A 50,585-nucleotide genomic window follows, 5' to 3' on the forward strand; every position below is an offset into this window, starting at 1 on the left:
CGGGCGACGGCCCCCAGAACTTCCACCTGGTCCTCCTCGACAACGGCCGTACGGCGGCGCTCGCCGACAAGACCGGCCGCCAGGCCCTCAACTGCATCCGCTGCTCGGCGTGCCTGAACGTCTGCCCGGTGTACGAGCGGGCCGGCGGCCACGCGTACGGCTCGACCTACCCGGGCCCCATCGGCGCGGTCCTCACCCCGCAACTGGCCGGGATGGACGCCGCCAGGAACGACCCCAACAGCTCGCTGCCGTACGCCTCCACGCTCTGCGGCGCGTGCTACGACGCCTGCCCGGTGAAGATCGACATCCCGTCCCTCCTCGTCGAACTCCGCCACCAGCACACCGAGGCCACCGGCACGACCCCCGAAAAGCTGGCGATGAAGGCCGCGGCCGCGGTGATGGGCAGACCGGGCGTCTACCGCGCCGCACAGAAGGCCGCGAGCACGGGCCGCCTGCTCGCGGGCAAGGACGGCCGCATCTCCCACCTCCCACCGCCCTTCGACGGCTGGAGCGACAGCCGGGACACCCCGGCCCCGCCGAAGCAGACCTTCCGCACGTGGCTGGCGTCGCCGGAGGGCGCGAACGTCCTACGCGCGGCCGCGGAGGAGGGAGCTGAGGCGCTGCGGGCCGCGGGGGAGGGCGCGCGGGGGCGCACGGCGGCTGGCTCTGAGGCGGACTTGTCGGGGGCGGCCGACACCTCTGGGACCGCCGACTCGTCTGCACCAGCTACCGCTCCCGCGGCCGACTCGTCCGGGACAGGCGTCGCTCCCGCAGCCGGGTCTTCCGGACCGGCGGCCGACGCATCGGGAACAGCCACCAGCGTCCCCACCACCAGCGACAACCCCGCAGACGGCACATCCACAGGCGGCACATCCACAAGTGGCAGCAATCCCACTCAGGAGGACCAGCGATGACCACCACCGCCCGCGACACGGTGCTCGGCCGCATCCGGGACGCCCTGGCCCTCGCGCCCGCCGACGAGGTGACGATCCCGCGCGAGTACCGCACCGGCCGCACCCTCCCCATCACCGACCGGATCGCGCTCCTCACCGACCGCCTGGTCGACTACAAGGCCGAGGTCCACACCTGCCCGGCAGCCGGCACCGCCGAAGCCATCGCCACCGTCCTGCGCGACCACGGCGCCCGCCGCATCGGCGTACCGCCCGGTCTGGACCCGTCCTGGCTCACGGCGTACGACGGCGAGGTGCGGCACGACTCCGCCGACGTCCCCGCCGCCGAACTGGACGCGCTCGACGGCGTGGTGACCGCCTCCGCCGTCACCTGCGCCGAAACCGGCACGATCTTCCTCGACGCCGCCCCCGACCAGGGCCGCCGCGCCCTCACCCTCGTCCCCGACCTCCACGTCTGCGTGGTCGACGCCTCGACGATCGAGCCCGGCGTCCCCGAAACCGTCGCCCGCCTGACCCCGACCCGCCCCACAACCCTCATCAGCGGCCCGTCCGCCACCTCCGACATCGAACTGGAACGAGTCGAGGGCGTACACGGCCCCCGCACCCTCATCGTGCTGATCCGAACAGACGCCTGACCACGAGGAGTGCTCTCCGCGCCAGACGCATGAACGGCAGGACGGCTCTCCGCATGGGGCCGCGGGCCTCCACTGACCGCACCCGCCCACCGGTCACGCACGCGCCCAACCGATTACTCGATTACTTACGCGCCCGATCGGTTACCCATGCCGCCATGCAGACCTTCCTCCCGTACCCGGGCTTCGCCGAGTCGGCGGCCGTCCTCGACGCCCGCCGGCTCGGCAAACAGCGCGTGGAGGCCCTCCAGATCCTGCGCGGCCTCACCGTCCCCGGCTACGGCTGGCGCCACCACCCGGCGGTCCGCATGTGGACGGGCTACGAGGAGGCCCTCGTCCGGTACGGCCTGGAAATCTGCCGCGTCTGGACCGCCACGGGCCGCCAGGACACCTGCGCCCTCACCCTCACGGAGGACTACGCCGCCCACTTCCCCGGCACCCCACCCCGCACCTACGAGGCCCTGGCCTCCACCAACGACCTCCCCAACTGGCTCGGCGACCCCGCCTTCCACCGCAGCCACCAGTCGGCCCTCCTCACCAAGGACCCGACCCACTACGCCGCCCACTTCCCCAACGTCCCCACCAACCTCCCCTACATCTGGCCCACCTCAGACCGAGCCCCATCGAGGGAGGCCTGACGTGCGCGACCCACGCAGACACGACGAAGGGCCGGACCCATCGAAATGGGTCCGGCCCTTCGTCCTTGGCACATGGGCTGGTCAGCGGTGTGATCACGCTGGTCCAGGCGAAGTGCCCCCGGCAGGATTCGAACCTGCGCACACGGCTCCGGAGGCCGTTGCTCTATCCCCTGAGCTACGGGGGCGTGTCGGGCGCTGTGCGCTTGCGACGGGTAGAACACTACCAGCTCGGAGGGGGTGGTCATGAACGGGTTTCGGGAAGTGGCGGGGAGCGGGGTGCGGGGCGGCTTCCGGGAGGGTGGTCGCTAGCGCATGGGGGCGGTGCGGGGGCGGTGATCGAGGGAACGTCCCCCGCACGGGGCGGAAGTGGGGAAAACCCGGACGCAGCAGGTGGCAGGCGCCTAGTCTCAATATGTGCCTGGCTTGTCCGGCCGGGTCCTTGTTGTCGACGACAACAAGGTCATCCGGCAGTTGATCAGGGTCAATCTCGAGCTGGAGGGCTTCGAGGTCGTGACCGCGGCTGACGGTGCCGAGTGCCTCGACATCGTGCACGACGTGTGTCCCGATGTGGTCACGCTCGACGTCGTGATGCCGCGGCTGAACGGACTGCGTACCGCCGAGAGGCTGCGTGCCGATCCGCGTACCCGTGAGCTTCCGATCGCCATCATCAGCGCGTGCACGCAGCTGGAGGTGGAGAGCGGGGAGGCGCTCAGGGTGGATGCGTTCCTTGCCAAGCCGTTCGAGCCGGTCGAGCTCATACGGACCGTGCACCAGTTGCTGGCCGGGGTCCATGGCTCCGGGCCCGGTGGCGGGCCGGCGGACGGGGCGGCCGATGCAGACCCGAATTCCCAGCCCGCCGTCCGGCCCACGGGGTGACGTGGCCGGCGCGGCGGGCGGTGCGAGCCGGGTGAGCGGGCGGGCGGTACGGGGCGGGGGGTGTCCGAAGGGCGAAACCCGTTCGCATACCCGCCCCCCTTCTCCCATACGCTTGTCCTGTGACCCCCGCTGAGCTCTCCCGCACCGTCCTGCGCTCCGTGCGCGGTGCCGTCGAGGCGCGGGAGCTTGTGCTGGCGGAGGGCGCCTTGCCCGAGCGGGTGGATGTGGCGCCGCCGCCGCACGCCGGCTGCGGTGATTACGCCACGAATGTCGCGCTGCGGCTGGCGAAGCATGCGGGGGCGCCGCCGCGAGAGGTCGCCGCGGTCGTCGCGAAGCGGCTGGCCGGTGTGCCGGGGATCGCGGCGGTGGATGTCGCCGGGCCCGGCTTCTTGAACATCACGCTGGGGGACGACGCACCTGGCGCGCTGGTGCGGGAGATTCTGGCCGCCGGTGCCGATTACGGGCGTGTGGATGGTCTTGGGGGCGGGGGGACGGCTGCGTCCGCGGACGGTCCGCCCCGCTCCGCCGGTGCCTGTCCCGCTCCGGTCGCGGACGGCCCGGTCGCCGCCGGTGTCCGCCCGGTTCCGTCTGCGGGAGGTCCGGCCCACGCCGGTGCCCGCACCACTCCGCCCGCGAGCAGCTCAGGCTGCGCCGGTGCCCGCCCGGCTCCGCCTGCGGGCGGTCCAGCCGCCGCTGGTGCCGGCTCCGCTCCGGTCGCGGACGGTCCCGCGTCCGCTGGTGTCAGCCCCGTCCCGTCTGCGGACGGCCCCGCCTCCGTCGGTGTCCGCCCTGCCGCGCCCACCATCGACCTCCGTCCCGCCCCCGGCCCTCGGGCCGCGGTCGTCGCGGACGCCTTGCGGGCGATCATGGAGGCTGCGGGGAAGGGGACCCGGCCGGGTGGGGAGGACGTGCGGCCCGTGCCTGTGAAGGGGCCGGACGGGAGCTACGTCACTGACGAGGAGCTGCTCGCGCGGCTCGGGCGGGACGAGATGCGGTGGGTGCTGCTGCGGCCCGCCGCGCACGATCACGTGCGGGTGCCGGAGCGGCCGGTGCAGCGGGAGGGGAATCCCCGGTTCCTGGTGCAGTACGCGTACGCTCGTACGTGCGCAGTGTTGCGCAACGCCCGTGAGCTGGGCGTACTCACCGCAGGCGCCGATGAAGCCGCCACCGGCCGGACGGGTGCCGACGCCACGGCCCCCCACCGGACAAGCGCCGACGCCGTCGCCCCGGGCCGGGCCAACGCTGGTGGTCAGACTGCTGCCAGCCAGCTCGCTGCAGGCCAGGCCACCGCCGACCAAGCCGTCGCCGGCCAGACCGCCCCCCACCGGACAAGCGCCGACGCCGTCGCCCCGGACCGGGCCGACGATGGTCGTCAGACTGCTGCCAGCCAGCTCGCTGCAGGCCAGGCCACCGCCGGCCAGGCTGCTGCCAGCCAGGCCACCCCCGGCCAAGCCGTCGCCGACCCGGCCACTGTCGCCGACCCGGCCACCGCCGCCCCGGACCAGGCATCCACAGCCCCGCCCGCCGTCCACCACCCCGACACCCCCCACCCCACCGCCGCCCACTCCGACACCGCCCACCCCCATGTCCCCCACACCCCCCTGCATGCCGCGCTTGCGGCGTATCCCGGGGCGGTCGGGGATGCGGCGCGGCTTCGGGCGCCGGAGCGGCTGGTGCGGCAGCTGGAAGTGATCGCCGACGCGTTCTTCCGGTTCCTCGTGACCTGTCCGCCGCTTCCCGCCGGAGAGCAGAAACCCATGGCCGTTCACCGCGCCCGGCTGGCCGTCGCCCAGGCCGCCGGTACGGTGCTTGCGAACGGCCTGACCCTGTTGGGCATCTCCGCACCCGAACACCTCTGAACCTCCGAGGGGATCTCCCACCGCCATGAGCCGTTCCGCGCACCCCGCAGGGCCCCGCCACGCCGACGTACTGCCCGAGGGCCACTACACCGCTCCGCCAGCCGATCTGAACGACCTGGACCCGCGCGTCTGGGCCCGGACGGTGCGGCGGGACGCCGACGGTGTGGTGACCGTCGGCGGGATGAGCGTCGCCGAGCTGAAGGAAGAGTTCGGTACGCCTGCTTACTTCCTGGACGAGGATGACTTCCGGGCTCGGTGCCGGGCCTGGAAGGACGCCTTCGGGGAGGATGCCGATGTCTTCTACGCCGGTAAGGCGTTTCTGTCGCGGGCCGTCGTGCGGTGGCTGCACGAGGAGGGGCTGAACCTCGACGTCTGTTCCGGGGGCGAGCTGGCCACTGCGCTGGCGGCCGGGATGCCGGCCGAGCGGATCGCGCTGCACGGGAACAACAAGAGCGAGGGCGAGATCCGGCGGGCCGTCGAGGCCGGGGTCGGCAGAATCGTGCTCGACTCCTTCCAGGAGATCGCGCGGGTCGCGCACATCGCCGAGCAGCTCGGCAAGCGGCAGCCGGTGCAGATCCGGGTGACGGTGGGCGTCGAGGCGCACACGCACGAGTTCATCGCCACCGCGCACGAGGACCAGAAGTTCGGCATCGCGCTGGCCGACGGGCAGGCCGCCGAGGCCGTCCGCCGGGTGCTGAAGCTGGACGCGCTGGAGCTCACGGGCATCCACTCGCACATCGGGTCGCAGATCTTCGACATGGCCGGGTTCGAGGTCTCCGCGCGGCGTGTGGTGCAGCTGCTGGCCGACGTGCGCGAGGAGCACGGCGTCGAGCTGCCGGAGATCGATCTGGGGGGTGGCCTGGGCATCGCCTACACCTCCGACGACGACCCCCGGGAGCCGCACGAGATCGCCAAGGCGCTGGGCGAGATCGTCCGGCACGAGTGCGAGGCGGCGGGGCTGCGCGTGCCGCGGCTGTCCGTCGAGCCGGGGCGCGCCATCGTCGGCCCCACCGCGTTCACCCTGTACGAGGTGGGCACGGTGAAGGAGCTGGAGGGGCTGCGGACGTATGTCAGCGTCGACGGCGGGATGTCGGACAATATCCGTACGGCGCTGTACGACGCGGAGTACAGCGTGGCGCTGGTCTCGCGGACCTCGGACGCCGCTCCGATGCTCTCGCGGGTGGTCGGCAAGCACTGCGAGAGCGGTGACATCGTCGTGCGGGACGCGTTCCTGCCGTCGGACCTCGCGCCGGGCGACCTGCTGGCGGTGCCGGCGACCGGTGCGTACTGCCGGTCGATGGCCAGCAACTACAACCACGCGCTGCGGCCCCCGGTCGTGGCGGTGAGCCAGGGCGAGGCCCGGGCGATCGTGCGGCGCGAGACGGAGGAAGATCTCCTGCGGCTCGATGTCGGATAAGTGAAATAGATGTCTCGGGATCTGGACGAGGTAAAGAAATTGCCGTCCGGTGAGTGAGACTGGTCCATTGCGAACAGGCCCCGGTCCCACGGGGCCGCAAACACGGAAGAGCAGAGGTCGAATGATGCGTACGCGTCCGCTGAAGGTGGCGCTCCTGGGCTGTGGTGTGGTCGGCTCAGAGGTGGCGCGCATCATGACGACGCACGCTGACGACCTCACGGCCCGGATCGGCGCTCCCGTGGAGCTCGCGGGCATCGCCGTGCGCCGTCCCGACCGGGTGCGCGAGGGCGTGCCCGCCGAGCTGGTCACCACCGACGCGACCGCGCTGGTCAAGCGCGGGGACATCGACGTCGTGATCGAGGTCATCGGTGGCATCGAGCCGGCCCGCAAGCTCATCACCACCGCCTTCGAGCAGGGCGCCAGCGTCGTCTCGGCGAACAAGGCGCTGGTGGCGGCGGACGGCGCGGCGCTGCACGCGGCCGCCGAGGAGCACGGCGCCGACCTGTACTACGAGGCCGCGGTGGCCGGCGCGATTCCGCTGGTCAGGCCGCTGCGCGAGTCGCTGGCCGGGGACAAGGTCAACCGGGTGCTCGGCATCGTGAACGGGACGACCAACTTCATCCTCGACAAGATGGACACCAGCGGCGCCGGGTACAGCGAGGCGCTGGACGAAGCCACCGCGCTGGGGTACGCCGAGGCCGACCCGACCGCCGACGTCGAGGGCTTCGACGCCGCGGCGAAGGCCGCGATCCTCGCCGGCATCGCCTTCCACACCCGCGTGACCATCGACGACGTGCACCGCGAGGGCATCACCGAGGTCACCGCCGCCGACATCGCCTCCGCCAAACGCATGGGCTGCACCGTCAAACTGCTGGCCATCTGCGAGCGGGCGGCCGACGGTGCCTCGGTCACCGCGCGGGTCCACCCGGCGATGATCCCGCTCACGCATCCGCTGGCGTCCGTGCGCGAGGCGTACAACGCCGTCTTCGTGGAGTCGGAGGCCGCCGGCCAGCTGATGTTCTACGGCCCCGGCGCCGGCGGCTCGCCGACCGCCTCGGCCGTCCTCGGCGACCTGGTCGCGGTCTGCCGGAACAAGCTCAGCGAGGCCACCGGGCCCGGCGAGTCGGCGTACACGCAGCTGCCGGTCAGCCCGATGGGCGAGGTCGTCACCCGGTACCACATCAGCCTCGATGTGGCCGACAAGCCCGGCGTCCTGGCCCAGGTCGCCATGGTCTTCGCCGAGCACGGCGTATCGATCGATACGGTGCGCCAGCAGGGCAAGGACGGCGAGGCGTCCCTCGTCGTCGTCACCCACCGCGCCGCCGACGCCGCGCTGTCCTCGACGGTCGAGGCGCTGCGCAATCTGGACACCGTCCGGGGCGTCGCCAGCATCATGCGGGTCGAAGGGGAGTAAAGGAACCCATGTCTGCCATTACCAGCGCCGGTACCACCCACCAGTGGCGCGGCATCATCGAGGAGTACCGCGACCGACTGCCGGTCAAGGACACGACCGAGGTCGTCACCCTTCGCGAGGGCGGTACGCCTCTCGTACCGGCGCAGGTGCTCTCCGAGCGCACCGGCTGCGAGGTCCACCTCAAGGTCGAGGGCGCCAACCCCACCGGTTCCTTCAAGGACCGCGGCATGACGATGGCCATCACCCGGGCCAAGGAGGAGGGCGCGCAGGCCGTCATCTGCGCCTCCACGGGCAACACTTCCGCCTCCGCCGCCGCGTACGCCGTCCGTGCCCGGATGGTCAGCGCCGTACTGGTCCCGCAGGGCAAAATTGCGCTGGGCAAGATGGGCCAGGCGCTGGTGCACGGGGCGAAGATCCTCCAGGTCGACGGGAATTTCGACGACTGTCTGACGCTCGCCCGCGGGCTGTCGGAGAAGTACCCGGTCGCACTTGTGAACTCCGTCAACCCGGTGCGCATCGAGGGCCAGAAGACCGCGGCCTTCGAGATCGTGGACATGCTCGGTGACGCGCCCGACATCCACGTGCTGCCGGTCGGCAACGCCGGCAACATCACGGCGTACTGGAAGGGCTACAAGGAGTACGCCGCCGACGGCATCGCCTCCCGCCGGCCCCGCATGTGGGGTTTCCAGGCGTCCGGCAGCGCGCCGATCGTGCGTGGTGAGGTGGTCAAGGACCCGAGCACGATCGCCACGGCGATCCGCATCGGCAACCCGGCCTCCTGGTCCTTCGCCGAGGCCGCGCGGGACGAGTCGGGCGGCGCCATCGACGAGGTGACGGACCGTCAGATCCTCGCTGCTTACCGGCTGTTGGCCTCGCAGGAGGGTGTCTTCGTGGAGCCGGCCTCGGCCGCTTCGGTGGCCGGTCTGCTGAAGGCCGCCGAGGAGGGCAGGGTCGACCCGGGCCAGAAGATCGTCTGCACGGTGACCGGCAACGGCCTGAAGGACCCGGACTGGGCGGTGGCCGGTGCGCCGCAGCCGGTGACGGTCCCGGTCGACGCGGACGCGGCCGCCGAGCGGCTGGGCCTGGCGTAGGACGTCCGGCGCGCAGACGTCCGGCGTAGGACCAGGACGTCTGGCGTAAGACAAAAATTCGACCGGAAACAGCCGGTCGGGACGGCTCGGACGGGGTCGGCGCGCGTGTCGCACCGGCCCCGTGAGGCCACACAGGGCAAATCCTGCAAAGGCTGCAAAGTGAGTGGTGTGGCATGAGAGGGCGCGCGACACGCATCGTGCGCCTCCCGTGCGCCCTATGTCGCCACTGAACCTTCCTTCGATAGGCTGGCAGCCAACTCCCCTCCCCGCGGCATAGTGCAGTGGTGTGCAGGGCAGGTCAGAACGGACCCCATGAGCCGATCAGGTGCCTCGGTACCGCGGCGCTCCGGGGCAGTACCGCAGTTTCAATCAAGGAGAGTCATCGAGCGATGGCCGGTCCAGCGTTCCGCGCCGCCGCCGTCCGGGTGCGCACCCCCGCCACCAGCGCCAATCTCGGTCCCGGCTTCGACGCCCTCGGCCTGTCCCTGGGTCTGTACGACGACGTCGTAGTACGCGTCGCCGACTCCGGACTGCACATCGACATCGCGGGCGAGGGCGCCGACACCCTGCCGCGCGACGAGAGCCACCTGCTCGTACGGTCCCTGCGTACCGCCTTCGACCTGCTGGGCGGGCAGCCGCGCGGCCTGGAGGTCGTCTGCGCCAACCGCATCCCGCACGGCCGGGGCCTGGGCTCCTCCTCCGCCGCCATCTGCGCCGGGATCGTCGCGGCCCGCGCCGTGACGATAGGCGGCGAGCAGAAGCTCGACGACGCCGGACTGCTGGAACTGGCCACCGAGATCGAGGGTCACCCCGACAACGTCGCCGCCTGCCTGCTCGGCGGATTCACCCTGTCCTGGATGGACGCCGGCGCGGCCCGCGCCATCAGGATGGATCCCGCCGATTCCGTCGTTCCGGTGGTCTTCGTGCCGGGCAAGCCGGTGCTCACCGAGACCGCGCGCGGCCTGCTGCCGCGCACCGTCCCGCACGGTGACGCCGCGGCGAACGCCGGTCGTGCCGCACTGCTCGTCGAGGCCCTGACCAGGCGCCCCGAGCTGCTGCTCGCCGCGACCGAGGACCGACTTCACCAGGAGTACCGGGCGCCGGCCATGCCGGAGAGCATCGCCCTGGTGAACCGACTGCGCGCGGACGGCGTCCCCGCGGTCGTCTCCGGCGCGGGCCCGACGGTGCTCGCGCTGGTCGAGGAGGGAGCGGCCGACAAGGTCGCGTGCCTGGCGGGAGAGGGGTGGGCGGCCAACCGGCTGTCCCTCGACGCAGCAGGAACGAGCGTGCTGCCGCTCGCCGGGTGACCGACGGATTGCCGGTCTGAGAGAGGGGGAATGTTTGTTGGATCCGGTAGTGTTAACCTCAAGTGAGTACCCGACGCCGCAGCGGCGAGGTACTTCGTGTCCCCAGTCGGGACCACCTTTCTTCCGGGAGCCTCCCAACCTGCTTGGAGCGAAGGCCTAAAGCAGAAGCGAGCACGCTCCGGAAATCGGCGTGATGTGCATAACGCGTGACCTGCATGAATGCGCAGCATCTTTCGCGTCGGAACGATGAACTGATCTCTCCGCCGAATCCGGCGGGACCACCGCCCCGGCCCGGCCCGTGAATGTCGAGGGACCGCGGTCGGACAGCACAACCGGTCGCCGAGCCAGACAGGCCGACGCCCGCTCCAGGGAAGGACCCTTCGTGAGCGACACCACCGATCTGATGGGCGTACGCACCGATGGCGATGCCGCAGCGCCCGCCACGGACGCTCCCGCCGCGCCTGCCACCGGGGCCGCCACTGGTGCCTCGCGGCGACGCCGTTCCGGCACCGGCCTCGAGGGCATGGTCCTGGCCGAGCTGCAGCAGGTAGCCTCCAGCCTCGGCATCAAGGGCACCGCGCGGATGCGCAAGAGCCAGCTCATCGAGGTCATCAAGGAGAAGCAGGCCGCCGGCGGAGCCGGTGCGGCCAAGACCGCCGAGGCGCCCGCGGAAGCCCCCGCCGAGGCCAAGCCGAAGCGCCGGACCACCTCCAAGGCCCGCACCGGCGAGGCCGCGGCCGAGAAGACCGCCGAGAAGCCCGCCAAGGCGGAGAAGGCCGCGGACACCGCCGCCGGCCAGCAGCAGATCGAGATTCCCGGCCAGGGCGCCGGCGACGAGCAGCCGGCCGGCGAGCGCCGCCGGCGCCGCGCCACCGCAGCGGCCGGCAGCCCCGAGACCACCGCGTCCGAGGCCAAGGACGGCGGCCGCGGCGAGGCCAAGGCCGAGGCGAAGACCGAGGTCAAGGACGGCCAGAAGGACGCCTCCGGCCAGGAGGGCGAGGGCCGCAAGGGCGGCGAGGGCCGCCAGGAGCGGGGCGAGCGCCAGGACCGCGGGGACCGTCAGGACCGCGGCCAGAAGGGCGACCGCGGCCGGGGCCGCGACCGCGACCGCCGCAAGAACAACGACGGCAACGACGGCGGCGGCCAGCAGCAGGGCGGCGGCAACCGCCAGCAGGGCAACCGCCAGGACGACTTCGACGACGAGGGCCAGGGCGGCCGGCGCGGCCGCCGGGGCCGGTACCGGGACCGCCGCGGCCGGCGCGGCCGTGACGACTTCGGCGCCGAGCCGCAGGTCGCCGAGGACGACGTCCTGATCCCCGTCGCGGGCATCCTGGACATCCTCGACAACTACGCGTTCATCCGGACCTCCGGCTACCTCCCCGGTCCGAACGACGTGTACGTCTCCCTCGCCCAGGTCCGCAAGAACGGCCTCCGCAAGGGTGACCACGTCACCGGCGCGGTCCGCCAGCCCCGTGAGGGCGAGCGCCGCGAGAAGTTCAACGCGCTGGTCCGGCTGGACTCCGTCAACTCCGTCGCGCCCGAACAGGGCCGCGGCCGCCCGGAGTTCGGCAAGCTGACGCCCCTGTACCCGCAGGAGCGGCTGCGCCTGGAGGGCGAGGCCGGCCAGCTGACCACGCGGATCATCGACCTCGTGTCGCCGATCGGCAAGGGCCAGCGCGGTCTGATCGTGGCCCCGCCGAAGACCGGTAAGACCATGATCATGCAGGCGGTCGCCAACGCGATCACCCGCAACAACCCCGAGTGCCACCTGATGGTCGTCCTCGTCGACGAGCGTCCGGAAGAGGTCACCGACATGCAGCGGTCGGTCAAGGGCGAGGTCATCTCCTCGACCTTCGACCGCCCGGCCGAGGACCACACCACCGTCGCCGAGCTCGCCATCGAGCGTGCGAAGCGCCTGGTGGAGCTGGGCCACGACGTCGTCGTCCTGCTGGACTCCATCACCCGTCTGGGCCGCGCGTACAACCTCGCGGCGCCCGCCTCCGGCCGCATCCTGTCCGGTGGTGTCGACTCGACCGCGCTGTACCCACCGAAGCGCTTCTTCGGTGCCGCGCGCAACATCGAGGACGGCGGCTCGCTGACCATCCTGGCCACCGCGCTGGTCGAGACCGGCTCGCGGATGGACGAGGTGATCTTCGAGGAGTTCAAGGGCACCGGCAACATGGAGCTCAAGCTCGACCGGAAGCTCGCGGACAAGCGCATCTTCCCGGCGGTGGACGTGGACGCGTCCGGCACCCGCAAGGAAGAGATCCTGATGTCCAGCGACGAGCTCTCGATCGTGTGGAAGCTGCGCCGGGTGCTGCACGCCCTGGACCAGCAGCAGGCCATCGAGCTGCTGCTGGACAAGATGAAGCAGACGAAGTCCAACGCGGAGTTCCTGCTGCAGATCCAGAAGACGACGCCGACCCCGGGCAACAACGGCAACGACTGACGCCCGCGGCCGCGCGGCCGTCCACCGGAGCCCTCCCCGTCACCCGTGACGGGGAGGGCTCCGCCGTTCCGTCACGCGGTGGGAACGCGCCGTGAAAATGGTGTGACGCATTCGGCGTTCCCCGGCCGTGCCCTGAGACCTTCCGCACAGACGTAAAGTCCGCAAACGTCCCGTCCTGCGCCCGGTGCGCCGGGAAAAAGCCCTGGTGAGCGGGGTGCGAACGGCTGTGCGCCGGCTTCGGCACGCCCGTCCGGAGTGGCCGGGCGGCACCGGCGGTCTGTGCAACCCTTCCCGGATGCCTCCCGTCTGACAAGGTGCGGGACACCACCGGTGAGAGGACGTGACAGCCGGGGACGGCGGGGCCAGCCGAGCAGCGAGGACTGAGGAGCAGATGGCGGACAGCAGCAGGGCCGCACGGACGGCCGCGAGCCGTTCCCGCGGCGTACGCGCCACCGGCCGCCGGCGCAAGGCACCCAACAGGCGTCGCAGGGCACTGACGATCACGCTCTGTGCCCTGGTCAGCTGCGTACTGCTGGGCGGCGCGGGACTCGGCTTCGTGTACTACCAGCTGAACGGCAACCTCAAGGGCGTCGACATCAACGCGGCGCTGGGCGGCGACCGCCCGGACGACGTCGACAACGGCTCGATGGACATCCTGGTGCTCGGCTCGGACTCCCGGGCCGGGGCCAACGCCAAGTACGGCACCGACGGGGGCGGGGCCCGCTCCGACACCGCGATGGTCGTGCACGTCTACAAGGGCCACAAGAAGGCCAGCGTGGTCTCCATACCGCGGGACACCCTGATCTCGCGGCCGTCGTGCACCAAGGGCGGCAAGGAGACCCCGGGCGCGCAGAACGTCATGTTCAACACCGCGTACGAGGTCGGCGGCCCGGCCTGTGCCGTCAAGACGGTCGAGTCCATGAGCGGCATCCGTATGGACCATTTCGTCGAGGTCGACTTCAGCGGCTTCAAGAAGCTGATCGACGCCCTCGGCGGCGTCGACATCACCACGACGAAGGCGATCCACGACCCGGACAGCCACCTGGACCTGGAGCCCGGCACCCACACCCTGGGCGGCGAGCAGGCCCTCGGCCTGGTCCGCACGCGGCACGGCGTGCCCGGCGGCGACGGCAGCGACCTGGGCCGCATCCAGCTGCAGCAGACCTTCATCAAGGCGCTGATGGACCAGGTCAAGGACGTGGGGCTGCTGTCGAACCCGACGAAGCTGTACGACATCGGGGACACCGCCACCAAGGCGATCACCACCGACACCCAGCTGAACTCGGTCAACGCGCTGGTCGGCCTGGCCAAGGACCTCGGGGGCATCGGCTCGGACCACATCAAGATGACCACGCTGCCGGTGACCTACGACCCGAACAACCCCAACCGCGTACTGCCGCTGGAGGCCCAGAACAAGCAGGTCTGGAAGGCACTGCGGGAGGACAAGGCGATCCCGAAGTCGGCCACGAAGGACTCGGCCGGCGACAAGGGCGGCACGGCCAACTACGTACGGTGAAGGAGGCGGCCCCGGCTCCCCGCCCGCTCCGGGCGGGGAATAACGGGAGCCGCCCCCCGGTTTGGGGAGATGCGGCCAGTACTGGCAAACTGGACCGTCGGCCCCGGTTCACGTGACGCAACCCGCGAGCACGACCCGGTGCCCTCCCGATCCATAGGAGATTCCCTTGAAGCGCGACATCCACCCGGAGTACGTCGAGACCCAGGTCAGCTGCACCTGCGGCGCGTCGTTCACCACCCGTAGCACCGTTGCGGAAGGCACCATCCGTGCCGACGTCTGCTCCGAGTGCCACCCGTTCTACACGGGCAAGCAGAAGATCCTCGACACCGGTGGCCGCGTGGCCCGCTTCGAGGCCCGCTTCGGCAAGAACGCCGGGTCCGGCAAGAAGTAGCGACCCACAAGGCGCCGGTTCTCGGTCGCCCCTGCGCAGGGGCGACCGGACCGGCGTTTTGCCTTCCCTACCCCGCCGGTCGCCCGGCCGCGGGCCCACCCGGTACATCCCAGCCAGCAGAGGAACACCACGATGTTCGAGGCGGTCGAGGAACTGATCGGCGAACACGCCGACCTCGAGAAGCGGCTCGCCGACCCCGCGGTCCACGCCGACCAGCGCGAGGCGATGCGGCTCAACAAGCGGTACGCCGAACTCACCCCGATCATCGCCACCTACCGCGCCTGGAAGCAGACCGGTGAGGACATCGAGACGGCCCGCGAACTGGCCGCCGACGACCCCGACTTCGCCGAGGAGGTCAAGGAGGGGGAGGCCCGCCGCGAGGAGCTGACCGACAAGCTGCGGCTGCTGCTCGTCCCCCGCGACCCCAGCGACGACAAGGACGTCATCCTCGAGGTCAAGGCCGGCGAGGGCGGCGAGGAGTCCGCACTGTTCGCCGGCGACCTGCTGCGCATGTACCTGCGGTACGCCGAGCGGCTCGGCTGGAAGACCGAGATCCTCGAGGCCAACGAGTCCGACCTCGGCGGCTACAAGGACGTCCAGGTCGCCGTGAAGACCAAGGGACAGACCGAGCCCGGCCAGGGCGTCTGGGCCCGGCTGAAGTACGAGGGCGGGGTGCACCGCGTCCAGCGGGTGCCCGCGACCGAGTCCCAGGGCCGCATCCACACCTCCGCCGCCGGCGTGCTCGTCACGCCCGAGGCCGAGGAGGTCGAGGTCGAGATCGGCCCGAACGACCTGCGGATCGACGTCTACCGCTCCTCCGGCCCCGGCGGCCAGTCGGTCAACACCACCGACTCCGCGGTGCGCATCACCCACCTGCCCACCGGCATCGTCGTCTCCTGCCAGAACGAGAAGAGCCAGCTGCAGAACAAGGAGCAGGCGCTCCGCATCCTGCGCTCCCGACTGCTCGCCGCTGCCCAGGAGGAGGCCGAGCGGGAGGCGTCGGACGCGCGCCGCAGCCAGGTACGTACGGTCGACCGCTCCGAGCGCATCCGGACGTACAACTTCCCGGAAAACCGGATCTCCGACCACCGGGTGGGCTTCAAGGCGTACAACTTGGACCAGGTGCTGGACGGCGAGCTCGACCCGGTCATCCAGGCCTGCGTGGACGCCGACTCGGCGGCCAAGCTCGCCGCCGCCCAGTAACCGCGGACGCGGGCGCCCGGCGCCCGCTTCACACCGCACGACCGAAGTACGTACCGGCTGGAGGACCAGTGCAGCAGTCTCCCGGGGGCCACGGCGTTCCGCAGCGGCCCGGCCGCGCGCCCAAGGCCCGGTCCGTGCTGCTCGCCGAGGTGGCCCAGGCGACCCAGCGGCTGGCCGACGCCGGCGTACCCTCGCCGCGCTTCGACGCCGAGGAACTGGCCGCCCACGTGCACGGCGTCAAGCGGTCCCAGCTGCACACGGTGGCCGACGCGGACTTCGACGCCCGCTACTGGGAGGCCGTCGCGCGCCGCGAGGCCCGCGAGCCGCTGCAGCACATCACCGGGCGCGCCTTCTTCCGGTACCTGGAGCTGCACGTCGGCCCCGGCGTCTTCGTGCCCCGCCCGGAGACCGAGTCGGTGGTGGGCTGGGCGATAGACGCGGTGCGCGCGATGGACGTCGTCGAGCCGCTCATCGTCGACCTGTGCACCGGCTCCGGCGCCATCGCGCTCGCGCTGGCCCAGGAGGTGCCGCGCTCGCGCGTGCACGCCGTGGAGCTGTCCGAGGACGCCCTGGTGTGGACACGCAAGAACGTCGAGGGGTCCCGCGTCGTTCTCCATCAGGGCGACGCGCTGACCGCGCTGCCCGAGCTGGACGGCCAGGTCGACCTGGTCATCTCCAATCCGCCGTACATCCCGCTGACCGAGTGGGAGCACGTGGCACCGGAGGCACGCGACCACGACCCCGAGCTCGCGCTGTTCTCCGGCGAGGACGGCCTGGACACCATCCGGGGCATCGAGCGCACCGCACACCGCCTGCTGCGGCCCGGCGGCGTCGTCGTGATCGAGCACGCCGACACCCAGGGCGGCCAGGTGCCGTGGATCTTCACCGAGGAGCGCGGCTGGGCCGACGCGGCCGACCACCCCGACCTGAACAACCGGCCGCGCTTCGCGACCGCCCGCAGGGCGACGCCGTGACCGGACCCGCACGCTCCCACCGGGCCCCGGCCGCCGCCGGGCGCCGCTCCACCCCCCACCACCTTTCCGCATCAGGAGGCCCGCTAATGGCACGGCGATACGACTGCAGCGACGCGACCGACCGCGCGACCGGCCTGCGCGAGGCCGCGTCGGCGGTCCGGCGCGGGGAGCTGGTCGTGCTGCCGACCGACACCGTCTACGGGGTCGGCGCCGACGCCTTCAACTCGGAGGCCGTCGGCGATCTGCTGGAGGCCAAGGGCCGCGGCCGCAACATGCCCTCGCCGGTCCTGGTCGGCTCCCCGAACACCCTGCACGGACTGGTCACCGACTTCTCCGAGCAGGCCTGGGAGCTGGTCGACGCCTTCTGGCCCGGCGCGCTGACCATCGTCGCGCGGCACCAGCCGTCGCTGACCTGGGACCTGGGGGAGACCCGCGGCACGGTCGCGGTGCGGATGCCGCTGCACCCCGTGGCCATCGAGCTGCTGACCGAGTTCGGGCCGATGGCCGTCTCCAGCGCCAACCTCACGGGCCGCCCCTCGCCGCAGGACTGCGACGCGGCGCAGGAGATGCTGGGCGACTCCGTCTCCGTGTACCTCGACGGCGGGCCCACCCCGGCCGCCGTGCCGTCCTCCATCGTCGACGTCACCGGCAGCACCCCGCGGCTGCTGCGGGCCGGCGCGATCGACGCCGACGAGCTGCGCAAGGTCGTACCCGAGCTCGAGGTGGCCAATTGATGGCCCCGCAGGGGCGTGGCATAGCGGGAACGCAGGACGACTACACCTTCCGCATCCTCCACGTCAGCACCGGCAACGTCTGCCGCTCGCCGATCACCGAGCGGCTGCACCGCCATGGCCTGCAACGCAGACTCGGTACCGAGCTGACCAGCGGGATCGTGGTGGAGAGCGCCGGCACCTGGGGCCACGAGGGCGCCCCGATGGAGACCCACGCCGCCACCGTGCTGGCCGACTACGGCGCCGACCCGGACGGCTTCATCGGCCGTGAGCTGCTGGACGAGCACGTCATCAGAGCCGACCTGGTGCTGACCGCCACCCGCGACCACCGCGCCCAGGTCATCTCCATGGGCCACTCGGCGGGCCTGCGCACCTTCACCCTCAAGGAGTTCAACCGGCTGGTGAAGGCCATAGACCCGGCCACCCTGCCCGAGCCCGACCCGGCGCTGCCCGATGGCGGCCTGGTGGCCCGCGCCCGCGCGCTGGTGGGCGCGGCGGCCGCGCTGCGCGGCTGGCTGCTGGCGCCGAACGCCGAGGCCGACGAGGTGCACGACCCGTACGGCGCGCCCATCACGTTCTTCCGCTCCATCGGCGACGAGATCAACGAGGCCCTCGACCCGGTCGTCACGGCCCTCACAGGAGTCCCCGCACGCGCCTGAGCGGCCCTGTGGCCGCCCGCCGGCCGGGTGGCCGCATCACACCGCCCGGCACCCGCCCGGCCGCCCTGTCACGCCGTACACCGCGCCCGCACGCCGTTCCGCGCCTACATTGGACGTACGTCCCCCGTACGAGGCCCGGAGCGAGCGATGCCAGCGACTCCCGCGTCCACCCGCAGCGCCACCCACTCCCGGCCGGCCCGGCAGCAGAGCGACGGGCCGCCGCACGCGAGCGCCGCCGCGCCGCCCTGGAGCGGACCGGGCTTCGAGCAGCTGCGCGCCCAGGACCCGCAGATCGCCGACGCGCTGCTCGGGGAGAGCGCCCGGCAGGCCGACGGCCTCCAGCTGATCGCCGCGGAGAACTTCACCTCGCCCGCCGTGCTCGCCGCGCTCGGCTCCCCGCTCGCCAACAAGTACGCCGAGGGCTATCCGGGCGCCCGGCACCACGGCGGCTGCGAGCTGGTGGACTTCGCCGAGCGGACGGCGGTGGAGCGCGCCAGGGCCCTCTTCGGCGCCGAGCACGCCAACGTGCAGCCCCACAGCGGCTCTTCGGCCGTGCTGGCCGCCTACGCGGCGCTGCTGCGCCCCGGGGACAGCGTGCTGGCCATGGCGCTGCCGCACGGCGGCCATCTGACGCACGGCTCGGCGGCGAACTTCTCCGGCCGCTGGTTCGACTTCACGGGGTACGGCGTGGACCCGGACAGCGGGCTGCTGGACTACGAGGCCATCCGGGAGCTGGCGGTGCGGCACCGCCCCAAGGCCATCGTCTGCGGCTCGATCTCCTACCCCCGCCACATCGACTACGCGGCCTTCCGGGAGATCGCCGACGAGGTGGGCGCGTACCTCATCGCGGACGCGGCGCACCCGATCGGGCTGGTGGCCGGGGGAGTGGCGCCGAACCCGGTGCCGTACGCCGACGTGGTGTGCGCCACCACCCACAAGGTCCTGCGCGGCCCGCGCGGCGGCATGATCCTGTGCGGCGCCGACCTGGCGGAGCGGATCGACCGGGCGGTCTTCCCGTTCACCCAGGGTGGCGCCCAGATGCACACCGTGGCGGCGAAGGCGGTGGCGTTCGGGGAGGCCGCGACGCCCGCGTTCGCGGCGTACGCGCAGCGGGTCACGGCCAATGCGCGGGCCCTGGCGGAGGCGCTGGAGGCGGCGGGCCTGCCGGTGACCACCGGGGGCACCGACACGCACCTGATCACCGCGGACACCGCGCCGCTGGGCCTGGACGCCCGTACGGCGCGCGGCCGGCTGGCCGCCGCCGGCATCGTCCTGGACACCTGCGCGCTGCCCGGCCCGGTGGACGCCGCGACGCGCCGGACCGGCATCCGGCTGGGCACCGCCGCCGTTTCCACCCAGGGAATGGGGGAAGCAGAGATGACACGCATCGGGGCGCTCATCGGTGCGGCGCTGAGGGAGGACGGCACGGCCCGGGAGCGGACCGCGGAACTGGTCCGGCACTTCCCGCCTTATCCCCCACACGCCTGAATCGGGAACCGTCCGCGCGCGAGGAACGTCCTGACCTACATTCACGGCTGGGGGGCGGACACGCATATGGTGTGTGGCTGTGATGGCCAGCGATACCAATGGGGCAGCCCGTGCGTGAATACCTGCTGACGCTGTGCGTCACGGCCGCGGTCACTTACCTGCTGACCGGGCCGGTACGGAAGTTCGCGATCGCGGCCGGCGCGATGCCGGAGATCCGCGCTCGCGACGTGCACCGCGAACCGACGCCGCGGCTCGGCGGCATCGCGATGTTCGGCGGTCTGTGCGCGGGTCTGCTGGTCTCGGCCCACTTCACCAACATCAAGAGCGTCTTCGAGTTCTCCAACGAACCGCGCGCGCTCCTCTCGGGCGCCGCGCTGATCTGGATCCTCGGCGTCCTGGACGACAAGTGGGGCGTGGACGCGCTCATCAAGCTCGGCGGCCAGATGATCGCCGCGGGCGTGATGGTCCTCCAGGGCCTGACCATCCTGTGGATCCCGGTGCCCGGTGTGGGCACCGTCTCGCTGACCCCGATGCAGGGCACGCTGCTCACCGTCGCGCTGGTCGTCATCACCATCAACGCGGTGAACTTCGTCGACGGTCTGGACGGGCTGGCCTCGGGCATGGTGTGCATCGCGGCCGCCGCGTTCTTCATGTACGCCTACCGGATCTGGTACGGCTACGGCCTGGAGGCGGCGGCTCCCGCTTCACTCTTCGCGGCGATCCTGATGGGCATGTGCCTGGGCTTCCTGCCGCACAACATGCACCCGGCGCGGATCTTCATGGGCGACTCGGGCTCGATGCTGATCGGGCTGGTGCTGGCGGCGGGCGCGATCTCGGTCACCGGCCAGGTGGACCCGGACGCCATGCAGCTGTTCGCCGGCTCCGAGCGGCTCGCTGTGCACACGATGGTGCCGGTCTACATCCCGCTGCTGCTGCCGCTGACGATCATCGCGGTGCCCTTCGCCGACCTGGTCCTGGCGATCGTGCGGCGCACCTGGAACGGCCAGTCGCCGTTCACCGCCGACCGCGGCCACCTGCACCACCGGCTGCTGGAGATCGGCCACTCGCACAGCCGCGCCGTGCTGATCATGTACTTCTGGTCGGCGCTCATCGCGTTCGGCGCGGTGGCGTACTCGGTGAACAACGCCAGCGTCTGGATCGTCCTCGGCATCGTCGCGCTGAGCGCCGTCGGCCTCGTCCTCCTGCTGCTGCCGCGGTTCACGCCGCGTGCGCCGCGCTGGGCCGAACGGATGGTGCCGCCCCGCTACCGGCGGCGCGCCACCGCCGCGCCGGCCTCTGGAGCGGGCGCCGAGCAGGGCGAGCCGGGGGAGCCGGGTGAGGGGCAGCGGGAGCCCGTGCCGGCCGGGATCCACGGGGCCACCGCGATCGGCGACCGGTCCCGGTTCCCCGAGTGGCGGGTCGGCAGCCGGCGCTGAAAAGCGGGGACCGGAAAATTTTTCCGACGACTGTTCGAGATTGCGTTCGCCACACTTGAAATCAGACTATTCCGTGCGCATAGCACACAAACCGACGCCCGTCAGTGCACCAACGCGCGGGGTACTGCTCACGTGTGACAGGTAGCACACGAAGTAGGTAAAGACCTCATCAAATAGTTTGTGATACCGTTCACGAGACCCGGTGATAGAGCCGTAAGTCCCGAGTCTGTCGGGCCGCTCGGCTCGGCAGCTCGCCGTCCTGCCGGGTCTACGCTCGTCCGCGAGCACACCTGCCCCCACCCCGCCGGAGCGCCGCCATGCAGTCAAATGACGCTCGCCTGTTTCTTCGTGCCCTCGTGCCCACGCTTGTCGCCGGCGTTCTCGGCGTCGTCATCAGCGCGCTGGTCGCCGGCGGGAAGGGCGCCCTCGGTGCCGTGGTCGGTGTGGTGCTGGTGCTCTTCGTGATGGGCCTCAGCCTCGTCGTGCTCCAGCAGACCGCGAAGAAGTTCCCCGAACTCTTCCAGATGATGGGGCTGCTGCTGTACGCCGTGCAGATCCTGTTCGTCGCGGTCTTCCTGCTGGCGTTCAAGAACACCTCTCTTTTCGACACCAAGGCGTTCGCGTTCACGCTGCTCGGGGCGACTCTCGTGTGGATCGCCGCACAGGCCCGCGGGTACATGAAGGCGAAGATTCTCTACGTCGACCCCGATGCCGCCGAAGCCAAGAGCGCGGAAACGGCGGGGTCCACGCCGTGAGACGTAGGGCCGGGATAAACGCAGTCGTGCGGGCCTGCTATCGTCCGGTGCCATCTGCGGCACAGTTGGCGCAGGCGGCGCGGCTCCCGAGTCCCCCGGGGCAGGACGAACATCTCTTGCGGCCCCCGCCTGTGATGCGAACCGGCCCAGTGCCGATGTGCCGCCCCCAAATCCGTAAGACCAGTCCAGTGCCGTTCCGCGGATCAACGCCGCGCCGACACAACGAGGTTGCCGTACCTATGCGCCACGCTGAAGGAGCTCGCGGTGAGTGCTGACCTGAATACGCTCGCCTTTAACACCGAGTGCCACCTCTTCATTCCAGGGTGTGGCTTCGAGGCTCCCGGCCTGCACTCGTTCGTCTTCGATCCGCTCTTCTCGATCGGCAGCTTCAACTTCAACAAGCCGATGCTGCTGGCCCTGCTCAGCACCGTCGTCGTCGTGTGGTTCTTCTGGGCCGCATTCGCCCGGGCCAAGGTCGTGCCGGGCAAGCTGCAGATGATCGGCGAAGCGGGTTACGACTTCGTGCGCCGCGGGCTCGTTTACGACGCCCTGGGCAAGAAGGAGGGCGAGAAGTACGTCCCCTTCATGGTCGCGCTGTTCTTCTTCGTGTGGATCATGAACATCTGGTCGATCATTCCGGTCGCCCAGTTCCCGGTGACGTCGGTCATCGCCTTCCCCGCGGGTCTGGCCCTCCTGGTCTGGCTCCTGTGGGTGGGCCTCACCTTCAAGAAGCACGGCTTCGTCGGTGCCTTCAAGAACTTCACCGGCTACGACAAGTCGCTCGGCTGGGTCCTCCCGCTGCTGATGATCATCGAGCTCCTCTCGAACCTGATCATCCGGCCCTTCACGCACGCGGTCCGTCTCTTCGCGAACATGTTCGCCGGCCACATGCTGATCGTGATGTTCACGATCGCCACCTTCTACCTGGCCAACGGCGTGGGCTTCGCCTACGCGGGCGCCTCGTTCGTGATGACCATCGTGATGACCGCCTTCGAGGTCTTCATCCAGGCCGTCCAGGCGTACGTCTTCGTCCTGCTGGCCTGCAACTACGTCCAGGGCGCGCTCGCCGAGCACCACTGAGCACCCCGCTTCCCCCAACCCACAGACGTCCGGTGGCCAACCCCCACCGGTACTTGAAAGAGAAGGAAGAACCGGCATGTCCGCTCTCCAGACCCTCGCCTCCGCCGACGCGTTCACCGGTAGCGCCAGCGCGATCGGTTACGGCCTGGCCGCCATCGGCCCCGGCGTCGGCGTCGGCATCATCTTCGGTAACGGCACCCAGGCCCTGGCCCGTCAGCCCGAGGCCGCCGGCCTGATCCGCACCAACCAGATCATGGGTTTCGCCTTCTGTGAGGCGCTCGCCCTGATCGGCATCGTCATGGGCTTCGTTTTCAAGTAAACCGAGCCGCGTCGACGAACCCTTTAGACGGAAGGCATTGATGTGAACGCCCTGGTCACCCTGGCGAGTGAGGTGGAGGTTCCCGAGAACCCCCTCATTCCGCCGATCCCAGAGCTTGTCATCGGCCTGGTCGCCTTCTTCATCGTCTTCGGCATCCTCGCCAAGAAGCTCCTCCCGAACATCAACAAGGTTCTGGACGAGCGCCGTGCGGCGATCGAAGGCGGCATGGAGAAGGCGGAGGCCGCGCAGGCCGAGGCCCAGCAGGTCCTGGAGGACTACCGGGCCCAGCTCGCCGACGCCCGCCACGAGGCCGCGCGTCTGCGCCAGGAGGCGCAGGAGCAGGGTGCCGCGCTCATCGCCGAGATGCGCGCGGAAGGCCAGCGGCAGCGTGAGGAGATCATCGCCGCCGGTCACGCCCAGATCGAGGCGGACCGGAAGCAGGCCGCGCAGACGCTGCGCCAGGACGTCGGCAAGCTCGCCACCGACCTGGCCGGCAAGCTCGTCGGTGAGTCCCTCGAGGACCACGCCCGGCAGAGCCGCACGATCGACCGCTTCCTCGACGAGCTCGAGGCGAAGGCGGCGACCGACTCGGCGAAGGCCGAGGCCGGCCGATGAACGGAGCGAGCCGCGAGGCACTGGCCTCCGCACGGGAGCGTCTCGACGCGCTGACGGACAACACGGCCGTCGACGCGGCGAAGCTCGCCGAGGAGCTGGCTGCCGTCACCGCGCTGCTCGACCGCGAGGTGTCGCTGCGTCGGGTCCTCACCGACCCGGCGCAGGCCGGCGAGGCGAAGGCCGAGCTGGCCGGGCGTCTGCTGGGCAGCCAGGTCGGCGGCGAGACCGTCGATCTGGTCTCCGGCATGGTCCGCTCCCGCTGGTCGCAGTCGCGCGACCTGGTGGACGGCATCGAGGAGCTGGCGTACAGCGCCGACCTCGTCGCCGCGCAGCGGGCCGGGGCGCTCGACGACGTGGAGGACGAGGTGTTCCGGTTCGGCCGGATCGTGTCCTCCTCGGCCGAGCTGCGCGCCGCGCTGACCGACAGCCGTGCGGACGACTCGGCCAAGGCCGAGCTGATCCGCTCGCTGCTGGGCGGCCGCGCCAACCCGGTGACCGAGCGTCTGGTCGTCCGACTCGTCGCACAGCCGCGGGGCCGTAGCCTGGAGGCGGGGCTGGACGCCCTGTCCAAGCTGGCCGCGCGCCACCGGGACCGGCTGGTCGCGGTGGTCACCTCCGCGGTGCCGATCAGCGAGACGCAGAAGCAGCGCCTGGGCGCTGCGCTCGCCTCGCTGTACGGCCGGCGGGTCCACCTGAACCTCGACGTGGACCCCGAGGTCCTCGGCGGCGTGCAGGTGCGCATCGGTGACGAGGTCATCAACGGGACCATCGCCGAGCGCCTGGACGAGGCGACCCGGCGGATGGCCGGCTGAGGCAGCCAACCAACTCAACAGCATGAGCAGCGGCCCGAGTTGGGCCGTACGCAGGGAAAGATCAAGGGGGCGAACCCGCCCCCTGCCTGCGGCGGGGGTGCCCCATACCCCGCATGAAGACTTCGGGCCCAACAAGGAGAGCAGGGAACCCAGATGGCGGAGCTCACGATCCGGCCGGAGGAGATCCGGGACGCGCTGGAGAACTTTGTCCAGGCGTACAAGCCGGACGCGGCCTCGCGCGAGGAGGTCGGGACGGTCAGCGAGGCCGGTGACGGCATCGCGAAGGTCGAGGGACTTCCCTCGGCGATGGCGAACGAACTGCTGAAGTTCGAGGACGGCACCCTCGGCCTCGCGCTGAACCTCGAAGAGCGCGAGATCGGTGCGGTCGTCCTCGGTGAGTTCAGCGGTATCGAGGAGGGCCAGCCGGTGCAGCGCACCGGTGAGGTGCTCTCGGTCGCCGTGGGCGAGGGCTACCTCGGCCGCGTCGTCGACCCGCTGGGCAACCCGATCGACGGCCTCGGCGAGATCGAGTCCGAGGGCCGCCGCGCCCTGGAGCTGCAGGCCCCGGGCGTCATGGTCCGCAAGTCGGTGCACGAGCCGATGCAGACCGGCTACAAGGCCGTCGACTCGATGGTGCCGATCGGCCGCGGTCAGCGTCAGCTGATCATCGGCGACCGCCAGACCGGCAAGACCGCGCTGGCCGTCGACACCATCATCAACCAGCGCGACAACTGGCGCTCGGGCGACCCGAACAAGCAGGTCCGCTGCATCTACGTCGCGGTCGGCCAGAAGGGCTCCACCATCGCCTCCGTGCGCGGTGCCCTGGAGGAGGCCGGCGCCCTCGAGTACACGACGATCGTCGCGGCTCCGGCGTCCGACCCGGCCGGCTTCAAGTACCTCGCCCCGTACACCGGCTCGGCCATCGGCCAGCACTGGATGTACCAGGGCAAGCACGTCCTGATCATCTTCGACGACCTGTCGAAGCAGGCCGACGCCTACCGCGCCGTTTCGCTGCTGCTGCGCCGTCCGCCGGGCCGTGAGGCCTACCCGGGCGACGTCTTCTACCTGCACTCGCGTCTGCTGGAGCGCTGCGCGAAGCTGTCGGACGACATGGGCGCCGGTTCGATGACCGGTCTGCCGATCGTCGAGACCAAGGCGAACGACGTGTCGGCGTTCATTCCGACCAACGTCATCTCCATCACCGACGGCCAGTGCTTCCTGGAGTCCGACCTGTTCAACGCGGGCCAGCGCCCGGCGCTGAACGTCGGTATCTCCGTCTCCCGAGTCGGTGGCTCGGCCCAGCACAAGGCGATGAAGCAGGTCTCCGGCCGCCTCCGCGTGGACCTCGCCCAGTTCCGTGAGCTGGAGGCGTTCGCCGCCTTCGGTTCCGACCTGGACGCCGCTTCGAAGGCCCAGCTCGCCCGTGGTCAGCGCATGACCGAGCTGCTCAAGCAGGGCCAGTACCAGCCGATGCCCGTCGAGGAGCAGGTCGTCTCCATCTGGGCCGGTACCACCGGCAAGATGGACGACGTCCCGGTGGAGGACATCCGCCGCTTCGAGCGCGAGCTGCTGGACTGGATGGGCCGCGAGAAGAAGGAGCTGCTCACCAGCATCGTCGAGGGCGGCAAGATGTCGGACGACACCATCCAGGCCCTCACCGAGTCGGTCTCCACCTTCAAGCAGCAGTTCGAGACCTCGGACGGCAAGCTGCTCGGTGAGGACGCCCCGGTCAGCGCCGCCAAGTGACGACGGAAGGGACCTGATCCATGGGAGCCCAGCTCCGGGTCTACAAGCGTCGCATCCGCTCCGTCACCGCGACCAAGAAGATCACCAAGGCGATGGAGATGATCGCCGCCTCGCGCATCGTCAAGGCGCAGCGCCAGGTGGCGGCATCGACGCCGTACGCGAGTGAACTGACCCGCGCGGTGACGGCGGTTGCGACCGGCTCGAACACCCAGCACCCGCTGACGACCGAGGCGGAGAAGCCGGCCCGGGCCGCGGTCCTGCTCATCACGAGCGACCGCGGTCTGGCGGGCGGCTACTCCTCCAACGCCATCAAGGCCGGCGAGCAGCTCACCGAGCGGCTCAAGGGCGAGGGCAAGGAGGTCGACACCTACATCGTCGGCCGCAAGGGTGTCTCGTACTACGCCTTCCGCGAGCGCAAGGTCGTGGAGTCGTGGACCGGCTTCACCGACAGCCCGACGTACGCGGACGCCAAGGCCGTGGCCGCACCGCTCATCGAGGCCGTCCAGCAGGACACGGCCGAGGGCGGCGTGGACGAGCTGCACATCGTCTTCACCGAGTTCGTGTCGATGATGACGCAGACGCCGATCGAGGACCGGCTGCTGCCGCTCAGCCTCGACGCGAAGGACGAGGACGAGCAGGCCTCGACCGAGCTGCTGCCGCTGTTCGACTTCGAGCCGTCGGCGGAGGACGTCCTGGACGCCCTGCTGCCGCGGTACGTCGAGTCGCGCATCTACAACGCGCTGCTGCAGGCCGCCGCCTCCGAGCACGCCGCCCGCCGGCGCGCGATGAAGTCGGCGACGGACAACGCGGAAGAGCTCATCAAGTCGCTCTCGCGGCTTGCCAACCAGGCCCGCCAGGCCGAAATCACCCAGGAAATCAGCGAGATCGTCGGTGGCGCGAGCGCACTGGCCGACGCGACCGCGGGGAGTGACTGACAACTATGACCACCACTGTTGAGACGGCCACGGCGACGGGCCGCGTCGCGCGGGTCATCGGCCCGGTCGTCGACGTGGAGTTCCCCGTCGACGCGATGCCGGACATCTACAACGCGCTGACCGTCGAGGTCGCCGACCCGGCCGAGGCCGGCGCCAAGAAGACGCTGACCCTCGAGGTCGCCCAGCACCTGGGCGACGGCCTGGTCCGCGCGATCTCGATGCAGCCCACCGACGGTCTGGTCCGCCAGGCCACGGTGACCGACACCGGCACGGGCATCACCGTCCCCGTCGGCGACGTCACCAAGGGCAAGGTGTTCAACACCCTCGGCGAGATCCTCAACAAGCCCGAGGCGGCTTCCGAGGTCACCGAGCGCTGGCCCATCCACCGCAAGGCCCCGACCTTCGACCAGCTCGAGTCCAAGACCGAGATGTTCGAGACCGGCGTCAAGGTCATCGACCTGCTGACCCCGTACGTCAAGGGCGGCAAGATCGGTCTGTTCGGTGGTGCCGGTGTCGGCAAGACCGTTCTGATCCAGGAAATGATCTACCGTGTGGCCAACAACCACGACGGTGTGTCGGTCTTCGCGGGCGTCGGTGAGCGCACCCGTGAGGGCAACGACCTGATCGAGGAGATGACGGACTCCGGCGTCATCGACAAGACCGCGCTGGTCTTCGGCCAGATGGACGAGCCCCCGGGCACCCGTCTGCGGGTCGCGCTGGCCGGTCTGACGATGGCGGAGTACTTCCGTGACGTCCAGAAGCAGGACGTCCTCTTCTTCATCGACAACATCTTCCGGTACACCCAGGCGGGTTCCGAGGTGTCCACCCTGCTGGGCCGCATGCCCTCCGCGGTGGGTTACCAGCCGAACCTGGCGGACGAGATGGGTCTCCTGCAGGAGCGCATCACCTCGACCCGTGGTCACTCGATCACCTCGATGCAGGCGATCTACGTCCCCGCTGACGACCTGACCGACCCGGCGCCGGCGACCACCTTCGCGCACCTGGACGCCACGACCGTTCTGTCGCGTCCGATCTCGGAGAAGGGCATCTACCCGGCGGTGGACCCGCTGGACTCGACGTCCCGCATCCTGGACCCGCGGTACATCACGCAGGAGCACTACGACTGCGCCTCCCGCGTGAAGACGATCCTGCAGAAGTACAAGGACCTGCAGGACATCATCGCGATCCTCGGTATCGACGAGCTGGGCGAAGAGGACAAGCTCGTCGTCCACCGCGCCCGTCGTGTCGAGCGCTTCCTGTCGCAGAACACCCACGTGGCGAAGCAGTTCACCGGTGTCGACGGCTCGGACGTGTCGCTGGACGAGTCCATCGCCGCGTTCAACGCCATCTGCGACGGTGAGTACGACCACTTCCCCGAGCAGGCGTTCTTCATGTGCGGTGGCCTGGAGGACCTCAAGGCCAACGCCAAGGAGCTGGGCGTCTCCTGACCCCGGCTTCCGGTTCCGGGGGCGGCCGTGGCCGCCCCCGGCGCCGACGCCCACTAGTATTTGACCCGACATCTGCTGATCCCGGCAGGTGAAGACCCGAGGAGCCATCGTGGCTGAGCTGCACGTCGAGTTGGTCGCCGCGGACCGTCAGGTCTGGTCCGGCGAGGCCAGCCTGGTCGTCGCGCGCACCTCGTCGGGCGACATCGGCGTCATGCCCGGTCACCAGCCGCTGCTCGGCGTGCTGGAGTCCGGTCCGGTGACGATTCGTACGACCGGCGAAAGCGGGGACGGCACGGTCGTCGCCGCGGTGCACGGCGGCTTCATCTCGTTCGCCGACAACAAGCTTTCTCTGCTCGCGGAGATCGCCGAGCTGTCGGACGAGATCGATGTCCAGCGCGCGGAGCGGGCCTTGGAGCGGGCGAAGTCGGAGGCCGACGCGGCCGCCGAGCGCCGCGCCGATGTCCGGCTGCGTGCGGTGGCGGGCGTTCACTGAACCCCGTCACAGACGAGCTTTACCCTCAGCCGCGGGCTGCGCTGGAGTTCTCCAGAGCGGTCCGCGGCTGAGCCGATGCAGGTGCGTTTCCCGTATTCGAGGCGAGGAGGTCGGTGGAGATGGTCCTCGCTCTGTGTGTGAGTGCCGCGGTCGTCGTCCTGGTACTACTGGGGCTCTTCGTCTTCGGACTGCGCCGGCGGCTGATCCAGCGGTCCGGCGGCACGTTCGACTGCAGCCTGCGCTGGGACGTGCCCGCCGCGGCGGGCGTGACCACGCCGGACGGCGAGCCGAGCGGCAAAGGCTGGATCTACGGCGTGGCCCGGTACAACGGTGACCGCATCGAGTGGTTCCGGGTCTTCTCCTATGCGCCACGCCCGCGGCGCATCCTGGAGCGGGCCTCCATCGAGGTACTGGAGCGGCGCAGCCCGGAGGGCGAGGAGGAGCTCGCCCTGCTCTCGGACTCCATCGTCCTCGCCTGCCGGCACCGGGGCACGCGCCTGGAGCTGGCGATGAGCGAGGACGCGCTCACCGGCTTCCTCGCGTGGCTGGAAGCGGCACCACCCGGACAGAGGGTCAACGTGGCCTGACGACTGTCCGGGTTTCCTGTTTTCCGGGAGCCGTTTCCGCTGAGTGCCGCGGGTCCGGCCCGGTGCTAGGGCTGCTCGCGGCCGAGGCCGAGTTCCTGGGCGAGCACGGCCGCCTGCACCCGGCTGCGCAGCTCCAGCTTGTTCAGCAGCCGGCTGACGTGGGTCTTCACGGTGGCCTCGGCCATGTCCAGGCGGTCCGCGACGGCCGCGTTGGACAGCCCCTCGCCCAGGCAGCCCAGCACCTCGCGCTCGCGCGGCGTGAGCACGTCCAGTACGGCGGTGTCCGGGGCCGGCTCGGCCCGGCGTGGCGCCGCGAACTCCGCGATCAGCCGACGGGTGACGGCGGGCGCGATGATCCCCTCGCCGGCCGCGACCGTACGGACCGCCGCCAGCAGCGTCGCCGCGTCGCTGGTCTTCAGCAGGAACCCGGCGGCGCCCGCGCGCAGCGCCCCGAAGACGTACTCGTCCAGGTCGAACGTGGTCAGCACCAGCACGTCGGCCAGCCCCTGCCCGGTGATCTCCCGGGTGGCCGAGACGCCGTCGAGCCGGGGCATCTGGACGTCCATCAGCACCAGGTCGGGCCGGAGGGCCGCGGCCAGCCGGACCGCCTCCTCGCCGTCGGCCGCCTCCCCGGCCACCTCGATGTCGGGCGCCGAACGCAGGATCAGCACCAGACCGGCGCGTACGGCCGACTGGTCCTCGGCCACCAGCACCCGGATCGGGCGGTCGGTGCGGTCGGTCATCGGGGGTGCTCCTTCTCGTCGTCGGCGGGCAGGGTCGCCCGTACGCGCCACACGTCGCCGTCGGGCGCCGCGTCGAACGTGCCGCGCAGCAGCGCGGCCCGCTCCCGCATGCCGACCAGCCCGGAGCCCGAGCCCGGCGCGCGGGGGCCGGGGCGGCGGCCGTAGGGGCTGGTGACGGTGAGCGAGAGGGCGCCGTCGGCGCGGGCGAGGCGCACGGTCACCTCGCCGGGCGCCGCGTGCTTGAGCGCGTTGGTCACGGACTCCTGGACGATGCGGTACGCGGCGAGCTCGACCGGCGCGGCGAGCGGCGGGCCGCCGGGCGGCCGCTCGTCGGCCAGGGTGAAGGTGAGGCCGCTGCCCGCGCCGTGCCCGCGGGCCCGCTCCAGAAGGGCGTCCAGCGCTTCCAGACTGGGCGTGGCGGCCGGTGCCTCCGCGGCGCCCGCGTCCCGCAGCAGTCCGATGAGACGGCGCATCTCCGCGAGCCCCTGCACGCTGTTCTCGCGGATGACGCCGAGCGCGTCGCCGGTGGCCGCCGGGTCGTCGAGGGACTGGGCCGCTGTGGCGTGGATGGCGATGGCGGAGAGGTGGCCCGCGACCATGTCGTGGAGCTCGCGGGCCATCCGGGCGCGCTCCGCGAGCACCGCCTCCCGGCGGTCCAGCTCGGCCAGCAGCGCGGTCTGCTCGGCGCGCAGCCGGGCGGCCTGTGCGGCCTCTCGGTGGCCGCGGATGAGGACCGCGGTCCAGGCCGGGCCGATCGTGCCGACGCCGACCGCGACGCCGATGAGCAGCGCCTGCGGGTCGCGGAGCAGGGCCACGGGCAGCAGCGTGGCGAGGACGGTGACCAGGACGCAGGCGCGCGGGATGCGGCGGGCAGCGGCCGGGGAGCCGTACATCACGGCCGCGTAGATCACGTCGGTGAACATCAGCACGGTGGCGATCACCGTGCCGGTGAGGACGTCGAGGACCATCGCAGCGACGCCGACGGCCAGCGCGGTGCCGGGTGCGGTGCGGCGCAGCAGCTCGGCGCCGGACATCGCGGCGAGCGCGAGCAGCGCGAGCTGGGCGGGCAGGCCGAACAGCGGCGGGCCGCCGTGGAGTCCCAGGAACCACAGCAGGACGCCGCCGAGCAGGCCGGACGCCGCGATGAGGACGTCGTCGCGGTGCGGGCGTACGGGGGCGGCGGAAGGGCTCACCCTGCCATCCAACACGGCGGTGCCGGTCCGGGCCTCCCTACCGGTGACGATCCGCGGCCGGCGGCGTGTACATCGAAGGATGCAGCCGCGGATCGTCACGGGCGACGACGAAAGGGGCGCGCGGGACGCGGAGGCTGGAGGGGAGCGAAAGGAGCGGACCGTGATCGTGACACTGGTCGTGCTGTGCGAGGTCGCCTTCTGGGTGCTGCTGGTCGTGGGGCTGGCCCTGCGCTATCTGGCGCGGATGCCGCGGACCGGGGCGGCCGTGCTGCTGACGGAGCCGCTGCTGGAGCTGGTCCTGCTCGTGGTGACGGTCATCGACCTGCGCAACGGTGCGCAGGCTGACTGGAAGCACGGCCTGGCCGCGGTCTACATCGGCTTCACGGTCGCCTACGGCCACTACACGATCCGGTGGGCGGACGGGCAGTTCGCGTACCGGTTCGCGGGCGGCCCGAAGCCGCCGGGGCCGGGGTACGGCCGGGCGCGCGCGGTGCACGAGTGGAAGCTGTGGCTGCGCACGGTGGTGATGGGGCTGGTCGCGGCCGGGCTGCTGCAGGCCGCCATCCTGTACGTGGGGGACGGCGACACCGCGTCGCTGCGGATGTGGCAGATCGGCGTGGCCCGCGTCGTGGGCATTCACGGGCTGATCGCCCTCACGTACACGATCTGGCCGAAGCGGCCGAAGAAGGGCGAGCGGGAGCCGGGGCCGGCCGGGACCGGGGACTCCGCGGGGGAGCGGCCCCGGTCCCTGACCAAGCCCTGATCAGCGCTCGCCGCCGGGGACCCAGAGCACGTCGCCCAGCTCCTTGTTCGCCGTTCGCGCGAGGATGCTGTGTCTGTCGGGGGGCGACCCCCGGGCCCCCAGCCGGTGCCGGGGTGCCGGGGGCCGGGTGAGTGAGGGGGCTCAGCGTTCGCCGCCGGGGACCCAGAGCACGTCGCCCAGCTCCTTGTTCGCCGTTCGCGCGAGGATGAAGAGCAGGTCGGAGAGGCGGTTGAGGTAGGTCGCGGTGAGCGTGTTCATGGTCTCGCCGTGCACCTCCAGGGCCGCCCAGGTGGACCGCTCGGCGCGCCGGACGACCGTGCACGCCTGGTGCAGCAGGGCCGCGCCGGGCGTGCCGCCGGGCAGGATGAAGCTGCGCAGCTTCTCCAGCCGCTCCAGGAAGCGGTCGCAGTCCGCCTCCAGCTTGTCGATGTAGCTCTGCTCCACCCGCAGCGGCGGGAACTCCGGGTCGGTCACGACCGGCGTGGACAGGTCGGCGCCCACGTCGAAGAGGTCGTTCTGGACGCGGACGAGGACCTTGACGACCTCCTCGGGCAGGTCGCCGAGGGCGATGGCGGTGCCGATGACGGCGTTGGCCTCGTTGGCGTCGGCGTAGGCCGCGATCCGCAGATCGGTCTTGGCGGTCCGGCTCATGTCGCCCAGGGCGGTGGTGCCCTGGTCGCCGGTGCGGGTGTAGATGCGCGTCAGATTGACCATCCCGCCAGCGTAGTTATGCCCCGGCCTTCCGGAAGACGCGTGTGCCGACCGTCACGGCGAGCGCGGCGAGGCCGAGCGCGACGAGGACGCCGTACAGCATGTGCGCGGTGGCGTACCGGCCCACGTACGCGTCCCGCACCGCGTCCACCAGATAGCGCAGCGGCATGAGGTGGGAGAGCGCGTCCAGCCAGCCGGGGCCCAGCGCCATCGGCAGCATCAGCCCGGAGAGCAGCATGGCCGGCATGGTCAGCGCGTTGATGACCGGCCCGAATTCCTGGGGCGTACGGACCTTCAGCGCCAGCGCGTACGACAGCGACGCGAGCGACACCACCAGCAGCGCGACGAAGCCGAAGCCGATGAGGAGCCCGGTCAGCGGCGCGCGCAGCCCCATGGCCAGCGCGACGAGGACCAGCAGGACGGCCTGGAAGACGAAGAGCAGGGCGTCGCGCAGCACCCGCCCGAGGAGCAGCGCGAGCCGGCTGACCGGGGTGACGCGCATCCGCTCCACCACCCCGTGGTTCTTCTCGATGATGATCGCGAAGCCGCAGAACGAGGCGCCGAACAGGCCGAGTTGGAGCAGCAGGCCCGGCACCAGCACCTGCCAGGAGCTGCCGGCGGAGGCCAGCGGCAGGCCGGTCAGCAGCGGGCCGAAGAAGAGCAGGTAGAGCAGCGGCATCAGGATGCCGAAGAGGATCTGGAACTTCGAGCGCAGGGTCTGGCGAGCGTAGCGCCCGAAGACCAGTGCGGTGTCGGAGAGGGTCGTGGACATCGGGACGGGCTCCTCATACGGAGAGCGGGGCGGGTTTCTCGGGGGCGGGGGAGCGGCCGGTGAGCGCCAGGAAGGCGTCCTGCAGCGAGGCGGCGGCGGAGCCGGCGTACCGCTCCTTGAGCGCGGCGGGCGGGCCCTCGGCGACCACGACGCCGTGGTCGATGACGACGAGCCGGTCGGCGAGCGCGTCGGCCTCGTCGAGGTAGTGGGTGGTCAGCACGACGGTGGTGCCGTGCTCGTCCCGGATGCGGCGGACCAGGTCCCACAGGTCGGCGCGCCGCCCGGGGTCCAGCCCGGTGGTCGGCTCGTCGAGGAAGAGCACCTCGGGCCGGTGGATGAGCCCCATGGCGATGTCGAGCCGGCGCCGCTGGCCGCCCGAGAGCGCCGCGGTCCTGCGGTCCAGCAGCCCCTCCAGGCCCAGGCCGGCGGCGAGCTCGGCGGCGCGCGCCGCGGCGTCGGCCTTGCCGAGCCGGTAGAGCCGCCCCTGGGTGACCAGCTCCTCGCGCACCGAGACGGTCGGGTCGACGCCGCCGGCCTGGGCGACGTACCCGCTGCGCTGCCGTACGCCCGCCGGGTCGCGGGCGAGGTCGCAGCCCGCGACGGTGGCGCTGCCGCCGGTCGGCGCGAGCAGCGTGGTGAGCATCCGCAGGGTCGTGGTCTTGCCGGCACCGTTGGGGCCGAGGAGACCGAGGATCTCGCCGCGCTCGGCGGTGAGGTCGACGGAGCGGACCGCCTCGACGGGGCCGCGCTTGGTGGTGAAGGTCCGGGACAGGCCGGACGCGGTGATGGCGGGCATGACGGCAAGAAAAGCAGAGCCTCACCAATTTTGCAATGGCCCCAAAATTTCAGAGGGTGCAAAGTGGCCTAGGATGGGGCCATGAGTGAGGGGAAGCGGCCGGAAGGGCTCCGCGAGCGCAAGAAGCGGCAGACCCGGCAGTACCTGTCGGACGTCGCCACCGGGCTCTTCCTGGAGCGCGGCTTCGACGCGGTGACCGTCGCGGAGATCGCCGAGGCCTGTGAGGTCTCCGTCAACACCGTGTACAACTACTTCCCCGCCAAGGAGGACCTCTTCTTCGACCGCAGCAAGGGCGTGGTCGACCGGCTCTCCCGGTACGTGCGCGGCCGCCGCGTGGGCGAGTCGGCCGCCGCCGCCGTCCTGCGCGAGCTGCGCGAGGAGGTCGAGGCGGTCTCGCCCAAGGTGGGGCTCATGGCGGGGTACGAACGCTTCATGAAGGTCATCCACGGCTCGGCCGCCCTCAAGGCGCGGCTGTGGTACCTCCAGCAGGAGCAGGCCGAGGACCTGGTGCACACGCTGCGCGAGGAGACCGGCGCCGGCGCCGACGACCTGCTGCCGCTCCTCGTGGCCGGGCAGCTGAACTGGGTGCACAGCACCCTCATGGGCTACATCGGCCGCGCGATGACCGCGGGCGGCACGCCGTCCCAGGTGTCGCGGGACGCGCTCACCCTGATGGACGAGCTGGAGGACCTGCTGAGCGAACGGGTCCTCAACTACGCGGTGCGCGCGGCCGGGTGACCGGTGTGATGTCCGTCATGTGAGACAGGACGCACATCTGCAGGCTCTCCCCACGGTGGCGAACGAGCGCTAACGTCGCCCGCAGGACTTCGTGAAGTACACAGGGTGTGGAGGGTCGTTCAGTGGCAAGGAAGCTCGCCGTCATCGGGGCCGGTCTCATGGGATCCGGCATCGCGCAGGTCTCGGCCCAGGCCGGCTGGGACGTGATCCTCCGGGACGTCACCGACGGCGCGCTGGCCCGCGGCCGCAGCGGCATCGAGGCGTCGTACGAGAAGTTCGTCGCCAAGGGCAAGCTGGAGGCGGCCGCCGCCGAGCAGGCGCTGGCCCGCATCACCACCACCACCGACCTGGAGGCGGCCGCCGACGCCGACATCGTCGTCGAGGCCGTCTTCGAGAAGATCGAGATCAAGCGGGAGATCTTCCAGGCGCTGGACAAGCTGGTCCGGGAGGACGCGGTACTGGCCTCCAACACCTCCGCCATCCCGATCACCAAGATCGCGGCGGCCACCTCGCGGCCCGAGCGGGTCGTGGGCACGCACTTCTTCTCGCCGGTGCCGATGATGCAGCTGTGCGAACTGGTGCGCGGCTACAAGACCAGTGACGAAACGCTCGCCACCGCACGGGAGTTCGCGGAGTCGGTCGGCAAGACGTGTATCGTCGTCAACCGCGATGTGGCCGGTTTCGTCACCACCCGACTGATCTCGGCACTGGTGGTCGAGGCCGCCAAGCTCTACGAGTCCGGCGTGGCCACCGCCGAGGACATCGACACCGCCTGCAAGCTGGGCTTCGGGCACGCGATGGGCCCGCTGGCCACCGCCGACCTCACGGGCGTCGACATCCTCCTGCACGCCACCGAGAACATCTACACCGAATCGCAGGACGAGAAGTTCGCGCCGCCGGAGCTCATGCGCCGCATGGTGGACGCAGGCGATATCGGCCGCAAGAGCGGGCAGGGATTCTACGAGCACTGAGGGTCCGGGCCTGCACGCAGGCGCGGGCCCCGGACGCCCGTGCCTGCGGAACCCCGGCCCGGGTGGCGCCGGGGTTCCCGTACGGGCCGATGCCACACCCGTTCAGCCGTCACTCGGCGGGGTGATTTCGGTATCGGTTCGCTTACAGGCGGCAACTTCGTCGTGTGAGAGGCAGTCAGTTCTGTAGACGCAACATACATTTCGCATCACCACGGGGAGCGCATATGCACATCAAGGGCGACCACGCCGAGCTGGTCGTCGGGGGCCGCCTCGACGTCCGCAGCGCGGCGGACGCCCGTACGGCCTTGCACACCGCCGTCGACTCGGGCCGGGGCGACCTGGTGCTGGACCTGACCGAGCTGGACTCCTGGGACGCCACCGGACTCGGGGTCATCATGGGCGCGCACCGGCGCGCGGGCCGGGTCAACCGCCGGCTCGTGCTGCGCGGCGTGCCGCCCCAGATGCAGCGCCTGCTCGTGGCCACCCGGTTGCATCGCATTCTCGCCATCGAGGGCGGTATCGAAGCGGAGGCACTGCCCCGCGTCTGAGGACCGGACGAGCTGCGCGGAGCCGTGCGGACGCCGAGAAGCGGAAGCCGGAAGCGGTACATACGGCACTGATCCTCACGATTCCGTGACGTACCGGTCAGAGCAGGACCCCGGCGCATCATAGATACTGTCCGAGGCTTAATGTTCGGTTTCGTCGCGACCCGAACGGCCGCGGCGGATACCGGACCAGAAGCGGCGGCCGGGACATTCCGTCCCGGCCGGGTCGGGGAGTGCGGACGGCCGGGAGAGCAGTTCGGCACGGGCACGCATCTGGGGGGCACGATTCCATGGATCCGCACAACGGCCGGCGGCCGGAGGAGCACGGCGCGCAGGAGCACCCTGCCGGCCCGCTTCCGTCCAAGGCCGGCAGTCCGCAGTTCGTGCCGCCGGACGGCCCGGCACGCACCGCCCGGCTGATCACCGGCGACTACCTCCTCACCGTCAACCCCGTCGACGGCAGCGAGATCGTGCCGACCCCGCCGGGCGAGGAACCGGGCACGCCGCAGAAGCAGTCGGCCAAGGAGCGCACCGAGCGGACCCGCGCCACGAGCGCGCCGCCCGTGCCGCCCGGCGGCCTCGCGCACCCCGTGGACCAGCTCCCGCTGCTGGAGCGCCAGGAGGAGACCGAACGGCTCACCCGGCTGCTCACCCGCGGCCGCTCCGTACGCCTCACCGGCCCCGCCGGCGCCGGGCGCACCCGGCTGCTGGACGCGGTCGCCGCCGCCTGCGCCGGCCTCGCGCCCGACGGCGTCGTCCGGCTCTCCGGGTACCGCCGCACGGCCACCGACCTGATGTACGACCTGTTCGCCGCGGTGTACCGCGCGCCGGCGTACCGCCCCGGCCGCCCCGAGCTGCTCACCGCGCTGGCCGGCATCGGCGCCGTGGTCGTCGTGGACGACCTGGAGTTCGGCGGCGAGCCGCTGGAGGAGCTGCTGGCCGCCACGCCCGAGTGCGCCTTCCTGCTCTCGGCCACGCCCGACGTGCCCGCGCCCGCCGCCGCCTCGCACATCGAGGAGGTCTTCGTCTCGGGGCTGGGCCGCGCCGCCTGCCAGGAGCTGCTGGAGCGCGCCGCCGGCCGGCCGCTCACCGAGGAGGAGGCCGCCTGGGCGGGCGACCTCTGGTTCGAGTCCGAGGGGCTGCCGCTGCGCTTCCTGCAGGCCGGCGCTGTCCTGCGGCAGCGCGACCGGCTGACCGCCGGGACACCGGAGGACGCCGCGCCGGACGGTGCGGACGGCAGCACGGAAGCAGGCTCCGACGAGGTACCGCCGCTGCCCGGCATCCCCGAGGCCGGCTCGTTCGCCACGCTGATCGCGGAGGGGCTGGCGCCCACCGCGCAGGACGTGCTGCGGCTGGCCGTCGCCCTCGGCGGCGACCTCCCGCACCCCGCACACCTGCCCGCGCTCTTCAAGGACCCGCGCGCCGACGCCGCCCTCGGCGAGCTGCTGGCCTGCGGACTGATCAGCCCGGCCGGCACCCACTACCGCCTCGCGGCGACGGTGCTGGACCAGCTCACCGCCGCCGGGTACGCCGAGGGCGCGGCCGGCCGCGCGCACGCCGCCGCCCAGCACTACTCCTGGTGGGCCGGGCACCACTCGGTCGCGCCCGAGCGGGCGGCCGCCGAGGCCGACGCGCTGCTCGCCGTGATGGCCCGGCTCACCGCGAGCCGGGAGTCCGGACACGCCAGCGCCGCCGTGCTGCTCGCCCGTACCGCGGCGCCCGCCTTCGCCGCCGCGCTGCAGTGGAACGCCTGGGAGCGCGGCCTCCGGTACGGCCAGGAGGCCGCCAGGATCGCCGGGGAGGTCGGCGAGGAGGCCTACTTCCACCACGAGCTGGGCGTCCTCGCGCTGTGCCTGGGCAACCTGGACAAGGCGCGTGCCGAGCTGGAGGCGTCCATCGGGCTGCGCGGCGCGCTCGCCGACCGGCGCGGCGCCGTCGCGGGACGCCGCGCCCTCGCGCTGGTCGCCGACCGCACCGGCGTCCCGGTCTCGGCCGAGATCACCGCGGCGGCGGCCGGCGAGGAGGTACCGCTCGTCGGGACGGACGAGTCCGCCTCGCCGCCCGGGTCGCCGACCGCGGTCACCACGCCGGTGCCGCGGGTCGACGAGACCGCGGCGACCGTGGTGACCCCCGCGGTCGCCGCCGCCGCCCCGCCGGACCGGGCGAAGAAGAAGCGGCCGGTGTTCACCGGTGCGCGGCGCAATCTGGTCGCGGCCGGCGCGGGCGCCCTGCTGGCCGCCGTCCTCGGCACCATCGTCACGCTCGGCGCCACCTCCGGCAGCGACACCCCCGCCGACAAGGTCAAGTCCGACCAGTCGGCCGAGGAGAGCAAGGACGGCGGCGGGCTGACCGCCGACGAGCCGGGCCACGGCGCCAGCAGCGGCCCGGGCCGCTGGCACGGCGGCACGGGCGGCCGTACGGGCGTCCCCGCCGCCGGCAGCACCCGCTCCGGCGCCCCGGCCACCGGCGACGCGTCCGGCACGCCGGGCAGCACGGCGCCGGGCGACGAGCCCACGGACGGCACGGGGAAGCCCTCGACGCCGACGGACCGGCCGACCGGCAGGCCCACCGGGAAGCCGACCACGGGCAAGCCCACCCACAAGCCGACGAGCCGGCCCACCCAGCCGACGCAGGAGCCGACCACACCGACCGAGGAGCCGACCACGACGGAGCCGACGGAGAAGCCGACCACCGGCGACTCGCAGAGCCCGTCGCAGACCGCGAGCGGCCCGTCGGCCAGCAGCCCGATGAGCGCGGGCCCGTCCGGCACCGCCGCTCAGGACGAGCCGACGGCCTGACGAGCGCCGTACCGCACGACGGCCCGCCCGCGAGAGAGCGCGGGCGGGCCGTTGCGTACGGAAGGAAGGGGGACACGGGCACGGGCTGCCGGGCCGTGCCGCGGGACGTCAGAACAGCCGCAGCTTGTCGTCCTCGATGCCGCGCAGCGCGTCGTAGTCCAGGACGACGCAGCCGATGCCGCGGTCGGTGGCCAGCACCCGCGCCTGCGGCTTGATCTCCTGCGCGGCGAACACGCCCTTCACCGGGGCGAGATGCGGGTCGCGGTTGAGGAGTTCGAGGTAACGGGTCAGCTGCTCGACACCGTCGATCTCGCCGCGCCGCTTGATCTCCACGGCGACGGTCCCGCCGTCCGCATCGCGGCACAGGATGTCCACCGGGCCGATCGCGGTGGGGTATTCACGCCGAATCAGGGAGTACCCCTCGCCGAGGGTGTCGATCCGGTCGGCGAGCAGTTCCTGCAGGTGGGCCTCGACGCCGTCCTTGATGAGGCCCGGGTCCACACCCAGCTCGTGGGAGGAGTCGTGCATGATCTCCTCCATCGTGATGATCAGCTTCTCGCCGGCCTTGTTCTCCACGGTCCACACGTCACCGTCGCCGCCCTTGAGGGTGCACGGCGGAGACATCCAGTTCAGCGGTTTGTAGGCCCTGTCGTCAGCGTGGATGGACACACTGCCGTCTGCCTTGACCAGGATCAGACGGGGGGCGGAGGGCAGGTGGGCGGTGAGCCGGCCGGCGTAGTCCACGGAGCAACGGGCGATGACGAGACGCATGGTGCTCCACGCTACTCGACGCCGGGCGGTGTGCGCGATTCGCCCGTACCCACCCACCCGGAACGCCCGCGGGGCGGCGTACCGGGTGCGCACGCGACGTTGCGGCCGAAACCCCCGCAGCTCCGGCGGACTCCTGTGGCCGGTTGTGTGCCCAATCTCCTGGTGCGGGCAAGAAAGGCGGAATACCGTTGACGCGGGGGGTCGTGACGCGGACACGCTGCGTGGCGATCCCTCGCCCTATCCCTGAGGCTCCGCCCCTTATGGAGCCGCGAGAGGAGAACCTCATGTCGCTCGACGTCTCACCGGCCCTCCTCGAACAGGCCGAGCGAGGCGAGGTCGACGAAGCCGCATTTGTCGACTGCGTCCGGACCTCCCTGCCCTACGCATGGGAGATGATCAGCTCGCTGGTGGCCCGGCTGAAGGTGGACGGTGGAGAGTTCGCCGACAACCAGACCCCGCCGCCCGACGAGCAGGCGCGCGGCCAACTGCTGCGAGCGCTGGCGAGTGACGCGATACGCGGGTCGCTTGAGCGCCACTTCGGCGTGCGACTGGCGTTCCAGAACTGTCACCGGGTCGCGGTCTTCCCGCTCGACCCGGCGGCGGACGACCGGCTGGCCCGCTTCACCTCCGTGCGGGGCCAGTTGCTGAACCAGTCGCCGGAACTGCGCGACTGCTGACCGGAGTTGCCGTCGCTCCGTGCGTGGGATGTGGCGCCCGGCGCCAGTACGCGAGCGACGGCATTGGACCACGGTCCGCCGGCGGGGCCACCCGGCCCCGCCGGCGGGCGGGCCGCCCACCGGGCACATGAAGGATCTCTCCGGACCCCCCGGCCCCTGGGGTCCTCTCGCTCTGCTCCGCCTCCCTCACTCCGCAACCGTGCCGCGCGGCGGTGCGCTCAGGGCAGCACCGGCAGGACCTCTTTGCCCAGCCGGCGGATGTTCTCCTCCGTAGCGGCCAGGTCGCCGGAGCCCTCCACCAGCAGCGCATGGCGCCGGATGCCCGTCTTCTCCGCCGTCTCGGCGAGCCGGTCGGCGCAGTTCTCCGGCGTCCCCACCGGATGCAGGCCGCACAGCAGCTCCGTATAGGCCAGCGGGTCCCGCATGGCGCGGTACCGGCCGTCGACCGTGACGTGGGCCGCGAGCCCCTGGCGCAGCCAGCCGGGCATCGACTTCAGCAGGACCTCGCGGGCGTCCTGCCGGGTGTCGGCGATCTGCACCACACCCGCCGAGACGTGCGCGGCCGCCGCGACCTCGTCCGGATCTCGCCCCGCCGCCAGCGCCGCACGCCGCCAGCAGGCGACCATCTCGGCCTTTTCCTCGTCCGCCGCGTGCATCCCCAGCAGCATCGGCAGGCCGCGCTCGGCCGCCAGCCGCACCGAACCGGCGGAGGTGCAGGCCACCACCACCGGCGGGCCGTCCCGGCCGGCCGGCTCCTCGCCGGGCCGCGGCACCACCGCCACGTCCCGGAAGGCGTACCGCGCCCCGTCGGCCCCGACCCGCGGCTCGCGCAGCCAGCGCAGCAGCAGGTCCAGCGACTCCGGGAAACCCTCCTCGTACGCCGCGAGGCCGGCCCCGAAGACCTCCAGGTCCACCCACGGACCGCCCCGCCCGACACCGAGCGTGAACCGCCCGCCGGACGTCAGGTGCAGCAGTGCCGCCTGCTCACCGACCGCGACCGGATGGGCGGTCGGCAGGACGCTGACGGCGGTGCCGACGCCGATGCGGTGCGTACGCCCCAGCAGCTGCGCGGCCAGTGTCACGGCCGACGGGCAGATCCCGTACGGCACGAAGTGGTGCTCGGCCACCCAGACGTCGTCGAGCCCGGCCTCCTCGGCCACCTCGGCGGACCGGACGGCCCTGTGCAGTGTTTCCCCCTCGCCCTGGCCCGGGAACTGGGCGGCCAGGATGAAAGCCCCAACGCGCATCGCTCTTCTGCCTCCTCGCAGCCGACGCGACATCCCCCTTACAGGCAACAACGGCTGACACGTGCCAAAGGCACGGCTCCCGGCGAAGTTTCCTGATGATCGCAGCATTGCGACAGGGGGTCCGGGACGCCGGCCGTGCACCGTAGGCTGGTGACAGGCCGTTACTCCCCCGAGAAGTCCGAGGTGCCCAGTGTCCCCCCGTCGAAACCGTCCCCGCGGCGGTGAGAAGCCCGCGGAGCGTGCGGGCGGCAGTCGTTTCGGCCTGGACGGAACGGAGGAGTGGCGCGGCGAGGAGTGGTACGTCCGCCGGATCAGCGGCGGCGCGGCGGCCAAGCACTACCGCTGCCCGGGCTGTGACCAGGAGATTCCGCCCGGTGTGCCGCACGTGGTGGCCTGGCAGCGGTACAGCGACGGGGACGACCGCAGACACTGGCACTCGGCCTGCTGGAACGCACGGGACCGCCGGAGCGCCCGGCTCCAGCGGTCCCGTAACGCGCCCAGATACTGACGCCGGACGCGGCGTTTTCCGGCCTCCCTCGGCCGCCGGCCCCGCAGCGGGGCCTTTTCGGTGCGGGCCTACACGTCCCGCTGGTTCAGCGCCACGAAGGCGCCGCCGAGCACGACGGCCGTCAGCCCGGTCATGATCCACAGCGGCTCCCAGCCCGACGGGCCGGAGTCCGCGACCGCGTTGCTGTACATCACCCCGAGCTGGCTGGGGATGGAGTACTCGAACAGCCACTCCCGCAGGTCGGCCAGGCTCTCCGCCATCATGAACAGCGCCAGCACCAGCGGCAGCAGCACCAGGCCGATCATGATGGTGATGGCGCCGGCCGAGTGCCGCAGCAGCGCGCCCACGCCCAGCGCGAGCAGCCCGATCATCGCCACGTAGAGGCTGACGCCGACCGTCGCCTTGAACCACTCGGCACCGCTCGGCGTGGCGCCGCCCTGGCCGCTGAGCATGCCGTTCAGCAGCAGCGCCACGACGGCCGTGGTGACGGCGGTGACCACGAAGGACAGCAGGAAGAAGACGATCGCCTTCGCGGCGAGCACCCGCGCCCGGCCGGGGCAGGCGGTCAGCGTCGTACGGATCATGCCGGTGCCGTACTCGGAGGAGACGCACAGCACACCGAGGGTGATCACGCACATCAGGCCGAGCAGCATGCCGAACATGCCGAAGCCGAGCGGCGAAGCGCCGCGCAGGTCGGTGCCGCTCGCGGAGATGCCGACGCCGGTGAGCGTGCCGACGCCGACGACGAGGACGACCATCACGCCGAGCGTCCACACCGTGGAGCGGACCGACTTGATCTTCGTCCACTCCGAGGCCAGCGCGTTGCCGAGGTGCGCGCGCCGGACCGGGATGGGCGAGACGTAACCGGACCCGGGCAGCCGGGTCTGCTGGTTGTGCGGGGGAGCGGCGGCGTACGGGGCGGGGTGCGGCTGCCCGGGCACGGGCGCCTGCTGGTGCTGTGCTTGCTGGTGCTGCTGCGGCGCCTGGTGCTGCGGCTGGGCCTGAGCCTGCTGCTGGGGCTGCGGCTGCCGGGCGTCCCGCGCGCCGACGGCGTTCAGCATCATCGTGCCCTCGTCCTGGCGGGGCGGTACGTCCTGGCGCGGCGGCTGCTGCGGCTGCTCGGGGGTGGTCATCGGGCGTCCTCGCTGTGCTGCTCGGTCGGGTCGGCGGGGGCGGCGTGCTGCGGCGCGGGCGGCGGCCCGGCGGGCGCCTGCTGCTGCGGCGGGTGCGGTGCCTGCGCCTGGGGCGGCGCCGGGGGCGCGCCGTACGGGCCGGGCGCACCCTGCGGGTGGCCGCCGGCGAACGGCCCGGGCTGTCCCGCGTACGGCCCCGGCGCCCCGGCCTGCGGGCCGCCGGGCGCGGCGTACGGATCACCCGCGTACCCCTGCGGCGGCAGCCCGCCCGGCTGCGCGACGGCCTGCGGCGGCACCTGGCCGTGCGGGACCTGCAGCGGGACCGCCGAGCGGTAGTCCACCGCGCTCTGTGTCAGCTGCATGTACGCCTCCTCCAGGGAGGCCTGGTGCGGCGAGAGCTCCCAGAGCCGGACGTCCGCCTCGTGCGCCAGGTCGCTGATCCGCGGCAGCGGCAGCCCGGTCACCCGCAGCGCGCCGTCCGGTTCGGGCTGGACCTGGCCGCCGGCGCCGCTCAGCACGGAGGCCAGCTTCTCGGCCAGGCCCGGCTCGGTGTCGGGCGTGCGGACCCGCGCGAACCCGGCGGAGTTGGCCGCGATGAAGTCCTTGACGTTCATGTCGGCGAGCAGCTGGCCGCGGCCGATCACGATCAGGTGCTCGGCGGTCAGCGCCATCTCGCTCATCAGATGGGAGGAGACGAAGACCGTGCGGCCCTCCGACGCGAGCTGCTTCATGAGGTTGCGCACCCAGAGGATGCCCTCCGGGTCGAGGCCGTTGACCGGCTCGTCGAAGAGCAGCACCTGCGGGTCGCCGAGCAGCGCGGCCGCGATGCCGAGGCGCTGGCCCATGCCCAGCGAGAAGCCCTTGGACCGCTTCCTCGCCACGTCCTGCAGCCCGACCAGGCCGAGCACCTCGTCCACCCGGCGGGCCGGGATGCCGGAGAGCTGGGCCAGCGACAGCAGGTGCTGGCGGGCGCTGCGGCCGCCGTGCACGGCCTTCGCGTCGAGCAGCGCGCCCACCTGGCGGGGCGCGTTCGGCAGCTTGCGGAAGGGGTGGCCGCCGATCGTCACGTGCCCGGCCGTCGGGGTGTCCAGCCCCAGGATCATGCGCATCGTCGTGGACTTCCCGGACCCGTTGGGCCCCAGGAAGCCGGTCACGGTGCCCGGCCGTACCTGGAACGACAGGTTGTGCACGGCCGTCTTGGCGCCGTAGCGCTTCGTCAGGCCGACTGCCTCGATCATTCTCCGCCCCTCGCGAGATGGTGTGGGGCACGGCATGCCGAAGTGACCTCATGCCCCCGTGAGGGTTAGGAGGCTATCGAGCCATTGACGGTTCCACTCAATCCCCGCGTGTCGGTGACCCACGAAGTCCCGCACCGCCTCCGATGGGCGGAAGGTCGTCGTACGTCAGGACCTCCGCGTCATCGTCCACATACGGGGTGAAATCCGGCTGCGGCAGCACCCGGCCCTCCGCGCGGAACACCTGCCGGGCCTCGGCCCGCACCGCGCCGTCCGCCGCCGCCCGCCGCACCCATGCGCGCGGGTCGGGCCCGAGGAGCCGCCGCAGCGCCGCCGAACCGGCCAGCAGCGCGGCGAGCAGCGCCGGCTGCGCCACGGCGGGCCACGGCCGGCCGTCGGGCCCGGCGAGCACGCCGTACCGGCTCACGTAGAGGTAAGCGCCGCCCAGCCGCTCCCCGGACGGCAGCGTCATCGGGAACCGGTCGCCGGGCAGCAGGACGCGGTGGTACCGGGCCTCGGTGGCGTCCACCACCGCCAGCTGCGCCTCGTCCAGCCAGCCCGCCACCAGCGTCACCTCGGAGCCCGGGTCGGCGAAGGGCGCGGCGGCCACGTAACCCGGCGTCGCGATGTGCGCCGAGCTGCCCACGCCGATGCCCCGGACGCGCACCGGGACCATGGGCACGGCCGCCGGGACGCCCTGCCGGGCGAGCTTGTAGGACATCTGGGCGGGGGAGGCGTTGGAGCCGACGGCGAGCACCGGGTGACGCCGCCCGGTGGGCGGCAGGCCGCGTTCGCGCAGCGCGTCGTCGAGCGTCCGGTCGGGGTCGGTGCCCAGCCGCCAGCCGCCGGTCCGGTGCGGCCCGGGGACCGCGGTGAGCGGCAGCAGCGTCTCGCCGCACAGCAGCGCGGGCTCCGCCACCGGCCGCCCCGGGTAGCTGAGCGGTTCCAGGGCCGGCACGGCGCCGAGGCCGGCGGCCCGTACGGGGCTCATGCGTCCCGCCGCTTGAGCAGGAGGTAGCCGCCGGCCAGCGCGGCGACGACCCAGAGGGCCATGATGCCGAGCCCGGCCCACGGCCCGTACGGCAGGTCGTCGGTGGCCACCACCTTCATCACCCGCTGGCCCGCCTGGTCGGGGAGGTAGCGGCCGATCTTCCGGGTGGCCGAGACGGTGCCCAGGATGTTGGAGATCAGGAAGAAGAACGGCATCAGGATGCCCAGCGAGAGCATCGGGCTGCGCAGCATCGCCGCCACGCCCATGGAGAACAGCGTGATCAGCGTCATGTAGAGCGCGCCGCCGAAGACGGCCCGCAGTACGCCCGGATCGCCCAGCGCCACCCGCAGGTCGGGCCCGAGCATGGCCTGGCCGACGAAGAAGGTGAGGAAGCTCGTCACCAGCGACACCACGAACGCGAGCACGGTGGCCACCGCGAGCTTGCTGAAGAGGAAGGTGCCGCGCTGGGGCACGGCCGCGAGGGACGTGCGGATCATGCCGGTGCTGTACTCGCCCCCGACCACCAGCACCCCGAAGACGATCAGCGCCAGCTGGCCCAGGCCCATCCCGGCGAACGCCGTGCTCGTGGCGTCGAAGGCGATGCGCTCGCGCGCCGGCATGGAGCCGAAGTCGTTCTTGACGAGCAGACAGATCAGCGCGCCCAGCACGACCGTGACGACCACGGCGATGCCGAGCGTCCACACGGTGGAGCGCACCGATCTGATCTTGGTCCATTCCGAACCGACGACCTGGGAGACCACCGCCATCGTCAGCGCCCCTTCTTCCGCTGCCAGTCGGCGCCCCAGCCGCCCGCGGCACCCGGTGGCGCGCCGGGTTCGGGGGCCGGTCCGGCACCCGGCTGCGGGGCGGACCCCGCGGGGGCGGCGGTGGCTGCGGGGCCCGTCGTGTCCGAGTGCGCGTGGTACTCCACCGACTCCGCGGTGAGCTGCATGAACGCCTCCTCCAGTGACGCCTGCTGCGGGCTGAGTTCGTGCAGCACGAGGCCGTGCTCGGCGGCCAGCTCGCCCAACTGGTCCGCGCTCACTCCGTCGATCTCCAGCGCCCCGTCCCTGGCCGGCGCGACGGTGTGTCCGGCCGCCGCCAGCACGTCCCGCAGCCGCTCGTGCTCCGGCGAACGCATCCGTACGTAGCTGCGCGAGTTGCGCCGGATGAAGTCGGCCATCGAGGTGTCGGCGAGCAGCCGGCCCTGCCCGATGACGACGAGGTGGTCGGCGGTCAGCGCCATCTCGCTCATCAGGTGCGAGGAGACGAAGACCGTACGGCCCTGGGCAGCGAGGCTCTTCATGAGGTTGCGGATCCAGTGGATGCCCTCGGGGTCGAGACCGTTGACCGGCTCGTCGAACATCAGGATCCGCGGGTCGCCGAGCAGCGCGGCGGCGATGCCCAGCCGCTGGCCCATGCCGAGCGAGAACCCCTTGGCGCGCTTCTTGGCGACGGCGGTCAGGCCGACGGTGTCCAGCGCCTGGTGGACGCGGGCGCGCGGGATGCCGTTGCTCTGCGCCAGGCAGAGCAGGTGGTGGTACGCGCTGCGGCCGCCGTGCATCGCCTTGGCGTCCAGCAGCGCGCCGATGTACTTCAGCGGGTCCTTCAGCTGCCGGTAGTGCTTGCCGTCGATGCGGACCGTGCCGGCGGTGGGGTGGTCCAGGTCGAGCATCATCCGCATGGTGGTGGACTTCCCGGCCCCATTGGGTCCGAGGAAGCCGGTGATGATGCCGGGCCGGACGGTGAAGGTCAGCCGGTCGACGGCCAGCTTCTCGCCGTACCGCTTCGTCAGCCCGTCAATCTCGATCATGCGGCCACGGTAGGGGCGCCAGGGCTCCACCGCCGCCTGAATACACCCATTTCAGCCTGTCTGGGGGTACCTCCCAGCGGTAGCCGGGGGAGCTCGAGGACGAGCGGCCAAAAACAAGCCCGTCCGGCGCTTGAGGACGAGCGGCCGCCAGGCCGCGATACGGCCCGCACGGGTACGAATCCCCCACCGTACGAGTCACCGCACCGTACGAGTCACCGCACCCGGACACACCACTGCCCCGCACCGCACAACGCGGCACGGGGCAGTCGGTCGACGGCAGGGTCAGCGACCCTGCTGAGCCGGCACCCCGCGGGAGGAGGACTCCTCCTCGCCCGGGTTGCCGGCGGCGGCCACCGCCGCACCGGTCAGCGTCGCGAGCATCTCGCGGACGTTGGTGAGCTGGGCGTTGATGGAGTCGCGACGGTTCGTCAGAGCCGCCAGCTCGCGCTCGGACTCGCTGCGGATACGGTCCGCCTTGGCGTTCGCGTCGGCCACGATGTCCTCGGCCTGGCGCTGCGCGGTCTCCACCGTCTGGCGGGCCCGGCGCTCGGCGTCCGTACGCAGCTTCTCGGCCTCCAGGCGGAGCTGCTCGGCGCGGTGCTCGATCTCCGCGAGCCGCTTCTCGGCCTTGGCCTGGCGTGAGGCGAGGTCCCGCTCGGACTGCTCGCGGCGCTTGGCGAGGTTGGTCTCGAAGTCGGCGGCGGCCTGGGCGGCCTTCGCGCGGGTCTCCTCGAAGAGGGAGTCCGCCTCCTCGCGCTTGGACTGCGCGTCCTTCTGCGCCTCGGCCCGCAGGGACTGGGCCTCGCCCTTGGCCTTCTCGACGATCCGGGCGCCCTCGTCCTCCGCCTTGGCCTTGCGCTCGGCGGCGAACTGCTCGGCGTCGTTGCGGACCTGCTGGGCGGCGGACTCGGCGAGCTCGCGGTGCTGCTCGGCGGCCCGGCGCGCCTCCTCGCGCAGGTCCTTGGCCTCCTCCTCGGCGAGACGGAGGATCTTCTCGACCCGGGCACCGAGGCCCGCGTAGGACGGCTCGGCGTCGTTGACCTGGGCCTGGGCGTTCTGCGTTTCGAGGTGGAGCTCCTCGATGCGCTTCTCCAGCGAGGTGATACGGGCCAGCGCGCTGTCGCGGTCGGCGACGAGCTTCGTAATGCGGTCGTCGACCTGACCGCGGTCGTACCCACGCCGCACGAGCTCGAAACCGAAGGGGGAGGAAGTGTCGCTCATGGGGTTCCTGTCGAAAGAGACCGGTGAGGTGATAAGGGGAATCCTAGGGGCCCGAGCGGCGTGTCATCGAGTCATTGACCGTTTGAAGTGGAGAATAGACCCTCATTTGAGTGGCTAACCATCAGACTGCTTGCCACCCGAACGAGTTGCCCCCGCGCCCGCCGCGGCCTTGACGCCCCCTGATCCGGAACCCTGCGACGAGCCGCCCTTGCCGCTCCCGCCGCCCGGCGACTCGAACGACTCCAGCGCCTCCAGGACGTCCTGGACCCGCGAGATCTCGGTGTTGATGTCCTCCCGGCGGCGGACCAGCACCTCCAGCTCGCGCTTCCCGTCGTCCACGATCCGCTGGGCCTCCTGCTCGGCCTCCGCGCGCAGCGCCTCCGCCTCCCGCACGGCCTGCGCCTTCTTCTGCTCGGCCTCCTTGATCAGCCCCTCGGCCTTCTTCACCGCCGCGATGCGGACCTTGCTGGCCTCGCTGCTCGCGTCCGACAGCGTCTGCTTGGCCTTCTCCTCGGCCTCCACCCGCTGCGCCTCGGCCTGCGCGATGAGCTTGTCGACCCGCTCGCCCGCGGTCCGCAGCGCCTCGGACGACTCCCGGCGGGCCCGCTCGTGCAGCTCCTCGACCTCGGCCTCGATACGGGCCCGCAGCTCCTCGGCGCGCTCCCGGATCGCGGTCGCGTCCCCGCGCGCCTCGCTGAGCAGCGTGTCGGCGTCCGTACGGGACTTCTCCACCCGTGCGTTGCCCTCGGCGGTGGCCTCCGCGACGATCCGCTCGGCCTCCTTGCGGGCAGCGCCGACCATCGTGTCGGCCTGCTCCTCGGCCGCCGTGGCCGCCTTCAGCGCCTCCTCCTGCGCCTTGGCGACCAGCTGGTCGGCCTGCTCGGCGGCGTCGGCGCGCCGCTTGGCGGCGTCCTTGCGCGCCTCGTCGAGCGTGCGCTCGGCCTCCTCCAGCGCCTCGTTGCGGAACCGCTCGGCCTCGGCCTCGGCGTCCGCCTTGACCTGGTCGGCCTCGGTCCGCGTGCGCTGCGCGTGCTGCTGCGCCGAGGTGACCGTCTCCGCGGCCTCGGCCCGCATCCGGTCCGCCTCCGCCGTCGCCTCGGCGAGCATCCGGTCGGCCTGCTCGCGGGCGTCGGCCCGGGTGCGGTCCGCCTCGCGCTCCGCCGCGGCGGTGTTCTCC

General features: G+C 71.8%; 47 protein-coding genes, 1 tRNA gene and 3 pseudogenes (1 of these 51 only partly in view). 36 read left to right on the top strand and 15 right to left on the bottom strand.

The features are described 5' to 3' along the window. From C3486_RS10405 to C3486_RS10415, 3 genes are all read left to right on the top strand, one after another. On the top strand, nucleotides 1-914 hold the 3' portion of the coding sequence (locus C3486_RS10405) for a LutB/LldF family L-lactate oxidation iron-sulfur protein (RefSeq protein WP_258052696.1). 901 nt of this gene lie to the left of the window's left edge; the window shows 914 of its 1,815 coding nt (coding positions 902-1,815); its start codon lies beyond the left edge, outside the window; its stop codon occupies nucleotides 912-914. Next, nucleotides 911-1,546 carry an LUD domain-containing protein gene (locus C3486_RS10410; protein WP_103832334.1) on the top strand — a complete coding sequence of 212 codons (636 nt, stop codon included), beginning with the start codon at nucleotides 911-913 and terminating at the stop codon, nucleotides 1,544-1,546. The genes C3486_RS10405 and C3486_RS10410 overlap by 4 nt, the downstream gene beginning before the upstream one ends. A gap of 155 nt (nucleotides 1,547-1,701) precedes the next feature. Then, entirely contained in the window at nucleotides 1,702-2,181 is a 480-nt protein-coding gene (locus C3486_RS10415; protein WP_103832335.1) for an MSMEG_6728 family protein, read from the top strand. Nucleotides 2,182-2,294: 113 nt separating this feature from the next. On the opposite strand, the gene C3486_RS10420 is transcribed toward C3486_RS10415, so the two are convergent. Then, nucleotides 2,295-2,366, bottom strand: a tRNA-Arg gene (locus C3486_RS10420). Nucleotides 2,367-2,595: 229 nt separating this feature from the next. Here C3486_RS10420 and C3486_RS10425 point away from each other — a divergent pair. From C3486_RS10425 to C3486_RS10550, 26 genes and pseudogenes are all read left to right on the top strand, one after another. Further along, nucleotides 2,596-3,057, top strand: a complete 462-nt coding sequence (locus C3486_RS10425) for a response regulator (RefSeq protein ID WP_103832336.1) — start codon at nucleotides 2,596-2,598, stop codon at nucleotides 3,055-3,057. A gap of 188 nt (nucleotides 3,058-3,245) precedes the next feature. Then, a pseudogene (locus C3486_RS37950) lies at nucleotides 3,246-3,449 on the top strand (hypothetical protein); the annotation flags it as partial. Between the two features lie 1,221 nt (nucleotides 3,450-4,670). Continuing rightward, nucleotides 4,671-4,916 (top strand): annotated as a pseudogene (locus tag C3486_RS37955) (DALR anticodon-binding domain-containing protein); the annotation flags it as partial. Between the two features lie 25 nt (nucleotides 4,917-4,941). After that, nucleotides 4,942-6,333: a diaminopimelate decarboxylase gene (lysA, locus tag C3486_RS10440; protein WP_103832337.1), complete on the top strand. Its 1,392-nt coding sequence runs from the start codon at nucleotides 4,942-4,944 to the stop codon at nucleotides 6,331-6,333. Between the two features lie 121 nt (nucleotides 6,334-6,454). Next, nucleotides 6,455-7,747: a homoserine dehydrogenase gene (locus tag C3486_RS10445; protein ID WP_103832338.1), complete on the top strand. Its 1,293-nt coding sequence runs from the start codon at nucleotides 6,455-6,457 to the stop codon at nucleotides 7,745-7,747. A gap of 8 nt (nucleotides 7,748-7,755) precedes the next feature. Continuing rightward, nucleotides 7,756-8,838 carry a threonine synthase gene (gene thrC, locus C3486_RS10450; RefSeq protein WP_103832339.1) on the top strand — a complete coding sequence of 361 codons (1,083 nt, stop codon included), beginning with the start codon at nucleotides 7,756-7,758 and terminating at the stop codon, nucleotides 8,836-8,838. A gap of 389 nt (nucleotides 8,839-9,227) precedes the next feature. Next, nucleotides 9,228-10,145 (top strand): homoserine kinase, encoded by a 918-nt coding sequence (gene thrB, locus C3486_RS10455; RefSeq protein ID WP_103832340.1) that lies wholly within the window; start codon nucleotides 9,228-9,230, stop codon nucleotides 10,143-10,145. Nucleotides 10,146-10,527: 382 nt separating this feature from the next. Continuing rightward, nucleotides 10,528-12,594: a transcription termination factor Rho gene (gene rho, locus C3486_RS10460; protein WP_103832341.1), complete on the top strand. Its 2,067-nt coding sequence runs from the start codon at nucleotides 10,528-10,530 to the stop codon at nucleotides 12,592-12,594. Between the two features lie 391 nt (nucleotides 12,595-12,985). Then, nucleotides 12,986-14,110 carry an LCP family protein gene (locus C3486_RS10465; RefSeq protein WP_103832342.1) on the top strand — a complete coding sequence of 375 codons (1,125 nt, stop codon included), beginning with the start codon at nucleotides 12,986-12,988 and terminating at the stop codon, nucleotides 14,108-14,110. Nucleotides 14,111-14,276: 166 nt separating this feature from the next. Then, nucleotides 14,277-14,501: a 50S ribosomal protein L31 gene (rpmE, locus tag C3486_RS10470; RefSeq protein WP_103832343.1), complete on the top strand. Its 225-nt coding sequence runs from the start codon at nucleotides 14,277-14,279 to the stop codon at nucleotides 14,499-14,501. Nucleotides 14,502-14,633: 132 nt separating this feature from the next. After that, on the top strand, nucleotides 14,634-15,704 hold the full coding sequence (gene prfA, locus C3486_RS10475) for a peptide chain release factor 1 (RefSeq protein WP_103832344.1): 1,071 nt from the start codon (nucleotides 14,634-14,636) through the stop codon (nucleotides 15,702-15,704). Nucleotides 15,705-15,838: 134 nt separating this feature from the next. Further along, nucleotides 15,839-16,678: a peptide chain release factor N(5)-glutamine methyltransferase gene (gene prmC / locus C3486_RS10480; RefSeq protein WP_103832379.1), complete on the top strand. Its 840-nt coding sequence runs from the start codon at nucleotides 15,839-15,841 to the stop codon at nucleotides 16,676-16,678. Between the two features lie 86 nt (nucleotides 16,679-16,764). Further along, nucleotides 16,765-17,412: an L-threonylcarbamoyladenylate synthase gene (locus tag C3486_RS10485; RefSeq protein WP_103832345.1), complete on the top strand. Its 648-nt coding sequence runs from the start codon at nucleotides 16,765-16,767 to the stop codon at nucleotides 17,410-17,412. Then, nucleotides 17,409-18,068: a protein-tyrosine-phosphatase gene (locus C3486_RS10490; protein WP_103832346.1), complete on the top strand. Its 660-nt coding sequence runs from the start codon at nucleotides 17,409-17,411 to the stop codon at nucleotides 18,066-18,068. The genes C3486_RS10485 and C3486_RS10490 overlap by 4 nt, the downstream gene beginning before the upstream one ends. A gap of 147 nt (nucleotides 18,069-18,215) precedes the next feature. Then, complete coding sequence (gene glyA / locus C3486_RS10495) at nucleotides 18,216-19,556, top strand: serine hydroxymethyltransferase (protein ID WP_103832347.1); 1,341 nt, start codon at nucleotides 18,216-18,218, stop codon at nucleotides 19,554-19,556. A gap of 98 nt (nucleotides 19,557-19,654) precedes the next feature. Then, the gene (locus tag C3486_RS10500) at nucleotides 19,655-20,992 is read left to right on the top strand and encodes an MraY family glycosyltransferase (RefSeq protein WP_103832348.1); all 1,338 of its coding nucleotides are present in this window, start codon (nucleotides 19,655-19,657) and stop codon (nucleotides 20,990-20,992) included. Nucleotides 20,993-21,309: 317 nt separating this feature from the next. Further along, on the top strand, nucleotides 21,310-21,747 hold the full coding sequence (locus C3486_RS10505) for a hypothetical protein (protein ID WP_103832349.1): 438 nt from the start codon (nucleotides 21,310-21,312) through the stop codon (nucleotides 21,745-21,747). Between the two features lie 264 nt (nucleotides 21,748-22,011). Beyond that, on the top strand, nucleotides 22,012-22,827 hold the full coding sequence (gene atpB, locus C3486_RS10510) for a F0F1 ATP synthase subunit A (RefSeq protein WP_103832350.1): 816 nt from the start codon (nucleotides 22,012-22,014) through the stop codon (nucleotides 22,825-22,827). Nucleotides 22,828-22,903: 76 nt separating this feature from the next. Beyond that, nucleotides 22,904-23,146, top strand: coding sequence for an ATP synthase F0 subunit C (atpE, locus tag C3486_RS10515; RefSeq protein WP_030280712.1), 243 nt, complete (start codon nucleotides 22,904-22,906; stop codon nucleotides 23,144-23,146). Between the two features lie 42 nt (nucleotides 23,147-23,188). Next, entirely contained in the window at nucleotides 23,189-23,761 is a 573-nt protein-coding gene (locus C3486_RS10520) for a F0F1 ATP synthase subunit B (protein WP_103832351.1), read from the top strand. Next, complete coding sequence (locus tag C3486_RS10525; RefSeq protein ID WP_103832352.1) at nucleotides 23,758-24,573, top strand: F0F1 ATP synthase subunit delta; 816 nt, start codon at nucleotides 23,758-23,760, stop codon at nucleotides 24,571-24,573. Before C3486_RS10520 ends, C3486_RS10525 begins: the two co-directional genes overlap by 4 nt. Before the next feature lie 153 nt (nucleotides 24,574-24,726). After that, nucleotides 24,727-26,319, top strand: coding sequence for a F0F1 ATP synthase subunit alpha (gene atpA, locus C3486_RS10530; RefSeq protein ID WP_103832353.1), 1,593 nt, complete (start codon nucleotides 24,727-24,729; stop codon nucleotides 26,317-26,319). A 20-nt stretch (nucleotides 26,320-26,339) separates the two neighbouring features. Further along, complete coding sequence (locus tag C3486_RS10535) at nucleotides 26,340-27,254, top strand: F0F1 ATP synthase subunit gamma (RefSeq protein ID WP_103832354.1); 915 nt, start codon at nucleotides 26,340-26,342, stop codon at nucleotides 27,252-27,254. A 5-nt stretch (nucleotides 27,255-27,259) separates the two neighbouring features. Continuing rightward, entirely contained in the window at nucleotides 27,260-28,702 is a 1,443-nt protein-coding gene (gene atpD, locus C3486_RS10540; protein ID WP_103832355.1) for a F0F1 ATP synthase subunit beta, read from the top strand. Between the two features lie 109 nt (nucleotides 28,703-28,811). After that, nucleotides 28,812-29,195 (top strand): F0F1 ATP synthase subunit epsilon, encoded by a 384-nt coding sequence (locus tag C3486_RS10545; protein ID WP_030258514.1) that lies wholly within the window; start codon nucleotides 28,812-28,814, stop codon nucleotides 29,193-29,195. 119 nt (nucleotides 29,196-29,314) lie between these two features. Beyond that, the gene (locus tag C3486_RS10550; RefSeq protein WP_103832356.1) at nucleotides 29,315-29,782 is read left to right on the top strand and encodes a DUF2550 domain-containing protein; all 468 of its coding nucleotides are present in this window, start codon (nucleotides 29,315-29,317) and stop codon (nucleotides 29,780-29,782) included. A 65-nt stretch (nucleotides 29,783-29,847) separates the two neighbouring features. Here C3486_RS10550 and C3486_RS10555 read toward each other — a convergent pair whose 3' ends face one another. Then, nucleotides 29,848-30,525 carry a response regulator transcription factor gene (locus C3486_RS10555; RefSeq protein ID WP_103832357.1) on the bottom strand — a complete coding sequence of 226 codons (678 nt, stop codon included), beginning with the start codon at nucleotides 30,523-30,525 and terminating at the stop codon, nucleotides 29,848-29,850. Then, entirely contained in the window at nucleotides 30,522-31,718 is a 1,197-nt protein-coding gene (locus C3486_RS10560) for a sensor histidine kinase (RefSeq protein ID WP_258052697.1), read from the bottom strand. Before C3486_RS10560 ends, C3486_RS10555 begins: the two co-directional genes overlap by 4 nt. A 160-nt stretch (nucleotides 31,719-31,878) precedes the next feature. On the opposite strand from C3486_RS10560, the gene C3486_RS10565 reads away from it, so the two are divergent. Beyond that, nucleotides 31,879-32,481, top strand: a complete 603-nt coding sequence (locus C3486_RS10565; protein WP_103832359.1) for a hypothetical protein — start codon at nucleotides 31,879-31,881, stop codon at nucleotides 32,479-32,481. A gap of 141 nt (nucleotides 32,482-32,622) precedes the next feature. Here the strand turns inward: C3486_RS10565 and C3486_RS10575 are convergent, their stop codons facing one another. The 3 genes from C3486_RS10575 to C3486_RS10585 are packed head-to-tail and all read right to left on the bottom strand — an operon-like array spanning nucleotide 32,623 to nucleotide 34,760. Beyond that, nucleotides 32,623-33,195 carry a cob(I)yrinic acid a,c-diamide adenosyltransferase gene (locus tag C3486_RS10575; RefSeq protein WP_103832360.1) on the bottom strand — a complete coding sequence of 191 codons (573 nt, stop codon included), beginning with the start codon at nucleotides 33,193-33,195 and terminating at the stop codon, nucleotides 32,623-32,625. Nucleotides 33,196-33,208: 13 nt separating this feature from the next. Continuing rightward, the gene (locus tag C3486_RS10580) at nucleotides 33,209-33,964 is read right to left on the bottom strand and encodes an ABC transporter permease (protein WP_103832361.1); all 756 of its coding nucleotides are present in this window, start codon (nucleotides 33,962-33,964) and stop codon (nucleotides 33,209-33,211) included. A gap of 13 nt (nucleotides 33,965-33,977) precedes the next feature. Then, nucleotides 33,978-34,760 (bottom strand): ABC transporter ATP-binding protein, encoded by a 783-nt coding sequence (locus tag C3486_RS10585; RefSeq protein ID WP_103832362.1) that lies wholly within the window; start codon nucleotides 34,758-34,760, stop codon nucleotides 33,978-33,980. An 81-nt stretch (nucleotides 34,761-34,841) separates the two neighbouring features. Here C3486_RS10585 and C3486_RS10590 point away from each other — a divergent pair, with 81 nt between their 5' ends. The 4 genes from C3486_RS10590 (at nucleotide 34,842) to C3486_RS10605 (ending at nucleotide 39,812) form a co-directional block, all read left to right on the top strand. Continuing rightward, on the top strand, nucleotides 34,842-35,498 hold the full coding sequence (locus tag C3486_RS10590; protein ID WP_103832363.1) for a TetR/AcrR family transcriptional regulator: 657 nt from the start codon (nucleotides 34,842-34,844) through the stop codon (nucleotides 35,496-35,498). Nucleotides 35,499-35,620: 122 nt separating this feature from the next. Next, nucleotides 35,621-36,469 (top strand): 3-hydroxyacyl-CoA dehydrogenase family protein, encoded by an 849-nt coding sequence (locus C3486_RS10595; RefSeq protein ID WP_103832364.1) that lies wholly within the window; start codon nucleotides 35,621-35,623, stop codon nucleotides 36,467-36,469. A gap of 224 nt (nucleotides 36,470-36,693) precedes the next feature. Further along, nucleotides 36,694-37,017 (top strand): STAS domain-containing protein, encoded by a 324-nt coding sequence (locus C3486_RS10600; RefSeq protein WP_103832365.1) that lies wholly within the window; start codon nucleotides 36,694-36,696, stop codon nucleotides 37,015-37,017. A 287-nt stretch (nucleotides 37,018-37,304) separates the two neighbouring features. Then, entirely contained in the window at nucleotides 37,305-39,812 is a 2,508-nt protein-coding gene (locus tag C3486_RS10605) for an AAA family ATPase (protein WP_103832366.1), read from the top strand. 108 nt (nucleotides 39,813-39,920) lie between these two features. On the opposite strand, the gene nucS is transcribed toward C3486_RS10605, so the two are convergent. Then, nucleotides 39,921-40,583, bottom strand: a complete 663-nt coding sequence (nucS, locus tag C3486_RS10610; protein WP_052865115.1) for an endonuclease NucS — start codon at nucleotides 40,581-40,583, stop codon at nucleotides 39,921-39,923. A 284-nt stretch (nucleotides 40,584-40,867) separates the two neighbouring features. Here nucS and C3486_RS10615 point away from each other — a divergent pair, with 284 nt between their 5' ends. Beyond that, nucleotides 40,868-41,260 (top strand): SCO5389 family protein, encoded by a 393-nt coding sequence (locus C3486_RS10615; protein ID WP_103832367.1) that lies wholly within the window; start codon nucleotides 40,868-40,870, stop codon nucleotides 41,258-41,260. A 218-nt stretch (nucleotides 41,261-41,478) separates the two neighbouring features. On the opposite strand, the gene C3486_RS10620 is transcribed toward C3486_RS10615, so the two are convergent. Further along, entirely contained in the window at nucleotides 41,479-42,507 is a 1,029-nt protein-coding gene (locus C3486_RS10620) for an LLM class flavin-dependent oxidoreductase (protein ID WP_103832368.1), read from the bottom strand. Between the two features lie 190 nt (nucleotides 42,508-42,697). Between C3486_RS10620 and C3486_RS10625 the strand changes: the two genes are divergently transcribed. Beyond that, nucleotides 42,698-43,015: an ATP/GTP-binding protein gene (locus tag C3486_RS10625; RefSeq protein WP_103832369.1), complete on the top strand. Its 318-nt coding sequence runs from the start codon at nucleotides 42,698-42,700 to the stop codon at nucleotides 43,013-43,015. Between the two features lie 68 nt (nucleotides 43,016-43,083). Here the strand turns inward: C3486_RS10625 and C3486_RS10630 are convergent, their stop codons facing one another. From C3486_RS10630 to C3486_RS10660, 7 genes and pseudogenes are all read right to left on the bottom strand, one after another. Further along, nucleotides 43,084-44,148, bottom strand: coding sequence for an ABC transporter permease subunit (locus tag C3486_RS10630; RefSeq protein WP_258052698.1), 1,065 nt, complete (start codon nucleotides 44,146-44,148; stop codon nucleotides 43,084-43,086). After that, complete coding sequence (locus tag C3486_RS10635; protein ID WP_103832370.1) at nucleotides 44,145-45,386, bottom strand: ABC transporter ATP-binding protein; 1,242 nt, start codon at nucleotides 45,384-45,386, stop codon at nucleotides 44,145-44,147. The genes C3486_RS10630 and C3486_RS10635 overlap by 4 nt, the downstream gene beginning before the upstream one ends. Before the next feature lie 97 nt (nucleotides 45,387-45,483). Then, on the bottom strand, nucleotides 45,484-46,374 hold the full coding sequence (locus C3486_RS10640) for a hypothetical protein (RefSeq protein WP_258052699.1): 891 nt from the start codon (nucleotides 46,372-46,374) through the stop codon (nucleotides 45,484-45,486). Continuing rightward, complete coding sequence (locus tag C3486_RS10645; protein ID WP_181138511.1) at nucleotides 46,371-47,141, bottom strand: ABC transporter permease; 771 nt, start codon at nucleotides 47,139-47,141, stop codon at nucleotides 46,371-46,373. Before C3486_RS10645 ends, C3486_RS10640 begins: the two co-directional genes overlap by 4 nt. Before the next feature lie 2 nt (nucleotides 47,142-47,143). Next, nucleotides 47,144-48,187, bottom strand: a complete 1,044-nt coding sequence (locus C3486_RS10650) for an ABC transporter ATP-binding protein (protein WP_103832372.1) — start codon at nucleotides 48,185-48,187, stop codon at nucleotides 47,144-47,146. Nucleotides 48,188-48,469: 282 nt separating this feature from the next. Next, the gene (locus C3486_RS10655; RefSeq protein ID WP_103832373.1) at nucleotides 48,470-49,408 is read right to left on the bottom strand and encodes a cellulose-binding protein; all 939 of its coding nucleotides are present in this window, start codon (nucleotides 49,406-49,408) and stop codon (nucleotides 48,470-48,472) included. A 114-nt stretch (nucleotides 49,409-49,522) separates the two neighbouring features. After that, a pseudogene (locus tag C3486_RS10660) lies at nucleotides 49,523-50,585 on the bottom strand (hypothetical protein); the annotation flags it as partial.

Origin of the sequence: Streptomyces sp. Ru73 (assembly GCF_002920575.1) — a bacterium.
Lineage (GTDB): Bacteria > Actinomycetota > Actinomycetes > Streptomycetales > Streptomycetaceae > Streptomyces.

Coding starts and splice junctions, on each gene's coding strand:
- C3486_RS10590 (WP_103832363.1), top strand. CDS start 34,842: ATGAGTGAGGGGAAGCGGCCGGAAGGGCTCCGCGAGCGCAAGAAGCGG.
- C3486_RS10655 (WP_103832373.1), bottom strand. CDS start 49,408: ATGAGCGACACTTCCTCCCCCTTCGGTTTCGAGCTCGTGCGGCGTGGG.
- C3486_RS10500 (WP_103832348.1), top strand. CDS start 19,655: ATGGGGCAGCCCGTGCGTGAATACCTGCTGACGCTGTGCGTCACGGCC.
- glyA (WP_103832347.1), top strand. CDS start 18,216: ATGCCAGCGACTCCCGCGTCCACCCGCAGCGCCACCCACTCCCGGCCG.
- lysA (WP_103832337.1), top strand. CDS start 4,942: ATGAGCCGTTCCGCGCACCCCGCAGGGCCCCGCCACGCCGACGTACTG.
- atpD (WP_103832355.1), top strand. CDS start 27,260: ATGACCACCACTGTTGAGACGGCCACGGCGACGGGCCGCGTCGCGCGG.
- C3486_RS10635 (WP_103832370.1), bottom strand. CDS start 45,386: ATGATCGAGGCAGTCGGCCTGACGAAGCGCTACGGCGCCAAGACGGCC.
- C3486_RS10615 (WP_103832367.1), top strand. CDS start 40,868: ATGTCGCTCGACGTCTCACCGGCCCTCCTCGAACAGGCCGAGCGAGGC.
- C3486_RS10600 (WP_103832365.1), top strand. CDS start 36,694: ATGCACATCAAGGGCGACCACGCCGAGCTGGTCGTCGGGGGCCGCCTC.
- C3486_RS10555 (WP_103832357.1), bottom strand. CDS start 30,525: ATGACCGACCGCACCGACCGCCCGATCCGGGTGCTGGTGGCCGAGGAC.
- C3486_RS10650 (WP_103832372.1), bottom strand. CDS start 48,187: ATGATCGAGATTGACGGGCTGACGAAGCGGTACGGCGAGAAGCTGGCC.
- thrC (WP_103832339.1), top strand. CDS start 7,756: ATGTCTGCCATTACCAGCGCCGGTACCACCCACCAGTGGCGCGGCATC.
- C3486_RS10575 (WP_103832360.1), bottom strand. CDS start 33,195: ATGGTCAATCTGACGCGCATCTACACCCGCACCGGCGACCAGGGCACC.
- prfA (WP_103832344.1), top strand. CDS start 14,634: ATGTTCGAGGCGGTCGAGGAACTGATCGGCGAACACGCCGACCTCGAG.
- C3486_RS10585 (WP_103832362.1), bottom strand. CDS start 34,760: ATGCCCGCCATCACCGCGTCCGGCCTGTCCCGGACCTTCACCACCAAG.
- atpA (WP_103832353.1), top strand. CDS start 24,727: ATGGCGGAGCTCACGATCCGGCCGGAGGAGATCCGGGACGCGCTGGAG.
- C3486_RS10630 (WP_258052698.1), bottom strand. CDS start 44,148: ATGACCACCCCCGAGCAGCCGCAGCAGCCGCCGCGCCAGGACGTACCG.
- C3486_RS10605 (WP_103832366.1), top strand. CDS start 37,305: ATGGATCCGCACAACGGCCGGCGGCCGGAGGAGCACGGCGCGCAGGAG.
- atpE (WP_030280712.1), top strand. CDS start 22,904: ATGTCCGCTCTCCAGACCCTCGCCTCCGCCGACGCGTTCACCGGTAGC.
- C3486_RS10485 (WP_103832345.1), top strand. CDS start 16,765: ATGGCACGGCGATACGACTGCAGCGACGCGACCGACCGCGCGACCGGC.
- C3486_RS10535 (WP_103832354.1), top strand. CDS start 26,340: ATGGGAGCCCAGCTCCGGGTCTACAAGCGTCGCATCCGCTCCGTCACC.
- C3486_RS10580 (WP_103832361.1), bottom strand. CDS start 33,964: ATGTCCACGACCCTCTCCGACACCGCACTGGTCTTCGGGCGCTACGCT.
- C3486_RS10410 (WP_103832334.1), top strand. CDS start 911: ATGACCACCACCGCCCGCGACACGGTGCTCGGCCGCATCCGGGACGCC.
- C3486_RS10640 (WP_258052699.1), bottom strand. CDS start 46,374: ATGAGCCCCGTACGGGCCGCCGGCCTCGGCGCCGTGCCGGCCCTGGAA.
- C3486_RS10525 (WP_103832352.1), top strand. CDS start 23,758: ATGAACGGAGCGAGCCGCGAGGCACTGGCCTCCGCACGGGAGCGTCTC.
- C3486_RS10465 (WP_103832342.1), top strand. CDS start 12,986: ATGGCGGACAGCAGCAGGGCCGCACGGACGGCCGCGAGCCGTTCCCGC.
- thrB (WP_103832340.1), top strand. CDS start 9,228: ATGGCCGGTCCAGCGTTCCGCGCCGCCGCCGTCCGGGTGCGCACCCCC.
- C3486_RS10415 (WP_103832335.1), top strand. CDS start 1,702: ATGCAGACCTTCCTCCCGTACCCGGGCTTCGCCGAGTCGGCGGCCGTC.
- C3486_RS10505 (WP_103832349.1), top strand. CDS start 21,310: ATGCAGTCAAATGACGCTCGCCTGTTTCTTCGTGCCCTCGTGCCCACG.
- C3486_RS10620 (WP_103832368.1), bottom strand. CDS start 42,507: ATGCGCGTTGGGGCTTTCATCCTGGCCGCCCAGTTCCCGGGCCAGGGC.
- C3486_RS10645 (WP_181138511.1), bottom strand. CDS start 47,141: ATGGCGGTGGTCTCCCAGGTCGTCGGTTCGGAATGGACCAAGATCAGA.
- nucS (WP_052865115.1), bottom strand. CDS start 40,583: ATGCGTCTCGTCATCGCCCGTTGCTCCGTGGACTACGCCGGCCGGCTC.
- C3486_RS10445 (WP_103832338.1), top strand. CDS start 6,455: ATGATGCGTACGCGTCCGCTGAAGGTGGCGCTCCTGGGCTGTGGTGTG.
- C3486_RS10550 (WP_103832356.1), top strand. CDS start 29,315: ATGGTCCTCGCTCTGTGTGTGAGTGCCGCGGTCGTCGTCCTGGTACTA.